The following is a 55,641-nucleotide window of genomic DNA, read 5'->3' as shown; positions in this document are numbered from 1 at the left end:
AATTCCACGGGTCTCACGAGCCAGAACGTGTCGAGCGCGCGCGATCTCGTGAAGATGGTGAATGCCGCGTACCAGTATCCGCTGATCCGCAAGTTCTCGACCGACCGCAGCTACGAGGTGTTCACGGGCAAGCGCAATCTCGCGTACAACAGCACGAACGCGCTGATTCGCAATGCATCGTGGGATATCGGTCTGCAGAAGACGGGTTTCATCAACGAAGCGGGCGAGTGCCTCGTGATGCAGGCGAACGTGAACGGCCGCCAGGTCGTGATGGTGCTGCTCGACTCGTACGGCAAGTATTCGCGCTTCGCCGATGCGGGCCGTCTGCGCTCGTATCTCGACACGCTCGGCGAGCCGCACATCATGAGCGCCGACATGGGCAGCGGCGCAAACCCTTAAGCGCGCTTCTTCGCTTCACGGACGCAAAAGCAAAACGGGATTCGTCGAAAGACGAATCCCGTTTTTTCATGCGCCGCGCGGATTTAGCGATGCGCGTGTTGAGCCTGCTGCGCTTCCATGGCGGCCTCTTCCGGGCGATAGCCCAGTTGCCGCGAGATTTCGAGCGCGGTATGGCTCAGTTGCTTGAGCCACGCGTCCTGCAGACGATCGGCCGGCGCGGACAGCGACAGGCCCGCGACGAGCCGCCCGGTGTCGTCATAAATGCCGGCCGCGATGCAGCGCACGCCGAGCTCCAGCTCTTCGTTGTCGCGCGCGCACGCTTGCTGGCGCACGTGCGAGAGCTCGCGTTCGAGTTTGGTGAGATCGGTGATGCTGTTCTGCGTGTGGCCCGACAAACCGGTGCGCATCGCGTAGGCGCGCACGCGCGACGCTTCGTCGGCGGCGAGAAAGAGCTTGCCGACCGAAGTCAGATGCAAGGGCGCCCGGCCGCCGATCGCGCGCACGACCTGCATGCCCGAGCGCTCGGAATACGCGCGCTCGATATACACGATCTCGTCGCCCTGACGGACGGACAGATTGACCGTTTGCCCGGTTTGCCGATGTAGCTCGCGCATCGGCGGCATGGCGGCTTCGCGCACCGAAAGACGCGCTTTCACCAGATTGCCGAGTTCCAGCAAGCGCATGCCGAGCCGGTACGTGCCGGGATCGGAACGGTCGACGAGCCGGCACAGCACCATGTCGTTCAGGATGCGGTGCGCGGTGGACGGGTGCAGGTCGGTGCTCTGCGACAGCTCTTTCAGGCTGACGGGATCAGTGTGGTCGGCGAGGGCGTCGAGAAGACGCATCATGCGCTCGATCACCTGAATGGAGGTTTTGGATTCCGGGTTCGTATCGCTCATCGTAAAAAATCGGTTGATGCGTCAAACAGCGGAACCGCAATTGTATCTCATAATGTGAAAAAAGCGAACGCTGTTGGGGAACATCGATCGTCCCGAATACGCGCGGGCCGCCGCGAACGCCGTCGCGCGGGACTTTCGCGGATAATCGGCGTGCGTTCACATCACTTCTACAAAACAGGAAACGCCCCAATGCGAGTCGGACTTTTCGTCACGTGTCTCATCGACATGATGCGTCCTGAAATCGGCTTCTCGGTCATCAAGCTGATCGAGCGCGCGGGTTTCGAGGTCGTCGTGCCGCCGTCCCAGACGTGCTGCGGCCAGCCGGCCTACAACTCCGGCGACCGGCCGCTCGCGCGCGACCTCGCCGAGAAAACGCTGCGCGAATTCGAGCAGTTCGATTACGTGGTCGTGCCGTCGGGTTCGTGCGGCGGCATGATCCGCGCGCATTACGGCGATCTTTTTCGCGACGATCCCGAACTGATGAACCGCTTCGCGCGCCTGCAGCCGCGCGTTTTCGAGCTCACCGATTTTCTCGTGACCGTTGCGAAGGCGCGCATGGAGCCGGGCGCGTTCGACAGCATGGTCACGTATCACGATTCCTGCTCGGGCCTGCGCGAACTCGGCGTGAAGTCGCAGCCGCGCGAACTGCTCGCGCAAGCGGGCGTGCCGCTGACCGAGATGAGCGGCTGCGAACACTGCTGCGGCTTTGGCGGCACGTTCGCGGTGAAGTACGGCGACATCTCGACCGCGATCGTCGATGAGAAATGCGCGAACATCAAGGCAAGCGGCGCGGATGCCGTCGTGCTCGGCGATCTCGGCTGCATGCTGAACATCGAAGGACGCCTGCGCAGAACCGGAGACACGAGCACCCGCGTGCTGCATATCGCGCAAGTGCTCGCGGGCGACGTGACCCGCAACGCCTGAAGGAGCGACCCATGCAAGTCCAGACGATGCACTTCAAGGCGCGCGCTTCATCGAAACTCGCCGACGAGCGCTTGCAGCAGAATCTCACCAAGCTCTCGACCAAGTTCGTAAGCGCGCGGGCGAGCGCGGTGCGCGACATCGATTTCGAGGCGACCCGCGCCGCGCTGAAGGAGCGCCGCAATCGCGCGCTCGAGAATCTCGACGTATGGCTCGAAACCTTCGAGCGCGAAGCGACGCGGCGCGGAGCGACGGTGCTCTATGCCGAATCGACGCAGGACGCGGCGAAGCTCGTCGCCGAAATTGCCCGCAAGCACGACGTGAAGAAGGTCATCAAGACCAAGTCGATGGTCTCGGAAGAGATGCAGTTGAACCGCGTGCTCGGCGAGATGGGCGTGCAGTCGATCGAAACCGATCTCGGCGAATACATCCTGCAGATCAACGACAACGAGCCGCCGAGCCATATCATCGCGCCGGTCGTGCATAAGGATAAGGAACAGATCGCCGATCTCTTCGCGAAGACGCACAACAAGCCGCGTCTCACCGACATTCCCGAGATGACGCGCGAGGCGCGCGAGGTGTTGCGTCCGCATTTCATGTCGGCGGACATGGGCGTGACGGGTGGCAACTTCGTGATCGCCGAGACGGGGTCGGTGGCCGTCGTGACGAACGAGGGCAATGAAGGCATGTGCACGGTGATGCCGCGCGTGCATGTCGCGGTGACGGGCATCGAAAAGGTATTGCCGACGCTCGAAGATCTCGCCACCGCGATGCGCCTCTTGCCGCGCTCCGCGACCGGGCAGACCGTCTCGAACTATTTTTCGCTGCTGACCGGCCCGCGCGCGGCGGGCGAAACGGACGGGCCGGAGCACATGTATTTCGTGCTCGTCGATGGCGGGCGGACCGGGCTTATTGGCGGCGAGTTTCAGGAAATGTTGCGCTGCATCCGCTGCGGCGCGTGCATGAACCATTGCCCGGTTTATCAGAAGATCGGCGGCCATGCGTACGGCTGGGTGTATCCCGGACCGATGGGCTCAGTGCTCACGCCGGCGTATGTCGGCATCGACCGCGCGCTCGATCTGCCGCAAGCTGCAACGCTCTGTGGCGAATGCAATAGCGTTTGTCCGGTCGGCATTCCGCTGTCGGATCTGTTACGAAAGTTACGCGAAAAACAGATGGAGCGGCGGCTGCGGCCGTGGAACGAACGCGCGGCGCTCGCGGCGTGGGGCTATCTCGCGAAACGCCCGGCGGCGTATGCGCTCTTCACAAAGCTCGCGGTGCGTGTGCTCGAACGCATGGGCGGCAACCGGAAGACGATCTCGCGCCTGCCGTTCGGCGCAGGATGGACCGGCACGCGCGACATGCCCGCGCCGGTCGGGCGCACGTTCCGGGAGTTGTACAAGGCGCAGCATTCGCATCTGGGCTGACGGCCGCGTCCATGACGAGAAACGGCGCTGGAACGCAAGTTCCAGCGCCGTTTTTCATTGGGCGAATGAAGCGAAGCGGCTCAGTTTCCGACCGGCCCGGTATGCCACTTGTTATTGCCGCCGCCGTAGCTGCTGCCGCGATTGCCGCCCTGGTTGTTGCCGCCCGGATTGGAAGGCGGCGGGGCGGCGGCTGCCGGAGGCCGCATCGGCGGACCGCCCACGGCTTTAGGCAGCGGCGCGCCGCCGCCCGCCTGCGGAGGCGGACCGCCGGACGGACGTCCGCCTCCGGCTTGCGGCGGCGGGCCGCCATGGCCGCCGCCATTGGACGGCCGATTGTTCCATCCCCCTTGAGGCGGCGGACGCCGCCAGCCGGGACCGTCGTCCCAATAGCGGCGTGGCCCGGGACCATAGTAGGGGCCAGGACCGTAGTACGGACCCGGACCGTTGTAATACCCGCCGCCGATGACGACGCCCGATTGCACCGGCGGCGCGCCGTAATAGCCATAGCCGGGATCGTCATACACGGCGGCCGGATAACCGCCGCCGTAGACCGACCCGTCCGGATACGCGGCGCAACCGCCGAGCAGCGCGGCGGACGAGGCAAGCAAGAGACCAGCAACAGGACCAGCAACAGCGGATTTCATGATTTCGAAAGGGTTCGTTGACCAACTATTCCCATGAGACACCACGTAGGCCGCGTTGTCCCGACAACTTTGTAAGCCTTTATGACGACGTCGCGCCAGTCCGCATCGACGCTTGTTGTCGCTTGCGCAACAAACCTTTGCTTTTCAATGGCTTTTTAAGATTGGGGCGATTGCGTAACATTCGAAGCGTCCGTCAGTGGGTCTTCGTCCACTGCGACTATCGAACCAAGGCAGTCCCATGAAAAAGACTATATCGACCTACTGGCCCGTCGCCATCCTGCTTCCTGTCGCTTTGACGTTCTGCATGCATGCGGGCGAGGGCGGCAGCGCGACGTTGCGGCACGAGCAAACTGGCGTCGCTGTCGTGAGCGCGGAACTGGCGCGCGCGATTTCGCTCGGTTTCGTCGAAGACGATGCCGTTACGCCGGAAGCGCTTCCCGCGCAAAAGACGCTCTGACGCGCCCGAAGCAGGGCACAAAAAAATGGCGCCCGCCGGGGCGCCATTTTTGTTTCCGCGGAAGACCGCGGAGGCTTACTTCAGAACGGCCGCGACGGCGTTCGCCACGACGTCGAGGTTGCGCGTGTTGAGCGCGGCCACGCAGATGCGGCCGGTGCTCACGGCGTAAATCCCGAACTCATCGCGCAGACGATCGACTTGCGCCGCGGTCAGGCCCGAGTACGAGAACATGCCGCGCTGCTTGCTGACGAACGAAAAATCACGATCGACGCCGCTCGCCTTCAGGCGCTCGACCAGACCGTTGCGCATCGCGCGGATGCGATCGCGCATTGCGCCGAGTTCCTGTTCCCACGTCGCGCGCAGTTCCGGCGAAGCCAGCACCGCCGCGACGATCGAGCCGCCGTGCGTCGGCGGGTTCGAGTAGTTCGTGCGGATCACGCGCTTCAGTTGCGACAGCACGCGCGCCGATTCTTCCTTGCTCGTGGTGATGATCGACAGCGCGCCGACGCGCTCGCCGTACAGCGAGAACGACTTCGAGAACGACGACGAGACGAACACGTTCAGCTCGGCAGCGGCGAACAGACGCACGGCGGCCGAATCCGCATCGATGTTTTCCGCGAAACCCTGATACGCCATGTCGAGGAACGGCACGAGATTCTTCGCCTTCACGACTTCGACGATCTGCTTCCACTGGTCGTCCGACAGATCGACGCCGGTCGGGTTGTGGCAGCACGCGTGCAGCACGACGATCGTGCCTGCCGCGTAGCCGTTGAGGGCCGCGAGCATGCCGTCGAAATTCACGCCGTGCGTGGCGGCGTCGTAGTACGGGTAGTTGACCACGTCGAAACCGGCGCTTTCGAACAGCGCGCGGTGGTTTTCCCAGCTCGGATCGCTGATCGCGACGATCGCGTTCGGATTCAAGCGCTTGAGGAAATCAGCGCCGATCTTGAGCGCGCCCGTGCCGCCGAGCGCCTGCGCCGTCACGACGCGGCCCGCGGCGATGAGCGGCGAGCTCTCGCCGAGCAGCAGCTTTTGCACGGCGTTGTCATAGGCGGCGATGCCGTCGATCGGCAGATAACCGCGCGGCAGCGCGGCGTCGACGCGCGCCTTCTCGGCTTCGCGCACGGCGCGCAACAGCGGAATCTTGCCTTCCTCGTTGGTGTACACGCCGACGCCCAGATTGACTTTGGTCGTGCGCGTATCGGCGTTGAAGGCTTCGTTCAGGCCCAGGATCGGGTCGCGGGGAGCGAGTTCGACGGCAGAGAAAAGAGACATGATCTATCGGCAGTGAGAAAAAGACGGTGCGGCAGGATTGCGCTCGCGAACGGCAAAAGGCGGCGCGCGCGAGGCGGAGCATGCGTGAGCGGCGTCTTCGGCGGTTTCGATGCGTGTTGCACGCCCGCCGTCGGGCCCAGCCGTCCATTGTAGCGAATCCGCACGGGCTTTTTCGCCGCAGCCAGCCTGCGACGCGGGTTTTTCGCGCGGGCATCGTGTTGACCGATGCGCGCCGGACGCGCAAAAAGGGCCGCAAGACACGCGCTTGAGATCGGCGGCGCGGTCCCAATCTGCATCCGATCCGCTCTCCGTTCCCGCGCCGCGCGTGTTTTCCGGCAGCCGCTAGAATAGTTGTTTGCTCCGGCGCAGACTCAGGTCTTCAGGTTCACATGTCCGATACCCTCATCGAATCTCCCGAAGAACTGGACGAATCGAAATTCGTCACGTTCGAAGGTTCGCCGTTCCAGCTTTATCAGCCGTATCCGCCCGCGGGCGATCAGCCCGAAGCCATCGCGAAGCTCTGCGAAGGCGTCGAGGACGGCCTGTCGTTCCAGACGCTGCTCGGCGTGACGGGCTCCGGCAAGACGTTCACGATGGCCAACGTGATTGCGCGCATGGGCCGTCCGGCCATCGTCTTCGCGCCGAACAAGACGCTTGCCGCGCAGCTCTACGCCGAGTTCCGCGAGTTCTTTCCGCGCAACGCGGTCGAGTACTTCGTCTCGTACTACGACTATTACCAGCCGGAAGCGTATGTTCCGCAGCGCGATCTGTTCATCGAGAAGGACTCGTCGATCAACGAGCATATCGAGCAGATGCGTCTTTCGGCCACGAAAAGCCTGCTCGAGCGGCGCGATGTCGTGATTGTCGCGACCGTGTCCGCGATCTACGGTATCGGCAATCCGTCGGAATATCACCGGATGATTCTCACGCTGCGCACGGGCGACAAGCTCGGCCAGCGCGATGTCATCGCGCGCCTGATCGCGATGCAGTACACGCGCAACGAAGCCGATTTCCAGCGCGGCTCGTTCCGCGTGCGCGGCGACACGATCGATATCTTCCCGGCGGAACATGCCGAAATGGCAGTGCGCGTCGAGCTTTTCGACGACGAAGTCGAATCGATGATGCTCTTCGATCCGCTCACCGGCCGCGTGCGCAACAAGATTCCGCGCTTCACCGTGTACCCGTCGTCGCATTACGTAACGCCGCGCGATACCGTGATGCGCGCGATCGAAACCATCAAGCTCGAATTGCGCGAGCGGCTCGAATTCTTTCATGGCGACGGCAAGCTCGTCGAGGCGCAGCGGCTGGAGCAGCGCACGCGCTTCGATCTGGAAATGCTGCAGGAACTCGGCTTCTGCAAGGGCATCGAGAACTATTCGCGGCATTTCTCGGGCGCGGCGCCCGGCGAGCCGCCGCCGACGCTAGTCGACTATCTGCCGCCCGACGCGCTCATGCTGCTCGACGAATCGCACGTGCTGATCGGCCAGTTGAACGGCATGTACAACGGCGACCGCGCGCGCAAGGAAAATCTCGTCGATTACGGTTTTCGCATGCCGTCCGCGCTCGACAATCGCCCGCTCAAGTTCAACGAGTTCGAGCGCAAGATGCGTCAGGCGATCTTCGTCTCTGCGACGCCTGCCGACTACGAGAAAACGAAGGCGGGGGAGGTGGCCGAGCAGCTCGTGCGTCCGACCGGCCTCGTCGATCCGGAAATCGAAGTGCGCCCCGCGCGTTCGCAGGTGGACGACGTGCTCGGCGAAATCAATGCGCGCGTCGCGGCGCGCGAGCGCGTGCTCGTCACCGTGCTGACCAAGCGCATGGCCGAGCAGCTCACCGAGTTTCTCGCCGATCACGGCGTGAAGGTGCGCTATCTGCACAGCGACATCGACACGGTCGAACGTGTCGAGATCATTCGCGACCTGCGGCTCGGCACGTTCGACGTGCTCGTCGGCATCAACTTGCTGCGCGAAGGGCTGGATATTCCCGAGGTGTCGCTCGTCGCGATTCTCGACGCCGACAAGGAAGGCTTCCTGCGCGCCGAGCGTTCGCTGATCCAGACCATCGGCCGGGCGGCGCGCAACGTGAACGGCAAGGCGATCCTGTACGCCGACAACATGACCGACTCGATGAAGCGCGCCATCGGCGAAACCGAGCGGCGGCGCGCCAAGCAGATCGCGCACAACGAGAAAATGGGGATCACGCCGCGCGGCGTCGAGAAGCGCATCAAGGACATCATCGATGGCGTCTACAACGCCGACGATGCTCGCGCCGAGCTGAAGGAAGCGCAGACGCGCGCGAAGTTCGAGGACATGTCCGAGAAGCAGATCGCCAAGGAAATCAAGCGGCTCGAAAAGCAGATGATGGACCACGCCAAGAATCTCGAATTCGAAAAGGCGGCCCAGACCCGCGACCAATTGGCGCTCCTGCGACAACGCGTGTTCGGGGCGAACGTGGGCGATCACGTGAGCGGAATCGGCGGAAAGTAAGTTGAATGTAAGCGATGTATGAGGTTTTATTCACGAAGCGCGGCGAATCGAAGGGTTCGCCGCGCTTTTTTGCTGATGCGCCACATCGCGCGATTCCGCGAAAAGCCTTACTGCGCCTACGTTTGTAAGCACACTCAAATTGTTCCGGGTGTCGAACGATGCTAAACTGATGAACATTGAGAATGGTTCGTATTAACGTTCACGGAACTGTGCTAAGGGCGCGCCGTGGAACGAAGGTCCGGATGCGTTTTCAAGGTTCAGTGGCAAGGCTCGCATGGCGCGCGCCAATCGATAACAACAAGGAGTTTCTGATGGGTTCAACGTTGATGCGCGGTCTCGTCGCCGCGGCAGGTCTCACGGCGATGATGGCAGCCTCGGCCGCCGAATATCCGATCGGCAAGCAGCATATCGAGGGCGGCATGGAAACCGGCGCCGTGTACCTCCAGCCGATCACGATGGCGCCTGAAGGCATGATGCGCAAGGCGTCGGATTCGGATATCCATCTGGAAGCGGACATCCACGCGGTCAAGAACAATCCGACCGGTTTCGCGGAAGGCGACTGGATGCCGTATCTGAACGTGACGTATGAACTCACGAAGGTCGGCACGACGCAGACGGTCAAGGGCGACCTGATGGCGATGGTCGCGAGCGACGGCCCGCACTACGGCGACAACGTGAAGCTGTTCGGGCCGGGCAAATATCACCTGAAGCTGCATATCTCGCCGCCGACGCAGGAAGGCCATATGGCGTTCGGCCGTCACGTCGACAAGGAAACCGGCGTGGGCCCGTGGTTCAAGCCGTTCACGATTGAATACGATTTCCCGTTCGCGGGCATCGGCAAGAAGGGCGGCTACTGAGTCGTTTAGTCAGCGCCCGTGAGCATCCGGCTGTTGCGCGGCCGGATGCATCTATCTTCAGGAAGTACGCATGAAACTGAAAAAACACATGGCCGCTTTCGCGGCGGCGGCGCTCGCATCGATCGCGGGTATCGCGCAAGCCGCCGACCTGCCGACGTTCAAGCTCGAAATGAACGACGGCAAGCTCAACCCGACGCGCATCGAAGTGCCGGCGGGGCAGCGCATCAAGATCGAGGTGCACAACATCGGCAAGGGCGCCGCCGAGTTCGAAAGCGTGCAGTTGCGCAAGGAGAAGGTGCTCGCGCCGGGCGCGGATTCGTTCGTCGTGATCGCGCCGCTGGACCCGGGCGAATACAAGTTCTTCGACGATTTCCATCAGAGCGCGCAAGGCGTGATCGTCGCGAAGTAACGGACGCGCCGCGCGCGCCTCGGTCGGCGCGCGGCCGATTGCAGTGGAATTGCGGGAGGTTTGGAATGGGGCAGGTACTTTTCATCGTGTGGCGGGAGAGCGTCGAGGCGTTGCTCGTCGTCGGCATTCTCTACGCGTGGCTGAAGAACGGCGACCATCAGGCGCGCCGCGGCCTGCCTTATCTGTGGACGGGTGTCGCCATCGGCCTGCTCGCGGCGGTCGCGCTGGGCGCGGCGCTCATCGGCTTCACCGAAGTATTGTCGGGCGATGCGCAGGATTACTTCCAGACCGCGATGGTGCTGGTCGCATGCGTGCTGATCGTGCAGATGGTGCTGTGGATGAAGCGCCACGGCCGCACGCTCAAGCGCGACATGGAAACGTCGCTGCAAAAGAGTACGCAGGACGGGCACTGGTGGGGCATCGCGCTCCTGGTCGCGCTTGCGATCGCGCGTGAAGGCAGCGAAACTGCCGTGTTCCTGTATGGCGTGGGCTTCGGCCAGTCGGGGCACGTGGACGCGTCGCAGTATGTGGCGATCGTGCTCGGCTTCGGCCTCGCGCTGCTCACGTTCTACGTGCTGCAGCTCGGCGGCAAGATCTTCTCGTGGCGCACGTTTTTCCGCGTCACCGAAATCATGCTGCTGTTCCTCGCGGCGGGCCTCTTCGAAACGGGCGTCGACAAGCTGATCGACATGGAAGTGCTGCCGGTCATCGTCAATCAGGTGTGGAACACGTCCGCGATTCTCGACGATTCGAGCACGTTCGGTTCGCTCGTCGCGACGCTCACGGGCTATCGGGCGCATCCGGCGGGCATGAACCTCGTCGCGTATGCGGTGTACTGGATCGTCATCTATCTCCTGTTGCGCCGCTCGAATAACCAGATGGCGCAAAAACAAAAGGCGGCAAGCCGTCCAGCATGAGTTCTGTGATACCTAGAGCAGGCCGGCTTCAGCAAGCCGGCCAATGGATGCAGCGTCACGGCAGCACGATCCGCGCAATTCAGTGGGTCGTCGTTGCCGTGTATGCGTTTCTGATCGTCGTTCCCGCCGTGATGCCGCTGCCGGACGGCGCGGCGCATCTCTGGAACAACCTCACGCTCGCCGCGCAGTTCGTGTTCTGGGGCATCTGGTGGCCGTTCGTGCTGCTGTCGATGGTCATGCTCGGGCGCGTCTGGTGCGGCGTGCTGTGTCCGGAGGGCGCGTTGTCCGAGTTCGCGAGCAAGTTCGGCCGCGGCTGGGCGATCCCGCGCTGGATGCGCTGGGGCGGCTGGCCGTTCGTCGCGTTCGGGCTCACGACGATCTACGGCCAGATGGTCAGCGTCTATCAGTATCCGAAGGCGGTGCTGCTGGTGCTCGGCGGCTCGACCGTCGGCGCGATGATCATCGGCGTGTTGTACGGGCGCGAGAAGCGCGTCTGGTGCAAGTATCTGTGCCCCGTCAACGGCGTGTTCTCGCTGCTCGCGCGTCTCGCGCCGTTTCATTTCAAGGTCGACGAAGACGCGTGGCGCCGCTCGTACACGAAGGGCGAGCACGGTCATCGCGTGATTCCGATCAACTGCGCGCCGCTCGTGCCCTTGCGCAACATGAAGGGTGCGCAAGACTGTCATATGTGCGGCCGATGCAGCGGCCATCGCGACGCGATCGCGCTCACGTGGCGCTCGCCGTCGGAAGAAGTCGTGCAGCTCGGCGACAAGGCCGCCAATCCGTGGGACACCGCGCTCATTCTGTACGGGCTGCTGGGCATCGCGATCGGCGCGTTCCACTGGACCGTGAGCACCTGGTTCGTCGACCTGAAGCAGATTTTCGCGGCGTGGCTGATCGATCACGACATTCTCTGGCCGCTCGATACCAACGCGCCGTGGTTCCTGTTCACGCACTATCCGGAGCAGAACGACGTCTTCTCGTGGCTCGACGGCACGATGGTCGTCGGCTATATCGTCGTGACGGGGCTCGTTTATGGCACGGCGTTGCTGGCGCTGCTCGCGGCGGGCACGCGCATGCTCGGCAAGTTCGACGCCACGCGCCTGCATCACCTCACGCTCGCGCTGATTCCGCTTGCCGGCGTCGGCGTGTTTCTCGGCCTGTCGGCGACGACCGTGTCGCTGCTGCGCGCCGAACATCTACCCTTGTGGTGGGTGCCGGGCCTGCGCCTCGGCCTGCTCGCCGCGGCGAACCTGTGGAGCGCGTGGCTCGCGTGGCGCGTGACGCGCCGCTATGCATCGGCGCTTGGTTCGCGCCTCCTCGCGATGGTATGGTTTGTCCTTGCGCTGGCCGTCGCGGACAGCGCCTGGTACCTGATGTTCTGGGGCTTCAGCCGATAAACCGTCCACGCCGTGTCGCACGGCAACGAGAGAGCGAGCAGTGAGAACCAAACCCGTACTGACCGATGAAGACGTCAAGGCCATGGCCGCCGCCGCCGAGGCGCACGCCAGGGAACACAACTGGAATGTGACGATTGCGATCGTCGATGACGGCGGGCATCTGTTGCATCTGCATCGTCTCGACGGCGCGGGCGCAAGCACCGCGGAAATGGCGACGGGCAAGGCGCGCACCGCCGTGCTCGGCCGCCGCGAGACCAAGGTCTACGAAGACACGATCAAGCAGGGCCGCACCGCGTTCCTGTCCGCGCCGTTGACGGCGATGCTCGAAGGCGGCGTGCCGATTTTCGTCGGCGCGGATATCGTCGGCGCGGTGGGCGTGTCGGGCGTGAAGTCGGAGCAGGACGCGCAGATTGCGAAGGCGGGCATCGCGGCGCTGGGCATCGAGAACGTCTAGTTTCACGCGCGCGTCAAATAAAAACGGCACGCTCTAGTCAAAGAGCGTGCCGTTCGATTTCCGATGCAGCGCTTCATGGCGCTTGCACTCGCGCAGGAACCAAAAAAAGCGGCTTCGCTTGCTATCGACGACTGGCTGGTGTTTGCACGAAGGGGTCTAAATTCTCGCGTGCAAGTCGTCCTCGCTGGCTAAGGCCAAACACCTCTTGGCGAGGTGGTCCCCACAATACCCTGTACTACTGCTGTTCTTGCTTTCGCGCTACTTCGTCAGGATCAGCTTGCCCAGACGCGTTGCGCGCAACTGATAGGTCTCCCCGTTATGCACGATGCTCACGTGGCTGCGCCCCTGCAGCAGCGCGTCGCTCTTGAGCGACCGCTCGCCGGTGCTTTGCGCGGCATGCGCGACATGCACCGTCGTGACCGTCGTCGTCTTCGGGCGGGTAATCGCGGCGTCGCGGACAGCCGGGCGGCGCAGCCTGAGCGTGGAGGATCGCAGCGTGTCGGTCATGTCGGAAGTGTGCGTTCGTTGATTCGATGGGTCTATAGTAAATGATAACTATTCCTATTTGCAACTAGACTTTCCGATTGAATCGCACCTTCCGATAGCTAGGCTCGATGCGGCGGCGAACCCGCGCTGCCGCATCGATAAATCGACTCAATGCAGCGGTTTACCCGCCGTCCGGCCGTGCGCGAACTGCCGGATCAGACGCACGGTGTCGATATCCGACTCGCGATACGCCGACTTGACGATTTCCTGCGTCTGGCGCTCGTCGGCGCTCGGATTCTCGTTCTCCGGCAGCGTCGTGCGATAGGTGAAGCGCAGGAAAAGCTGCAGCGCGTCGGGTTGCTCGATCGCCATCGTGAGCGAGCCGCCCACATACTCTGCGGTCGGCAGGATGTCATAACGCACGCTCGAACCGGGCGTGAGCGTCACGCGGTCGCGCACGGTGGCTTGGCCGTAGTGCAGCTCGCGCTCCATCGTGTCGCCCTCGCGCGAAAGGATGTCGCAGCTATCCAGGCCGAGAACGAACAGCTGCGGCTGCTCGGCGCGCAGGACGAGGCCTTCCCACAACTGGTCGCGCGTGAGCGATTCGACGAGCGGGTTGAGCGGATCGTTGATCTGGATCAGATGTTCGAAATTCAAGACGACGGTTTCCTTGGACGTTCGTGGTGCCCGCGATGCATCACTGAGTGAGCCCGGACTCGATGCGGACTGCACCGGACAAGACCTTGTGCATCGGGCACGCATTGGCGATTTGCAATAGCCGTTCCCGCTGTTCGCCGGACAACTCGCCCGTGAGCGCGATGCGGCGTTCGATGTTCGTGCCGTCGGCGGTGCTCGTCATCGACAACTCAACGTGCACCGCTTCCAGCGGCCATTCCTTGCGCTTCGCGTACATCTTCAGCGTGATCGACGTACATGCGCCGAGGCTCGCGAGCAGCAGCGACGCCGGTTCCGGCCCCGTGTCGCCGCCGCCGATGCTGGCCGGTTCGTCGGCGATCCACGAATGCGTGCCGTCGTCGAGACGGACTTGAAAGTCGGTGCCGCCGATGCGGGCGCTCACGGAAGGTCCGGCCATGCGTTGCTCCTTGTTCCTGTTGGACTGCGAGAATGACAAAGATGACGAGAATACGAAAGCGGTGCGGCTAGAACGGTCATTGTGACGTAATGTGTCCGTTCGTGCCGCACCGTTTCTGTGTTTTCGACCGCCGCCCGCGCGGCCATGGGTAACTGAGCCTAATGCGCGATCGTCCCCATCCGGCCGGCCTGATAGTCGACCACCGCCTGACGGATTTCGTCTTCGGTGTTCATGACGAACGGGCCGTAGCGCACGACTGGCTCCTTCAGCGGCACGCCGCCGATCAGCAGCAGTTCGACGGGTTCATCGCCGGCGGCGAGCGCGATCGTGTCGCTGTCGTCGCGGAAAATCACCATCTGCTGGGCGCGCACGGGCTGACGCTGCGGCCCGTAGAGCGCCGTGCCGGAAAGCGGATAGGCGAACACGCGATAGTCGCGCGGCACGGCCAGATCGATCGTTGCGCCCGGCTTGAGCGTGAAGTGCTGGTACAGAATCGGCGTGCGCGTCTCGATCGCGGCTTTCACGCCGAGCGCTTCGCCCGCGATAACCTTCACGCTGATCTTGCCGTCCTCGCTCGTCGCAACGGGAATCCGCGCCGAGGGAATCTCCTGATAATGCGGCGCGATCATCTTGTCGCGCTGCGGCAGGTTCACCCACAGTTGCAGGCCATGCACGCGGCCGCCTTGGCGCGTAAATTCCTCCGCCGGCATTTCGCTGTGCACGACGCCCGCGCCGGCGGTCATCCATTGCACGTCGCCGGGGCGCAGCGTGCCGGAGTGCCCGGCCGAGTCCTTGTGGCCGAACTCGCCTTCGAGCATGTACGTGACGGTCTCGAAGCCGCGGTGCGGGTGATCGGGCGCGCCTTTCGCCTCGCCGGGCGCGTAGTCGGCGGGGCCCATTTCGTCGAGGAGCAGGAACGGATCGAAATCCATCAGAAGACGGGTCGGAAACGGGCGATGCACGACGAACCCGCCGCCTTCGACGGTGCGGGTCGCCGGGATGATGCGTTCGATACTGCGGCTGGTGGACATGAGGCCTCGCTCCAGAATCGGAAAGTAAGGGAATAGCACTAAATTTGAAACACAGAGCTATTATATGGGCCGCATTTCGCCGTAAAAGAGCCTGCAGCGCAATGGATTGTCCCGCTGGCGATAACGAATCGCTGCACACTTCAGCGCCACATCGAGTAATACATGAAAGCCGACTCGCATGACCTGAACGATCTGATGTACTTCTCGCACGTCGTCGAGCACGGCGGATTTTCGGCCGCGGAGCGCGTGCTCGGCATCTCGAAGTCGCGGCTCTCGAGGCGCGTGTCGGAACTGGAGGCGTCGCTGGGCGTGCGTCTGTTGCAGCGCTCCACGCGCAAGCTCGCGCTCACCGAGGCCGGCCAGCTTTTCTACCAGCATTGCCAGGCGATGCTCGCCGAGGCGCAGGCGGCCGTCAACGTCGTGCAAAGCCTGCGCGATTCGCCGCGCGGCACGGTGCGCGTAAGCGTGCCGGTCACCATCGCGCAGACGTTTCTCTCCGCCGTGATGCCGGATTTCATGCACCGCTATCCGGAAGTGCGCATCGTGCTGCGCGTGACGAACCGGGTCGTCGATCTGTTCGAGGACGCCGTCGATGTCGCGTTGCGCGTGCGCTCGGAGCCGCCCGCGAGCTCGAACGTCGTCGCGCGGCCGCTGTGGCGCACGGAGCAGATGCTCGTCGCCGCGCCCTCGCTGCTCAGATCGAATGCGCCGCCGATGACGCCCGCCGAGCTCGCCCAGTACGACACGCTCGATACCCCCTCGGCGGACGGCCGCCATGTCTACCGGTTGATCGCGCCCGATGGCACGCGCCATGAATTCGAGCACGAGCCGCGCCTCGTCACCGCCGATCTTTCGATGATTCGCGAAGCCGTGATGCGCGGCGTCGGCATCGCGGCGTTGCCCGAGATGATGTACGGCGCGCCGTTGCGCTCGGGCCAGCTTTCGCCGGTCATGCCGGGATGGACGTTTCCGTCGCCGCAACTGTATGCGGTGTTTTTGTCGCGGCAGGGCATGGTCCCTGCAGTGCGCGCGTTCGTCGATTTTCTCGTCGAGTCGATCGGTAGCGGCCAGCGCTTTCCCGGAGAATGTCCTGTTCACGAAAAGCCGGAACGCGAAACAGTTTGACCGCGCGGGCAGGGCTCATTGGCTTAAGACATTGAAGCGCGCGCTTGCGATGGTCAGATTCAATTGAAGGCTGAAAGTCGCGGCGGTATATTGAAGGCTCTTTCGCTAAGGAGCTCCTATGCGAAAACTGACGGCTGCTCTGATAGTTAGCCTGATAGGGTTGATTGCGCTGTCCGTGTCGACCACGGCTGCCGCATGTGACGGGACTTCTGGTTCTGGCTATACGAACCCAAAGTGACCGCCTCGCCCGAATGCGCCGAGTGCGCACGAAAAAAGGCCTTCATCTGGCGATGAAGGCCTTTTACTTTGGAGCGCCCTGAAGGGCTTGTCTGGCGATGAAGGCCTTTTACTTTGTAGCGCCCGGAAGAGGGCGCTTCGCGGTGTAGCCTGCGCGCTACTTGCCGTTCTTCGGCTCGGTGACGAAACCGATCTTCGTCAGTCCGCCCGATTGCGCCGCCGACATCAGATCGGCGACCTTCTCATACGCCACCTGACGATCCGCGCGCAGATGGATTTCCGGCTGCGGATTCTGCTGCGCCGCCTGCGCGATGCGCGCGTTGAGCGTGGCTTCGTCGATCGGCTGATCGTCCCACAGCGTCGTGCCGTCGGCCTTGATCGCGATGTTCACATGCGCGGGCTTCTCGTCCTGCGGCTGGCTGCTGGCGTGCGGCAGGTCGATCTTCACCGCGTGATGCATGGCGGGAATCGTGACGAGAAAGATGATCAGGAGAACCAGCATGACGTCGACGAGCGGCGTCATGTTGATCTCGCTCATCATGCCGTCGTCTTCATCGCCGGCGAAAGGGCTCATGGCCATGTTGCGACCTCCTTTCGCTTACGACGACGCGGACGCGCGCGTCGCGAGACGCAGGCTGTCGGCGTTGCCGTTCTTCGAGGGGCGGGTCGCCGAGTTGAGCTTGGCGCCGGTGACGAAGAAGGCGTGCAGGCCGTGCGCGAAGCGGTTCAGCTTCGTGACGATGCCCTTGTTCGCGCGGGTCAGGGCGTTGTAGCCGAGCACCGCCGGAATCGCGACGAAAAGACCGAACGCGGTCATGATCAGCGATTCGCCGACGGGACCGGCAACCTGATCGATCGACGTCTGGCCGGTCGCGCCGATGGTCAAGAGCGCGTGATAGATGCCCCACACCGTGCCGAAGAGGCCGACGAACGGCGACGTGGAACCGATCGACGCGAGCACCGCGAGGCCCGATTGCATGCGGCCGACGCCTTCGTCCATCACGTCCTTCAGGCAGCGCGTGATCCAGTCGGACACGTCCATGCGGTCGTGCAGATGCGGCTGCGTCTGCGTGTGGTGCTCGGCCGCTTCCTGGCCGGCGAGCGCGAGCGCGAGGAACGGGTTGTCCGCCGGGCTCGACGACTTGCTGCCGAGCTTCTTGATGCCGTCGTTGAAGTCGTCGGAGTGCCAGAACGCCTGCTCGGCGTTCTTGGTCAGGCGCTTCAGGCGCACGACGTTCCACGCCTTCACGACGATCACCGTCCACGAAAGCACCGACATGATGACGAGCGCGAGCGCGATGCCCCGCGTCACGAAATCGCCTTGCGCCCAGACGTGCGCAATCCCGTAGTTTTCCATTTCTCTTTCCTTGTATCTAAAAAACGATCAGTCGTTCAGACTGAAAACAAACGGCACCGTGGCGGTCGCGCGGATCGCTTCGCCATTTTCCTTGTACGGGCTGCACGCGCTGCCACGCACGGCGTCGAGCGCCGCGTCGTCGAGGCGCGACGAACCGCTGCTTTTTTGCAGCGTGACGTTCTCGATTTTGCCCGACAGCCCCACCGTCAGACGGATCACGGCCGTGCCGGTCTCGCCACGGCGCTTCGCCATTGCCGGATAGTCTGGCTGCGCGATGTTACAACTCAGATGCGCGACGTTCTTCGGCGCGGCGAGATCCATGCTCGGTTTGCCGATAGCGGGCGCCGCCGGTGGCGGGGCGGGCTGCGCCGGCGCGGGCGGCGTGGGTTCGGGCGCGGGGGCGGCGATCTGCGACGGCGCATCGGTCACCGGCATCGGCGTGGGCTTCGGCTCGATTTTCGGTTTGACCTTCGGCTTGGGCTGCGGCTTCGGAACGGGCTGCGGCACCGGCTTGGGCGGCGGCGGCGTTTCCACCGCGACCGGCTGCGGCGCGGGCTGCGGCGTTTCGCTGATCAGTTGCGCGGTGATCGATTTCGCTTCGATCGGGCGCGGCAACGGCTCGTTGCGCATCGTCAGCGCGGCGCCCAGCAACGCGACGTGAATCGCGACGACAGCGGCGCACGCCGCGATCACGCGCGGATTGCCGTTGGATGCCTGCGCCGTCTGGAATACGGCGGGAGTAGTGGTCGGGGACTGCATTCTTATTGGCTGCTTGCGGTGCTGCGCGGGTTGTTGCTGGAGACGCTGCGGTCCAACGACTGCACGAGTTCGGCGCGGAAGAAACCAGACGACGTCATTTTCGGAAAATAAGCAGGGAGATAAACAGGGTGGTCACGAAACCGATCAGCAATTCCATCTTTCCCTCCAGGGATAAGGGGTTGCGCGGCTGGCTAGAAGTGACCGGAAGAGCGAAGGTAACTTGGCTTGCTGGAGGCGATCAAACGATCCGACGGGGCGGGCGGCAGCAGCGGGCGCCGTCGGTTGAGCGCGGATGCGGTGTTGCCCGCTTCCGCGCGGGATGCTTCACGCAGCCTGGCGTTCGTAGAACGTGAGCGGCGCGACCATCTCGCGATGCTCGACGCCGCAGCGCGACGCACAGACGCCGCTTTGCAACATCACATCGCGCACGCTCGATTCACACTTGCCGCAGCACAGCGCCACGCCGAGCTCGAATTGCAGTTCGTCGAAGGAATCCATTCCATCGGCGATGGCGGCTCGGATCTTGCGGTCGGACACTGATTTGCAGACACAGACAATCATGATCGTTCGCGATAGCTAGCGTTAATGCGAATTATTATCATTCTAGATTGCTGCGTTTGCAAGCGGGGCTCGGTGTTTTTTGTAACAGAGCGCGCGAGTTAGCGGGTTTATTGCTAGGGAGCCTTATTTGGCGGGCGAAAGCGCGCGACGCATATTGCGCTTTCGCGAGAGAAACCCTCAGACGATGTCGGGTTCAGCCAGGCGCGCGCGGCGCGAACGGATGTCGACGTGCTCCACGGGAGCGTCGATCTGCAGAAGGGATGCGGCGAGCTGGCGCTGCGATTCGCCATCTGCGGTGGAGCAAAAGCGCGGCAGCGTATCCGGCGGCGTGGCGTTCCTTAGCGCGTGGGCGTCGAGCAGGCGTTCGAGTTGCCGCGCGATCGCGACGCTCGTATCGACGATCTGCAGCCGCTCGCCGGCGATTTCGCGAATCGCGCGATCCAGAAACGGATAGTGCGTGCAGCCGAGCACGAGCGTGTCGGCGTTGGCGTCGAGCATCGGCGCGAGATAGCTTTCGAGCAGCGCCATGAGCGCGGGCGACGACGTGTCGCAGTGCTCGACCGCCTGAACCAGCCCGTGTCCCGCCTGACAGATGAAGCGGCAGTCGTCCGCGTAGCGGTCGAGCAGCGACTGGAATCGCGCGGAACGCAGCGTCACGGCGGTGGCCAGCACGCCAACCACGCGCGATTTCGACACCGCCGCCGCCGGCTTCACGCCGGGCTCCACGCCGACGAGCGGAATCGGGAGCCGCTCGCGCACGAGCGCGATCGACTGCGCGGTCGCCGTATTGCACGCGACGACGAGCGCCTTCGCCCCCTGTCCGACGAGCCATTCGCCGATTGCCATCGTGCGGTCGACGATGAAATCGTCGTCGCGCTCGCCATAGGGCGCATGAAGGGAATCGGCGACGTAGATCAGCCGCTCGCGCGGCAGCGTCGCGCGCACCGCGCGCAGCACCGACAGCCCGCCCAGGCCGGAGTCGAAAATGCCGACCGGCGCGCTCGCGTCGGGAATCATCGGGGAAACCGCCGTCACGGACATCGGACGGCTTATTCGTGGTCGCCCATCATGGTCTGCTGATAGTTCTGGATGCCGACCTTGTCGATCAGATCCAGCTGCGTTTCCAGCCAGTCGATGTGCTCTTCGGTGTCGTGCAGGATCTTTTCGAAGATCTCGCGCGAAACGAAGTCACGCACGGACTCGCAGTACGCGATCGCTTCCTTGCAGGTCGACTGGGAAATCTGTTCGAGCTTCAGATCGCACTCGAGAATTTCCTTCGTCTCCTCGCCGATCAGCAGCTTGTGCAGATCCTGCAGGTTCGGCAGGCCGTCGAGCATGAATACGCGCTGGATGAGCCAGTCGGCATGCTTCATCTCGCCGATCGATTCGTCGTACTCGTGCTTGTTCAGCTTTTCGAGGCCCCAGTGCTGATACATCCGCGCGTGCAGGAAGTATTGATTGATCGCGGTCAGTTCGTTTTTCAACTGAGCGTTCAGAAATTCGATGACCTTTGCGTCGCCTTGCATGATTGTTCCTTGTTGTAACGTGGGGCACTGAGGGAAAGATAAACCTTGAGCGTGACAATGCCAAGGTTGAGAGGAAATTCTTTATTCCAGACGAAACTGAGAATGAAAATGCTTCTCGAATAGCACCTTCGCAAAGAAAAGAGCCGGGCAGTGTGCCCGGCTCTTCGTCTCTAGCGTTATAAACCGCTATTGAATTCGCTTCAAGCCGTCGCGACGGGGATCTTTCCGATTTTCGCTTGCCATTCGGCGGGGCCGGTCTTGTGGACCGAGGTTCCGCTCGAATCGACTGCGACGGTCACGGGCATGTCCTGCACGTCGAATTCATAGATCGCTTCCATGCCGAGGTCTTCGAACGCGAGCACCTTCGCCTCGCGGATCGCCTTCGACACGAGATAAGCCGCGCCGCCGACCGCCATCAGATACGCGGCCTTGTGATTCTTGATCGCCTCGATGGCGACCGGGCCGCGCTCGGCCTTGCCGATCATCGAGATGAGGCCGGTCTGCGCGAGCATCATGTCCGTGAACTTGTCCATGCGCGTGGCCGTGGTCGGGCCCGCCGGGCCGACGGCTTCGTCGCGCACCGGATCGACCGGGCCGACGTAATAGATCACGCGGTTGGTGAAATCGACGGGCAGCTTTTCGCCCTTGGCGAGCATGTCGGCGATGCGCTTGTGAGCGGCGTCGCGGCCCGTGAGCATCTTGCCGGAGAGCAGCAGCGTCTGGCCCGGCGTCCACGATGCGACTTCTTCCGGCGTCAGCGTGTTCAGGTCGACGCGCTTGCTCGTCTCCGTGTTCGGCTGCCACGTGACCTTCGGCCAGGCGTCGAGCGGGGGCGCTTCGAGCTTCGCCGCGCCCGTGCCGTCGAGCGTGAAGTGCGCGTGACGCGTCGCCGCGCAGTTCGGGATGATCGCGACCGGCTTGCTCGCCGCGTGCGTGGGCGCCGCCATGATCTTGACGTCGAGCACGGTGGCAAGACCGCCGAGACCCTGCGCGCCGATGCCCAGCGCATTGACCTTCTCGTGCAGTTCCACGCGCAGCTCTTCGATCCAGTCCTGCGGCCCGCGCGCGATGACGTCCTGAATGTCGATCGGGTCCATCAGCGATTCCTTCGCCATGACCATCGCCTTTTCAGCCGTGCCGCCGATGCCGATGCCGAGCATGCCCGGCGGGCACCAGCCCGCGCCCATCGTCGGCACGGTCTTGAGAATCCAGTCGACGATCGAATCCGACGGGTTCAGCATCGCGAACTTCGACTTGTTCTCCGAGCCGCCGCCCTTGGCCGCGACCTGCACGTCGACCTTGTCGCCCGGCACGATCTCGTAGTGGATCACGGCCGGCGTGTTGTCCTTCGTGTTCTTGCGGCCGCCTTCGGGCGGGCTCACGATCGACGCGCGCAGCACGTTGTCCGGATTCAGATAACCGCGGCGCACGCCTTCGTTGATCATGTCCGTGACGGACATCGTCGCGCCGTCCCATCGCACGTCCATGCCGACCTTCACGAACACCGTGACGATGCCGGTGTCCTGGCAGATCGGCCGCTTGCCTTCGGCGCACATGCGGCTGTTGGTCAGGATCTGGGCGATCGCGTCTTTCGCGGCGGGGCTTTCTTCCAGCTCGTAGGCGCGGCCGAGCGCCTGGATATAGTCGAGCGGATGGTAGTAGCTGATGTACTGCAGCGAATCGGCGATGCTCTGAATCAGGTCTTCCTGCTTGATGACGGTCATGGCGTAAGCTCAGGGGGGACGAAATTATGGGGTGGCGTTCTGGGCGACGCTTTACTCGATTGCGTTCCGGGGCGGCGAAAAGGATTCGTCGTGGAAGTGGCGCGGATGTGTGTGGGTGGTCAGCCGGTCGACGTACGCCATGATGAGCGCCGAGACCAGGAACGCGACGTGAATGATCACCTGCCACAGCACGGTATGGAACGTGTGCTGGTCCGGATTGATGAAGGTTTTCAGCAGATGGATCGACGAAATGCTGATGAGCGCCATCGAGAGCTTGACCTTCAGCACGCCGGCGTTGACGTGGTCGAGCCACTCGGGCTCGTCGGGATGGCCCTCCACGCCCAGACGCGATACGAACGTCTCGTACCCGCCGACGATCACCATGATGAGCAGGTTCGAGATCATCACCACGTCGATCAGGCCGAGCACGACGAGCATGATGTTGGTTTCGTCGAGGGTCATCGCGTGCGTGACGAGATGCCACACTTCCTTCAGGAACAGCACGACGTAGACGCCCTGCGCGACGATCAGGCCCAGGTACAGCGGCACCTGCAGCCAGCGGCTCATGAAGATGATTCTCGGCAGCACTTTCATCGAGCCGGAACGGGAGGGCGGGGTAAAAGCATGCTTGGGAGCGGACATGGGCGGCTTTTCAGTCGGTGAGTCGGACCGGAAATGATGACGGGCGAATATGACGAACCAAATGTGCGATGCGCCGGCGCACGCGCAGGAAAGCGCATTCGCGGTATCGGGAAGCCCGCAATTGTACCGCGTCGCCGCGCGTGCCTGCCGAAAGCTTTCGGAAAGCGCCGATGGCATGCCGCCCGATCTACACGCCGGATTCGCGCGACACTGCGCCCGCCGCGCGCGGCCTGACGGGCGGCCTGACGCGTGGCCTGAGACTCGCGAGCCCCATGCCGGCAACGACGCACGCGAGCGCTACGCCATGCGCGAGCGTCGGCCGCTCGTCGAGGAAGGCGATGCCGTAAAAGGCCGCCGCGACCGGCAGCACGGCGCAGAAGACGCCCGCGAGACTGCCATCGACATGGCGGATGCCTTTCATCCATAGCCAGAACGAGAAGATGCTGGCCGACAGTCCGTACCAGACGACGAGCGCCCACGTATCCCATGCGACGCCGGTCCAGTCGAAACCGGAGAGCGACGTCATGCCGAACGGCAGCATCAACAGCAGGCCGATGCCGTGCGTGTACGCGCAGATATCGATGGCGGGCAGCGTCTGCGTGAGGCGGCGCGAGAGGATCACGTAGAGCGATTCGCAGCACACCGCGCCGAGCACCATCAGATTGCCGGCGAGGGAGCTTGCGCCGGTATCGCCGGCCTGCGCGACGTTGATGACGAGTACGCCCGCGATCGCGAGCCCGATCGACGCCAGTGCGCGCCCGCCTGGCTTCTCCCTGAGGAAGATCCACGCGAAAAGCGCGACCGTCGCCGGCAGCGTGCTGGTGATGACGCCCGCCGCGACCGCGCTCGTGCGCGCGACGCCGTTGAGCATCAGCAAGGTGAAGCCGAAGGTGCCGAAGAACGCCTGCAGGAACAGATTGACCCATTCGCCGCGCGCGACGCGCTTCATCTTCGACCAGCGCAGAAGCGGCCAGAGCACCGCGAGCGCGATCACGAAGCGCAGAAGCGCGAAGAGCGGAACGGGCACGGACGCGACGATCGATTTGCCGATGCCGACGTTACTGCCGACGAGCAGCATGGCCGCGATGAGTAAGAGAGCGTAGCGATTCAATCTGGATAACGCGCGGCGAGTTCAGTTACGATTGTGGGGACGCATTGTAGAAGCCGCGACGACTCCGTGTATACCCCGTGCCGCCCGGGCGGTTCACGTAAGAAGCGGGTAAGTTGGCGGGCTTATCTTCAAATCACTGCGGGATGGGCACGGCAGCGAATGTGCTGTGACATCTTCCGCGCCACCCCGGCGCGGTCATTATGGAGACAAGGTCCGTGCGCGGAACGCCATGCGTTCAGTGCTTTCGACCTCATAACATGCGGCGCACGCGGCCCATTCAGCGACGCGCGCACCGCCGGATTCTGGAAACACCATCAAAGGGGTTGTCGATGTCTGCGATCGAATCGGTTCTTCATGAAAAACGCGTGTTCCCGCCGTCAGCCAAGGCATCGGCGGGCGCGGCAATCTCCGGCATGGACGCCTACAAGGCGCTTGTCGAGCACGCCGAGCGCGACTACGAAGGCTTCTGGGCGGGAGTCGCGCGCGACACGCTCGCCTGGCACAAGCCGTTCACCAAGGTGCTGGACGAGTCGAAGGCGCCGTTCTACACGTGGTTCGAAGACGGCGAGCTCAACGCCTCGTACAACTGTCTCGACCGTCATGTCGAAGCGGGCCGCGGCGCCGACAACGCGATCATCTTCGAAGCCGACGACGGCACCGTCACCAACGTCACGTATCAGGACTTGCTGGAGCGCGTCTGCCGCCTCGCCAATGCGCTCAAGAAGCGCGGCGTGAAGAAGGGCGACCGCGTCGTGATCTATCTGCCGATGTCGGTGGAAGGCGTCGTCGCGATGCAGGCGTGCGTGCGCATCGGCGCAACGCATTCCGTCGTGTTCGGCGGCTTCTCGTCGAAATCGCTGAACGAGCGTCTGGTCGATGTCGGCGCGGTCGCGCTCATCACCGCCGACGAGCAAATGCGCGGCGGCAAGGCGCTGCCGCTCAAGAGCATCGCCGACGAAGCGCTCGCCGCGGGCGGCTGCGAGAAGGTGAAGGACGTGATCGTCTACCAGCGCACGGGCGGCAAGGTGCAATGGACCGAAGGCCGCGACGCGTGGCTGCACGAGATCGTCGAGAACGAATCGGCGCAGTGCGAGCCGGAATGGGTGAGCGCGGAGCATCCGCTTTTCATCCTCTACACGTCCGGCTCGACGGGCAAGCCCAAGGGCGTGCAGCACAGCACGGCGGGCACGCTGCTGTGGGCCGCGCAGACCATGAAGTGGACCTTCGACATGAAGCCGGGCGACATCTTCTGGTGTACGGCGGATATCGGCTGGATCACGGGGCATAGCTACATCGCGTACGGGCCGCTTGCGATCGGTGCGACGCAGGTGATGTTCGAAGGCGTGCCGACGTATCCGAACGCGGGCCGCTTCTGGGAGATGATCCAGCGTCACAAGGTCACGATCTTCTATACCGCGCCCACCGCGATCCGCTCGCTCATCAAGGCATCGGAAGCCGATGCGAAAGTGCATCCGAAGAGCTACGACCTGTCGACGCTGCGCATCCTCGGCACGGTCGGCGAGCCGATCAATCCGGAAGCGTGGATGTGGTATCACGAGAACGTCGGCCGCGCGCAGTGCCCGATCGTCGATACGTGGTGGCAGACGGAAACCGGCGGCCACATGATCACGCCGCTGCCGGGCGCGACGCCGCTCGTGCCGGGTTCGTGCACGCTGCCGCTGCCGGGCATCATGGCCGCGGTCGTCGATGAAACCGGTCAGGACGTGCCGAACGGGCAGGGCGGCATTCTGGTCGTCAAGCGTCCGTGGCCTTCCATGCTGCGCAACGTGTGGGGCGATCCCAAGCGCTATCAGACGAGCTATTTCCCCGAAGAGCTCGGCGGCAGGCTGTATCTCGCCGGCGACGGCGCGGTGCGCGATAAGGAAACCGGCTACTTCACGATCATGGGCCGCATCGACGACGTGCTGAACGTCTCCGGCCACCGCCTCGGCACGATGGAAATCGAGTCGGCGCTGGTCGCGAATCCGATGGTGGCGGAAGCGGCGGTCGTCGGCCGTCCGGACGACACGACGGGTGAAGCCGTGGTCGCGTTCGTCGTGCTCAAGCGTTCGCGTCCGGAAGGCGACGAAGCCAAGCAGATCGCGACCGAACTGCGCAACTGGGTCGGCAAGGAAATCGGCCCGATCGCCAAGCCGAAGGACATCCGCTTCGGCGAGAATCTGCCGAAGACGCGTTCGGGCAAGATCATGCGGCGACTTTTGCGCTCGCTCGCGAAGGGCGAGGAGATCACGCAGGACGTCTCCACGCTCGAGAATCCCGCGATTCTCGATCAGCTCGGCGAAGCGCGCTGAAGTCGCGCTCGATCGCTGCCTCGTTCGCGGCGGCGGTCGATCCGTATTGCCGGCGACATGTGCTTTTGATAAAAAGCCGCATGTCCGATTCCTCCAACACGACGCCTGCCTCGCCGCCGCCCGTTTCCGCGGCGATGGCGCGCGCGCATCGCCGCTACTGGCGATTCAACCTCGCGTTGATCGCCGTGCTGATGACGATCGGCTTCATTGTCTCGTTCGGCCTGCCGCTTTTCGCGCAACGTTTCGAGCATGTGCGTGTGGCAGGCTTTCCGCTGCCGTTCTACTTCGGCGCGCAGGGCGCGATTCTCGTGTATGTCGCGCTGATCCTCCTCTATATCGTGCTCATGCAGTTCGCCGATGCGCGTCTCGCGCGCGCCGCCAGATCGGACGAGGGCGGCGCGGCATGAAACTTACCAACCGGCTGATCCTTTCCTACGCGCTCTATACCGTCGGCTTCCTGCTTTTCATCTTCCTGATGGAGCGCATCGAGCGCACGACGGGGCCGGGCATGTGGATCGGCTATGTATTCCTGTTCGTGCCGATCGCGGTGTACGCGGTAATCGGGCTGTTGTCGCGCACGTCCGATCTCGTCGAATACTACGTGGCCGGCAGGCGCGTGCCCTCGGCGTTCAACGGCATGGCGACCGCGGCGGACTGGCTGTCGGCCGCGTCTTTCATCGGTCTGGCCGGCTCGATCTACGCGAGCGGCTACGACGGCCTCGCCTACGTGATGGGCTGGACGGGCGGCTACTGTCTGGTGGCGTTTCTGCTCGCGCCCTACGTGCGCAAGCTCGCGCGCTACACGATTCCCGATTTTCTCGGCACCCGCTTCTCCAGCAACCTCGTGCGCGCGCTCGCGGCCATCGCGGCGATTCTCTGCTCGTTCGTCTATCTCGTTGCGCAGATACAGGGCATCGGGCTGATCGCGTCGAGGTTTATCGGCATCGAGTTTTCGATCGGCATCTTCTGCGGGCTCGCGGGCATTCTCGTGTGCTCGTTTCTCGGCGGCATGCGCGCGGTCACGTGGACGCAGGTCGCGCAGTACATCATCCTGATCAGCGCGATGCTGATTCCCGTCTCGATGATCGCGCATCGCGAAGGGCTCGGCTGGTTTCCGCAATTCAACTATGGGCGCGTGATGGAGCGCGTCGAAGCGCTCGAACGCGCGGTCGCCGTATCGCCCGACGAAGCGCGCGTGCGTGCCGATTACGAGCGCCAGGCCGCGCAGATGCAGCAGCGTATCGACGCGCTGCCGCAGTCGTTTCATGCCGAGCATGCGCGACTCGTCGCCGAGATTGCCGAGCTGCGGCGGCACAACGGTCCGCTGCGCGAGATCAACGAGCGCGAGCGGGATCTGGCCGCCTTCCCGCGCGATCCCGCCGACGCGCAAGTGAAGTGGTCCCGCGAACGCGACGCGTTGATCGAACGCGTCGCGCCGCCCGTGCCGATGACCGAGGCCTTCGCGCCAGGCTCGGCGGGCGACGAAAGCCCGCGCGTGCATCAGATCAATTTCCTGTCGCTGCTGCTGTGTCTTTCGATCGGCACGGCTAGCCTGCCGCACATTCTCACGCGCTACAACACGACGACCTCGGTGTCGTCGGCGCGGCGCTCGGTCGGCTGGACGCTGTTCTTCGTCGCGCTCTTCTATCTGACGGTGCCGGTGCTCGCGGTGCTGATCAAGCACGAGATTTTGACGGGGCTGGTCGGGCATCGCTTCGCCGATCTGCCGCAATGGGTGACGCAGTGGCGGCGCGTCGAACCGTATCTGATCCGTATCAGCGATGTGAACGGCGATGGCATCGTGCGCTGGGCCGGCATCCAGATGCAGCCGGACATGGTCGTGCTCGCCGCGCCCGAGATCGCCGGGTTGCCGTATGTCATCTCCGGTCTGATCGCCGCGGGCGCGCTGGCGGCGGCGCTCTCGACGGCGGACGGGCTGCTGCTCACCATCGCCAATGCGCTGTCGCACGATGTCTATTACTGCATGGTCGATCGCCGCGCGACGAGCCAGCGGCGCGTGACCATCTCCAAGATTTTGCTGCTCGGCGTGGCGTTGCTGGCGTCGTACGTTGCGTCGCTCAATGCGGGCAATATCCTGTTTCTCGTGGGCGCGGCGTTTTCGCTGGCGGCGTCGAGTCTCTTTCCCGCGCTGGTGCTCGGGGTGTTCTGGAAGCGCACGACGCAGCGCGGCGTGGTTGCGGGGATGATCGCGGGGCTCGTCGTGTGCGTGTATTACATCGTGTCGACGTATCCGTTCTTCGTGCAGTTGACGGGTTTCGCGGGGCCGCGCTGGTTCGGCATCGAGCCGATCAGCTCGGGCGTCTTCGGCGTGCCAGCGGGCTTTGCGGTGGCGATTGCGGTGAGCCTTTTCGACCGCAAGCCGGATGCGTACACGCGCGCGCTCGTCGATTACATCCGTCATCCGTAGGGGCTGGCGCAGACGCGGGAACTTGGTATAATCGCGGTCTTCCGGAGAGATGGATGAGTGGTTTAAGTCGCACGCCTGGAAAGCGTGTATAGGGTAAAACCTATCGGGGGTTCGAATCCCCCTCTCTCCGCCAGTATGCTGAAGAAGGCCCCGTAAGTTCGACGACTTACGGGGCTTTTGGTTTTTCTGGGCTATCAGATGGCAAATGTGGCGGTGAAACGATGTGGCGCTTTGTTTTGGTGTTCTAACGCCGCCTGTAAGGTCTCGTTCTCCATCCGCCCTTATAAGACAACTCTGATTTTGATCGCATGGTCAGGGGCGGTGAACGAAAGGCCTCACATTTCCGACCGGCGACGAAATATAGCCACGCACCAGACTCTGAATCGTGCGGGCCATTTCAGGCGTATGTTCGACTGCCGAGGCTGTGCTTCGCCCTCGCTTCCGCTCAAACCATTAAAGATTCGGACTCCTGCGGAATTGGCGGAAAACGCAGATTAGTGGCGCACGAGTGCACATGGCAAAATGAACCAGAGAGCACAAACAAGAAAAAGAAATGTCGTAAGAGAAATGAGCGCCACGGCATGACTGCGCCTCTAATAATGCTCGATGAACTCTCGCACATGGCAGGGCGCAATGGCGCGTGTCACCCACCTCTTACGACATTGACAAGCATAGTCGATGCAACCCGGAATGGAATCGGATTAATCGCGTAATACGTCGCTCGAACCTCAAATCAACGGTGCGCGGTCTTGTGTCGCGCATGCCCGGCGTGAGCGAACGCGGCGATCGGATCGTCGTCGGCCGTCACGGCGACGGTATGCCTCGGCGGTTTCGGCGCGGGCTTGACGGGTTTTTGCGGTGCAGCGGACTTCGGCTGCGCGTGTGCGATTTCCGCATTCGTCATCCAGTGCTCGCTGTACGCCCCGCGGGCGGGCATGACGCTGATCAGAAGCACGAGGACGATGGGCGTCGACAGAACGCGTGGTGTTCGCATGATTGTTATCGTTGGAGCGGAACAGGAAGGGTATTGCGAAACGATGCCGAGCCACGAACGAAAAGCCCCGCGCGTGGCGCGGGGCATCGCAACACAGGCTCGCGGCACGCGCGACGCCTGAAAACTCAATGGTGAATCATCAACTGCGCGGCCTGATTTTCAGCGTCGTAGTGGAGGCCGGAGTTTGCGGCCTGCTCCTCATGCACCAGGACCTCGCGCGCGGTTGGCGCAGTGCTCGCTGATCTGCACCAATTGCGAGACAGTCGCGTGGCCGTGCGGATCGACGGAAATTTGAAGGTTGGTCATGGAATAAGCCTTTTTCATTATGCTGAGAAGGCCCGCATTTAAGCCGCTCCGGCGGTAAAAAACGACCGGACGAATCCTATTACCTCCCCGCGCGACGATCCTTTACTTTCGCGCCTGATCGACGCGAGCAGCTCGGGCGAGAAGTCGCATCGCCCCGTGCCAGAACGCGCGCCAACGCCCCGGCATTTCAATGCGCGACGCATCCATGTCGCGCTCCCAATTTTCCCGCTCGCTGCGCGGCCGGTCGACGAGTGTCCCGAAGTACATGGCGAAGCTCCCTTGACGGCGATCGATGACGAAAGGCGTCGCCATGCGCGAGCGCCACGCGTTCAGAATGCCGATGCGCAGCCGCCCGCGAAACCCGTCCGACGCCGGGAACCCGGCTGCCAGTCGGAGACAGACGAAAGGAGGGACCGTCGTCCGCGTGCGCGTCAGACGAGCTCGGGCAGTGCACGCAGACGCTTGAGCGCGGCGCGCGATTCGTCGCGGGCGGCTTTGTTCAGCCAGCGAACCGCTTCGTCGAGGGCGTCCTTGTCGTTCAGCGACGGCGCGACACGCCGCACGACGGCTTCGCTTGCCAGCACGTCGTGCAGGCGCACGAGCGCCGCCTGCGCCGCGAGCAGATGCGCCATCGTGTGCCGATGCCCGCGCTCCAGAACCGGCGCGAACACTTCGAGCAGGCATTGCAGTTTCGCCGCGGCTTCCTCGATGCTGCGCAAGGTCTTGGCATCCACACGCTTCATCCGCGCGGCGCGATGCTCGCGCTTGCTCAGGAGATCGTCGGCGAGCGACACGCGTTGACGCGCGAACGCTTCCAGCGAGCGGTCTTCGCCGCGCGCTTCGAGACGCCGCCGCGCATCGGCGAGGGCGCGGCGCAGAAGGACATCGACGTGCGCGCGGCGCAAGATCACGCAACTCATCGCCGATGCCTCGCGCCGTTGCTGCCGCAGCGTCTGCACGACCGGTTCGAGACGCGTGCAGCGCGTCTGGGCGCGAGCGAGCAGGTCGCAAGCGGCATCGAAATCGTGCGGCTCACCGGCGATGTCCGCGAGACGTTTGAAGCGCTTGCGTATCGCGCGCGCCTCTTTCTCGTCGAGCAGCGGCTCGAACGCCCACCACAGCGCCCGCAGACGACGCAGCGTCGAGCGCAACCGTTCGAGCAGCGCGGCGTCGGCAGGCCCGGCCATGAGCTCGGTCTGCTGGAAGGCGTCGCTCGCGAGAGGCGCCGTCAGCATGACGAAAGCATCGGCGACGGGCTGGTCGCGAAGAGAGAAGGGATCGGGAACACGCGGGCGTGCGGCGGCGGGATGGGAACCGGGCGAACCGCTGAGGCTCTTTCGTTCGAGCGCTGGGTCGAAATTCAGTGTCATCGTCTCGGTATGCACTTGTGTCGCACGACGCTTCGTTATGGTTGCGTCTCGGTCGTGCGCCGGCGGTCTTCGCCGGTCGTCCAATGGATGCTGGCCGGAAACATAGACATGCAGAATGTCATGCGTGTGACAGCGCTTCAAAAGTCCAATGAAAACGTTCTCGCGCATGCGGGACGCGTGCGCGATTCGCGCAATGAAAGCATTACGCGAACTATTGACACAAAATATTCACGTTGGTGTGCTTCGACGGAACGTATGCTGTGCACCGCTATGGCAAACGCGCGAGGCAATCATGCCGGACATCGCATTTCCTCAGCATGGCGGCGTCAGTGAACGCGCTCGCCGCACAGGCCTCTTCGTATTCCTGCTCATTCTCGCTGGCGGCATCGGTTATGTCGGGTTCCATCTCGCGTCCGATCTCGAGTCGGTCCGGCTGAGTTCTGCGCTGCCTTACGTCCTGCTTGGCGTCGCGCTCCTGATCGCGCTCGGGTTCGAGTTCGTCAACGGCTTTCACGACACGGCCAATGCCGTCGCCACCGTCATCTATACGCATTCGCTGACGCCGAATCTCGCGGTGGTCTGGTCGGGCGCGTGGAACTTCATCGGCGTGCTCGTTTCGAGCGGCGCGGTCGCGTTCGGCATCCTGCAATTGCTGCCCGTCGAACTGATTCTGCAGGTCGGCAGCAGCGCGGGCTTTGCGATGGTCTTCGCACTGCTCATCGCCGCGATCATCTGGAATCTCGCGACGTGGTACTTCGGCTTGCCGTCGTCGAGCTCGCATACGCTGATCGGTTCGATCATCGGCGTCGGGCTGATGAATCAGCTGCTGCGCGGGCCGAACGGCACGAGCGGCGTCGACTGGTCGCAGGCGGCGGGCGTCGGCAAGTCGCTGCTGTTGTCGCCGGTCGTCGGCTTCCTCTGCGCGGGGCTTTTGCTGCTTTTGCTGAAAGCGCTCGTGCGCGTGCCGGCGCTCTACAAGGAGCCTAAAAAGAATCATCCACCGCCATTCTGGATTCGCGCGCTGCTGATCCTGACATGCACGGGCGTATCGTTCGCGCACGGCTCGAACGACGGTCAGAAGGGCATGGGCCTCATCATGCTGATCCTGATCGGCACGGTGCCGACGGCCTACGCACTCAACAAGGCTGTGAGTCCCGCCGAGACGCAGAACTTCGTGGCCGTCGCGCACGATGCCGCCGCGACTTTTGCGAAACATACGAACGGCGCGCCGCTTTCCTCCGATCCGCGCGAGGACGTGCAATCCTACGTGCGCACCCGTCAGATTTCATCGGCGACCCTGCCGGCCATGAAGCAGTTGACCGATGTCATCGCCGCCCAGGTTGGTGCGTCGGGATCGCTCGCGGCGGTGCCGCAGAATCTCGTCGATAACGTGCGCAACAACATGTACCTCGTCTCCGAGGCAATCCGCCTGATCGAGAAGGCGAACACGCCCGCGTTCACGCCCGCCGACCGCGCGGTGATCGACAACTACAAGAAGCAGCTCGATCACGCGACGAAATTCATTCCGACGTGGGTGAAGGTCGCGGTGGCGATCGCGCTCGGGCTCGGCACGATGGTCGGCTGGAAGCGCATCGTGGTGACTGTCGGCGAGAAGATCGGCAAGCAGCATCTCACGTACGGGCAGGGCGCTTCGGCGGAACTGGTCGCGATGCTGACCATCGGCGCCGCCGATGCCTATGGCCTGCCGGTCTCGACGACGCACGTGCTGTCTTCGGGCGTCGCCGGAACGATGGCGGCCAACGGCTCGGGGCTGCAATGGAACACGGTGCGCAGCCTCGTGCTCGCGTGGGTGCTGACGCTGCCCGCATCGATTGCGCTGGCCGCCGGCCTCTACTGGCTCTTCAAAAACCTCTTCTGAAACGATGACGCTCAGGCATTCGCCGGACGGCCGGTCTTGACTGTTTCGAGCGCCTTGATCGCTTCGACGAGGCGCTTTTCCGTGGCCGCGTCGAGCATCGCGAGCGCCGCGCGCAGCAGTTCGCTCTTCTTCACGCGCACGCCGTTTTTCTGGCACTTCTCCTTGAGCGAGGCGATCTTCGCGTAGTCCGACTTGGGCATCGTGAAGCTGTCGCGCACGACCTTTTCCTTCTTCGCGCGCTTGGTTTTCGGCTCGGGCTTCGGCTGGCTCGCGGCGGCCGCCTCCGTCTTGATGGGCTTGGCCGCGGGCGCTTTCGTGGCTTGCTTTTTCGCGGTCTTCGGCGTGGCGGCGGGCGAGGGCGCCTTGGTCGCGGCCTTGGGTGTTGCGGCGGGTTTTGCCTGCGTCTTCTTGCCGGTCTTGCTGTCCGCTTTTGCGCTTGCGGCGGCCTTGTCGGCGGCGCTCTTCGGGAAATGGAAAGCCTTCTTGGTCGGCGCCTTGACTTGCGGTGTGCTCATTCGCTTTCTCCTCGTCGTGTGTGGAGAAAACAGTATATACGGTTTGTCGACGCGCAAACCTCGAATGCACGGCTCGAAACGCTTTTCAGTTCAACGGGATAGCCGCACGGTCATCGAGTTGTCTACACGCTTGTCCACCGAAACTGTGGACAACCCTCTATTGCATCGCAACACCTCCCTACCTTGAGGTAGAACAGCTAAATTGTTGAAAAAACGGCGAATCAGACACCTTGCTTACCAAGGTGCTTTACCCGTTGGCGGCGACCAAGCAGTACATCGTTTCCGGGGAGTACCTGCGCAAGTTCAACAAGCGCGCGCTACGGCCCTACGAAATTCCGTTGCTGGACACCAAGATTCAGGCCACGCACATTCCCGAGGATCGCGCGGTGTGGGGCAAGGCGCGCATGACGCCGCTGCCCGCCGACAGCGAGCACGGCATTTCGGTTCTGCTCGGCACGATGGTGCGGGTGGGCGAGCTGTGCAACTCATTGCGGTCCTACGTCAACTTCGAGCGGCGCGAATGGTGTCTGCCGCCCGAGATCGTCAAGACCGACAACGAGCACGTCATCCACCTGTCGGACTTCGTCATCGGCAATCTGGAGAAGCTGTTCGCGCTTAGCGACTCGCCGTGGGTGATGCCGCATCCATACGATCCGTTGCAGCTGATGCCGCCCGAGCTATTTCCCAAACGCATTGGCGACTGGCAGAAGCCGCGCCGCGCGCGCAAGATCAGGACGCGCCAGTCGCCAAGCTGGACCAGCCTCGAACTGCCGGGTGGGCGCTGGGTGCTGCACGACCTGCGGCGGTCGAAGCAGCGGACCCTGCCTGCCTGAAAATCTGAGTCTCAGATTTTTTTTGTTGGTGGGAATGCGGCACATCGACATCATGCACGCTGATCCACGGCCCGCGCGTGATGCTCACATTCGAACTGTCCTGTATCACGGTGCAGGCCGGACCCGGCCGCACACAGGACAGCAGCAGCCACAAAGCCCCTATCCTCATTTCAGCCTCCGTGGATTAAAGGCAGTGCCCTAAAGCCACGTTCGATGGCGATATGCAACACAATTTGACGATTGGATGCAATCGGTTTTGCAGGGTTGCCGGCTACCCTTCTAAGCCTCGGCGCATGTCAAGCGGAGCGCTGGCTTAGGAGCCCGGTGTGATTGTGATGTTAGACAAGACGCTCCGCGCCGTCATGGGCGGAGCACCCGGCAGCCACACGCTCATCAGAGCGCTGTGGTTCTGTTGTTCGTCTATGGGCGGGCCGCAGCGGAGCCGATGTGTATGTCTTGTCGCCTATCGTGTTCCTACTCCGTTGCTGTGCCCGCTCTCCATTCATTCAGAGTGGATGATCCGGGCTTCATCATGGACTGGACAATGACAATCGAATCCCCACCCCCACCCCTGCTTGACACGATCGTGAATCCATCACACGTTGATGAGGAGCGGATAAGGCAGAACGCAACTTACCACCTCTACGTCAACGGCTTTGCCTGGAAAAGCTCCAGCCCCGTTTTATGGACGAGGTAAAATCGCAGCCACGAAGAAGATTCCGCGCAAACTGCCCGAGAAAGTCGAGGAGCTTCTTGAACTTGTAAAGATGGCTGTCAGCGCATTGCTGGAACACCATGCAGCACTCGAAGAAGTCGATCCGGGAATCGAGCATCGGCAGTTATGCGTTGACGTGGTCTCGCAGGGCATAGTTATAGTTCATCCGTGGGTCGCGTCCGTAGATCGATACAACACCGGCTTGATGTCTCAGAACTTCAAATTGAAAGCGTATCGAAAAGCGCTGGGAACGCTCCTGCTCGACAGCTATGCTGTCGATAATAAACTTCGGAAGCTCGGAAAATCGCAAACTGACGAGGTTGTACTTGGAAGCTCTCTAGCGTCTCAACTGGTTTTTCACTGACGCAGCTCTGCAAGTAACTTGTCGATCCACACTTCAATTGAGAAAGTTCGCATTCCTATTCAAGTGACTCCATTTCACACTGAAGTGCAGGGGTCATCCTTCCCCGGATGCTCTGCATCTCTCTCGTTAGCGATTCGTTTGCCCCGCCTCGTGCGGGGCTTTTTTCAACCTGGACTATATGATGAGTAAAAGTACGCGCGGCAAGCGTAGCGCTTGGTCGGATAACGAGCAATTCGAGATCATCCGGGAAGCCGCCGAGTCGGGTGAGTCATATATCAAACTCGCCCAGCGCCTTGGAATAACGCCAACAACGTTTTACTACTGGCGGTTCAAGCACTTCGGACGGCCAGCAGAAGGCTATAAAAAGAGCCGCTTCACTGATGAACAGCGCCGGTCGCTCATACAGCGGGGGCTGGACCAAGGCAAGGCACTTCGAGTGATCGCGAAAGAGATAGGTGTCTCGAACTTCACCATCTATAAATGGCACGGCAGACTTTTCCAGTCTGAGTCTCGCGAACATTTTTCGGAATCCTCGACTTTGTTCAACGCCGCTACGGACTCAGACTAAGTGCTGGGGGCAATCAGTCCTCGTGCGCTCTCCAATCTCTCAACCTGAGGCATTTTCGCCCCGCCCCCGTGCGGGCTTTTTTTGGCGCAGTGCTGTTGATAAACAGTTGCCGTCTATCAATTCATTTGGTTATGCGAACCAGTTATAGTGTGTTGTCGCAACAACCGGGAACAGAAATAGATGGGACATTCCGAATATCGAACTCAACTCGCGAAGCTGAATCAATCGTTGTTTCGGCGCTATTACCTCGACATGCCCGGAGCGCCGAGTTCCATGCTGGCGGATATTTTCGCGTTCGATGGCACGCGCGGCATCGGCGAGCCGACCAAGTACACGATCACTTTCACGCATCCGTCGCACAGCTTGTCGCGTGAAGAGTACGTAGGCAAGATGGCGAACTTCGTGATCCAGCCACGCCCGCCCACGCAATACGGTTTCACCAAAGTCGAACCGCCCGCCGAGGTCAAAGGCATCGTGACATCGTTCGCCTGGATCGGATCGTCGCGCGATCAGAGCACCTATGAAATCGTCCTCGAATCAAGGCTTGCCCTGTTGCGCAATACGCCCAAAGTGCGCTTTTTTTACGATGTGACTATCCCCGAAGTGCTGATGCAGGTCTTGAAGGAGAATGGCTTTGACCACCTGCACGCGTCTTTCGAGTTTCTGAAATTTCACCACACCTATCGCAAGCGTCCCATCATCACGCAATGGGAACAGGACGATCTCGGTTTTATCGATTACCTGTGCCGCCGTGCAGGAATCTGGTACGTGTGCGAGTCCACCGAGCACGGCGAAAGCATCGTGTTCGGCGACGATCTTACGCATTACGCGCGCGACGACAGCTACCACATGCCGTACCGGCCCGAGAGCGGCCTGCACGACAGCGGCGTGGAGTCGGTCAATACGCTGACGATGCGCGCGACTAGCATTCCGAGAAGCTACTTCGTGCGCAGCTATAACCCGGAGAACGGGTACGAGCCGATCGACGCCTCGCTCGATCTTCGCGATGACGAGACGACCTACGGTGAAGCCTATACCTACGGCCTCCCATATCTGACGCGCGATGACGCTGCCGATGAAGTGCGCATACAGCAGCAGGCCGCGCTTGCCGGTCAGATTGTCTATGAAGGCGACACCAACAAACTTATATTCGGGCCGCGCTTCGTTGTGCAACTCACGAATCGCGTTCTGCCTGACGCGGAGCACGGGCTGGTGATTGTCCGCATTCACGTAAGCGCCTCGCGCAAGCAGGGCTACAAGGTTCAGTTCACGGCGATTCCAGCCGAGCTGGAGCGCCCCTACCGACTGCCGCTCAGCCTCGAGACGTGGCCGCGCATCAGCGGCACGATCACAGGAACGGTCGCCTCTCCAAACGACTATGCCCATCCGTTCATCACGAAGCAAGGCGGCTACGTCGTGCAAATCCACGCCGACCGCGACGCACGCGCGCCGGGCGCGAATTCATGCGTGATGTACGTCGCGAAACCCTATGCGGGCAAGCACTACACTGGCATGCACTTCGGACTGGTGGACGGCACGCTGGTGGCGATAGCCTTCTACCACGGCCATCCTGATCTGCCCTATATCGCCCATGCATTGCATTCGTCGATCCATCCCGACCCGATCAACAGCAGCGACCGGTGGCTCTCCCGCGACACGATTCACTTCCGTTCCAACAACACAATCGAGTCGGAGAACTGGCAAGGCGAGGAGCACATCAAGCTTTCGACCGAGCACGGCAAGTCGCAACTGAACCTCGGGCATACGGTCAGCAGGAACCCGGAACGGAAACACCGGGGCAGCGGCTTCGAGCTTCGGAGCGACATGCGAGGGGCCGTCCGCGCGGGCGGCGGGCTGCTGCTCACCGCCGAGACGCAAGCGAAGGCACAAGGCGACATCGCCGATATGGCCGGTGCCAAGCAAATCTACCAGCGCACGCAGGAACAGGCCGAAGCGCTGATGCAGGCGGTGTCCGCTGCCAAGGCAGAAGTGGCCGATCTGCAAGCCGAACGTCAATGGCTGAAGGATGAACTGGCCGATCTGAAGAAGTCGGTTATTGCACTATCCGCGCCCGCTGGTATCGCCGTGGCAACGCCGGATCGCGTGTCGGTCGCGGCGGGCAAGGACGTGAATGTGACGACGTTGTGGGGCTTCAACGTCAGCGCGATGAAGACCGTTGCAATGGCGGCAAAGGAGAAGCTGTCGCTGTTCGCATATCAGCTCGGCATCGGTATCCGGGCGGCGAAGGGACCGGTAGAGATTCAGGCGCAGTCCGATGTCATGTCGCTGGCGGCGCAAAAGGACATGACGGTATCGAGCGTCGATGGCGCGGTGCGCGTGCGAGCCAAGCAGGACATCATGATCGAGTGCGGCGGCGCGTTCATCGAAATCAAGGACGGCAATATCACCCTCGGCGGGCCGGGTAAGTTGCTGTTCAAGTTCGCCTCGATGAGCAAGCAACGCGCACAGATGGCGCATCTGTCCGCGCCCGCGTTCGCGACCACGACCGTGCCGTTCAAGACATCGTGTGAGGCATGGTTGAGCGGCAATACGACCGTGGCAAAAGTGTCGCCTCCGTCGGAGGCGGTGGACTGGAAGCAGTTTGACAATGCTGCACCTGCCCCAGCGCCAAAAGTCAAGGCACCGTCTAACAAGCCATCCGTCATTCAGGGGAAGGCTCCGACAGAGAACCCGGAAACGCCGCAGATACCGACGGACTCGCCGGAGCATCCGAATGCGGATCATGACTCGGCGCACGAACCCAAGCTTCCGACAACGCCCAATTCAGAAGAACCCGCATTGATGCAAGTCGCCCCCCCAGTTTGGTGCGACTGGGCTATGCCCGATAGAAAGCAGGAATGTCGCGATCAGACTGAAACGCCGCGTTATAAGGCGCTCACGAAGCTTAAGGCTCCTTGGGTCGGTAATGATGGGGACCAGATAATAAGCGGCGGAAATTTTCCAACCGCTTTTGAACTTTCATACGTTCATGAAGCGAAAACGCTAACGGCATCTGTAATCGTAAAGCTCGTTCCAGTTGACTTAGTAAAATCTGATGCGCTGGGAAATCCTCTACTGAATTCATTCGGAGCCAAGGAGTCAGTCCCCTACGATCATGATAAGCACTACCGAGGCGTTGCGGCAGGGGTCAATCGTCCGTTTGAGGGCCTTGTCATGGAATATCGGGAAGGCGTTGGGGACAGCGTTGACCTAAATGCTTTAAGGCGACAAGTGGAAAAAACGCTGAATGGGCATCGGAGCATGCTAGTTCTTGACGGTTGTTCAAAAGGTGCTTCGTGCGGATGTCGCATAAAGGTAGATTTTCGAGTGAACTTTATTACGAGCGTGCGTAATGTAGAGATTGGGAAATTTCATAAAGAAATTCGACTTTTCAGACGCGCTGCCCGCGCGGATGCCGGATCGTGGGGTGAGGAAATGTGGGCTCCGACTGCGAACGACCTCCAGCGGTACACGTCATTTACGACGAATAATGTCGTCGCTCACGAATGCGGGCATCTATTCAACTATCCCGATGAATACTGGGAATACGGAGGTTTCATTCATCAATCCTATGTCTCCGGCGAGCAGATCGATTTCGTAACCGGCGCAGCGCTCAATGGGAAGGATATATGGCAGATCAGTTCAATTAACAATTTGATGGGTGGGGGGTGTAATCTTCCTAGAGCCACAGCCGGACATTATCATCTTCAATACATCCGAAGACATTTTTCCGAGTTATCGAACAAGAAATGGAGAATAGGATATGAGGCGTAATTATTTGGCTCGGTTGATTAAAATTGCAGCGTTATTTATTTTAGCTTATGAGGTCACTAACATGCCGGCGTTGACTGCAACCACTCCTTCATGGAGTGATTCAGAGGGATTTAGCATCACTAGGCTGGGGGGGCATCAATTTGGAACGAACGGCATTGCGGTGCAGCTATCGGGAAAAATACGTGTCGGGGTGTCTGATGCGATCGACAAAGAATTCAATGGTGCGGGCGTAATAGACAATCAGCTTTCACCGGACGACGTTAAACTGGTGAAAAAATTATATGCTCAACTGTGCGAGCTAGAGGGTAAAAAATCTGTTTCTAGGACTGAGCGAATCGATCCGCCAACCCTATATTCAGTGATGTGTATTAAGGATGGTGCCAAAAGTAAGCATCGCGGACGTCTGGACGAATTACCCGATGATCTATCTGCTTCCCTAGATCAATTTTATTTGAAGTCTCACCGTACTTATATGTTCGACGGCCGCGCAATAGCCAAGTTGGACGTCAAAGTAGAAAGTGTTGTGCGCGAAAAAGGCAAGTTCCTTATTTCGATTCGTTTCACAAACGGCGGAGACTTCCCGATGACTACGATCTCTCCGAATCATTGGAGCGGTATCTGGGGCGACAGCTTGCTTTGGGTAAGAGGGAAAAGCCTAGACGGGAGCAATCAGTCGAATTTCGATCTCTCCGGGCTGCCCTTGGTCAACATGGAGGAATTTTCCGGCGAGACAGTCACGATACCGCAGAGAAACTCGGTCACGTATAAGTTTTTAGTCATGCCGAGCGACAAAGTTAAAGCCGGGACCTATAGTTTCAATGCGTTAGTCTTCATGGACGTAGGTGGTGAGGGGCCAGTAGCGAGTATGGGCAAGGTCGATTTTCACTCCGACTACAAGAACCCCACCAAAGTCACCATCGACCGCGACTACCCCTCGACGCCCGAGGAATGGAAAGACTACGAGGCACGCAAAGCGAAAGAAGTCGCACCCGTCACGCCCGGTGCGGCCATCATCGAGCCGGGCTTCTATCGGGCTGCGTCGTTCCAAGGGCGCGCGCCATTCGTCAAGGAACTGAAGGCCGGGCCTGACTCCCCTCGCTTTGAAGACTCCTACGTCAAATGGTATTGGGAAGCCGACACCGCGCGCGACGTGACCTGTCAACCGGGCGAAGCCGTGTCCGCGCGAAGGGCGCTGGGTGTTGCGTTCCAAGGACTTCTCCTTCGGAGGCAAGGGCGACCGCACCCATCCACAGCACGAGCGCCTTACACGCGCGGGCGAATCGCTGCCCGTTGTCGCAGTCTCAGACGTGGATAGCAAGAACCTTTATTGGGCGTGGGTCGCCCACGTCTGACCACGCTGGTTCTCCGGCAGAAGCAATTTTGCCGGAGGTCAATTATTCATTCGTACACCTCGGAGAACTGACATGAACCGACCGATATGCCTCGGCGACGAAACCACGCACGGTGGGAAAGTCAAGACAGCAAGCGGTGGCTTTGAACTCGAACCCGGCAGGCCTATCGCGCTGCTGCATGACATCGTCACGTGCCGCGAGCATGGGGATAATCCGATCATCGAATGCCGCGACGGCTATGACGAGGACGGCCGCAAATGGGTATTGGATGGCTGCAAAACCCAATGCGGCAGCGTTGTGCGGGCAAGCACAGAAGGGATGGACGTCGAATGAGCGACTGGAAAATACCACTCGTGCATGAACTGGAGCGGGACCGCGCGCCGCCGGCATGGGTTCCGATCGTCATTTTCATCATCGTCATGGTGAGCGGCTTCATCATCACAGTGATGAATTGGCCAACGGGCAAGCCCTCGATGTCGGGTGCGTTCTTCGGTTATGCGCTGGGGGTGCCGCTGCTGGTGGCAGGCGTGCTCTGCGCTCTGGTGTACGTCCCGTGGGAACTAGGGATTGAAAGCATAAGACAATGGAATTACCGGTGCCGTGAACACCACACTGACTGGCGATGCTGGGCGCAGGCGCACGTAGCGATCATCGACAGTGTGGTGCTCACGCCTGAAGTCGATCTGAGCGAGCGCATGCTTGGATTAGACGGCACACCACTCCAGCATGCAGGAGAGGCCATCGCGCTTCAGACAAGCGCAGCCGTCACGGGAATCCCGGTGGCGCGCCCCTCTGCGTGCGCAACCGCTTCGCTACCGATGCTTGAATTCACCTCGGCGCCGAGCGAAGGAACGACGTACCACAGCTCGCCGCGCCCAATGCCGCTCATGACGAAGTGGGTGCCTCGATCAGCACGGCGCGCATCGAGGCAATCTTTGAACGGGTCCTCGCGCCGTTGATGAAGCACCTAAGACGCTTCGACGCCTCGCAGCCCATCGCCGTGATCCTGCAAGCACCGACCGATGGACACCGCGAGACGCTATACGCCGTGTTGAGCAGGCTGAAACTGCCGTGGCTTCATCCGAAGCACGTTATCCATGTTCCACCGGGCACGGAAGCGTCGCTCATCGATGGCTGGCTCAAGCCGGACCGGTATAACAGTTGGACCGGGGAGCGTACACCCGCCTTTGAAGTCGGATTACTTGTCGCCTTGCAGCTTCACGACAAAGACGCAAAACCCTCCTGCACGGAGGCCGCTGTCGCGCTGTTGCTTACCTCGCCGCGCTTTGCCGCCATCAACAAACTTGTACCGCAGGCGCGCCTGTCCGGCCTTGTGCGCATCGCCGATGAGGTTCGTCGGCGCTTGCGTGGCCGCCTGCGCGGTCGAGCCGGCGAAGGGCGTGCCGTCGGGATTGGTGGACGGGAAGGGCGAGATCTTGAGCGGCACGATCTGCGGCTTCCACGGGCCGATGCCGTCCGCATAGGTCTTGATCTGCGCGAGGCCGGCGGGCGTGAGCATCGCGTCGAACCAGCGCGGATCGCCGGCGACGGTCCAGTCGAACGGACGGCTGTCGGTGATTTCGTTGTAGATGACCGCGCCGGTGCGGTAATCGACATCGTAGCCGTCGATCAGCTGCACGATTTTCGTGTTCAGACCGTGCGTGCGCATGTACTGAAGGCTGCCCGGCTCGAAGCTCTGCACGAAGACCGCCGCGTTGCGATCGTTCAGCCCGTTGTCGTTGAGGATCTTGATGAGCGCGTCTTCGAGCGGACGGCTGCCCGCCGCGCCGCAGCCGTTCGCGATCGCCTGCGCGTTGTTCCAGGTCGGATTCTTCGTCTCGGGATAGACGGCGATCGAGCGGCCCGTCGCCGCGCTCTTCGCCTTCGCGATATCGATGATCTGCTGGAACGTGAGAATCGGATATTTGCCGTTGAATTCGGCGGGGCGCTCGTTCGCGGCGTCGTAGGTCGTGCCGCCCAGGAGCGTGCCGAGCTCGACGGCGGTGAAGTCCGTGATCGACCAGTCGCCCGTGTGATCCTCGCCATCGACGATCAGCGATTTGAGAACCGACTTCGGGTCGCTCGGATTCGTCAGGTCGGTCAGATCCGCGCATTATTACGATCGGCGAGTGACGTCTGTATGACTAAGGAAGCAACCCTTTACATCCGGACGCGGCTATCGTCCCCCAATGAAAACGCCGGCTTGCAGACCGGCGTCGTTTGGCACTCCCGCGTGCCGCGTCACTGCTTCATCGGCCCGGACGACTGCGAGCCTTGCGACTGATTCGGCGACATGCCTTGCTCGCGCTGCTGCATCAGCGTTCCGCTGCCCGAACTGCCGGATTGCACGCCGCCTTGCGACGAGTCACCCGCGCGCGGGCTTGGCATCGGCTCGTTTTTGCTCGGCTGCATTTGCTGCTGGCGCTGCATCAACTGTTCGCGCGACATTTCCTGCGACAGCGCGGACGTGCTGGCGATCGCGAGGAGCGCGCCAGCGATTGCGATGGTGGTTCTCATGTTCGTCTCCTTGAGTCGGGCGGCAGGCGCCGCTTACAGTCATGTCAGCATCGAGCGTGCCGCATCGAACTCGAACTTGTCGTTAAAACTCGCACTAAGACTGTGCTTATTAGGACTCTACTTATTTGTTTCTCAATTCGGCCTAAAAAGTCCGAATCCGGATAGCATATTTGACAGGCGACACGAGCGCGGGTCCATTACAATTCGCGATCCAAACGATCTCGAATTGCCGGAAACTGGCTCAATAGACTGGACGCCGCGGAGTATGTCATGTCGATCACACTGAACGATTTACTTGAATGGCGCGATCGCTTGCCCGAGCAATCGGGCGAGGAAGCTCATATGGTGCGCGCACTCATCGCGCGCCGCGAAGCGGAATTGCGCACGCGCATTGCCGATTCGATCGCAATGGCGAGTCAGCGCGAAAACTGGAAACTGCAACGCTGCGCGGCAATTGCGCGGCGCGTGGAGCAAGCGCCGGTCGGGCAGCTCGAATCCGTTTACACATATTTTCAAAATCGAAGCGAAGGACGGCTGGATATCGAAACGCCCGCGATGCTGTCGGAATTTTTCGCGGCCGAACGTATCGAACACAAGGGTCTGCGCGTGTCGGCTCAGGCGCCTGCTGTGGCCCCGCTGCTCGATCATCTGTACGGGAACATGATCAGTCTGGAGTCGAGTGTCGCCAGTACGCCGGGTATGGCATGCGGCATTCAGGGAATCCGGATCATGCGTATGGTTGCGTTGATGTCGAAAGCGCGTTCCGCCCAGATCGCGAAAATGAGAATGACGGGCGCTCAGGCGTATTATCGTCATTCCTGAATTCAATCGTTTTTTTAATTTCCGGAAAAGCGGCGGCTGCATTGGGGTTTTATCGCTTCGTTTGAAACGCCGAATGTCTCGCCTATACTGAATCAACAGCTTATTCGAACAAGTACGTCTCGCCGTCCTTCGTCATGCAGAATAGTCATCGGTGCGCTCAGAAAATTCGAATATCGCTTGCGGTCCCGTTCTTTCCGCCGGACTTACTGCATGACGGCTGGTTCCAAACAGGAACTCGGCCAGGGAGCCATCGTGAAAAACCTGCTGAGCAGAAGAGGTAGCTTGCTCGACAATCCGCCCTCGTTTCTCGTGCGCCAGAAGGCAAACGGTCCAATCCGGATGACCTCGCCTGAAATCGCCGAAGACGTGGCTTTGAACGAAGAAATGTCGAACGCCGCGCCCGTCACGCGCGTGACGCCTTTACGGCCTGCCGCGGTGCCGTCGCAATCCGTGGTTCAGTCCTTGCAGGCCGGCCAGATCGCCGAAGTCGAATGGCTGATTCAGCAAGGCTCACTCTCGACGTTTCGCACGTTTCAGAGCTTCTCCTACCGCGCGAGCCTGTTGTTTTCGGCACGCGAACTGATTTATTACGCGGTGCTGTATCACGAGGACGCGGTGTGGCGCGTCTTGAAGGCGGGCGAAATCAATGCCGCCGAGCCGGCGTTTCGTCATTTCGTCGAGCAGGCGATGCGTCTTGCCGATAACGACATGCGGCGCGCGCATCTCGAAGCGCAAAACGATCAGCTAGCGCGTCTTATCGAAGAATCAGAGGCGCAAGTCGAGCGCGTGCGCACGGATTTGCAGCAGGGCAGCCAGCACGACCAGGAAGTTGCGCTCAAGCAGCAGGAGGTCCGCAAGGAACTGGCGCAACTCGAAGGCCGGCGCGTCGCTGCGCAGGCGCAACTGAACAAGGCGCAGCGTGCACTTCATCAGTTGAACACAACGGTCAACGACAGCGTGCCGCATCTGCCGTCGCTTCGATGAGACGGTACATCCTTTCGTCCGAAGAAAACTTCGCGACTTCGCGTAAAATCGCCCGTTCGAGCAGCTAGTCGAATCGTTCGGCATACTCTGGGCCGAACCTGGCGATATATGTACTGAGCCCGCGTCCGGCGCGGGCCAGACGCTTCATTTCCTCGACGCGCGTGCGACCGGGCACGCGATAGTCATACAAGTATGTCCCGCCGCTCGCGAAGCGAACCTTGATGCCGTCGCGCAGGATGTCGAATGCTTCGACGCCCGAATTGCCGGCTAGATTCTCATAGGGTTGCATAGTGTTTTCAGTCTCGCACGCACGCAAACGATTGCGTCGCCGGGGCGGACCTAAAGTTTCGTCGGCAGGGACCGTTAAGGGTGTCATGGATAAAGATCAATTCCCGTTCCTCGACTCGGACGATCCGCACTTTCAGCACGCGCGCGCGCTGAGCCTCTCGGTCGGTGCGATCCGTCGTGCACAGGGCAAGTGCAATCCGCACGACTTCCCGGTCGGCTCGCTCGAATGGCATTTCGCCATCGAGGACTTCGCAGGCGACGTCCTGCGTGCGCTGATGGGCGAGACCGAAGGCGTCGACATTCAGGTCGGAGAGCGCCCGCTCGACTGACCGCGCGCACGCGCTTTCGCGTCGTTCTGGCCGCCTTCCGGCGGCGATTCCCATTTGTTATAGCTTCACGCCGCCCGATTCGGGTGCGTCCACGCCGCCGGGCGGGATCGCGCCGCTCTGGCTGATGTCGCGCGTGCGATCGTTCGACCAGTACGGCTCGCGGCCGTAGTGCTGATGCACGGTGCTGGCCCAGACGCGGTCCGCCATCGACGGCCACGAATCCTTGTCGAAGCCCGGCGAGTTGCGCACCTGCTCCGCGGTCGCATCGAGGCGAAAGCAGCGGTTGTCGGTGTCGAGCGTGAGCGCGCTCCACGGCACGGCGAGCAGCTTGTCGCCGATGCCGAGAAACCCGCCGCTCGACAGCACCGCATAGGCGATACGCCCGCTCGTCACGTCGAGCATGATCTCCTTGAGCGAGCCGACATCGTGCCCGTCGCTGCTCATCACCGAGTTGCCGTCGAGCGTGCTCGCGGCCATCACGTCGGGTCCGGGGCCCGCGGCCGTCGCCGCACCCTTGCCGACGATCTTCGCGCCGGCCTCAGATGATTCCATCGATTGATCCATGATCCGCTCCTTGCTGACAGGTTGTGTGGAGGCGTCGCCTTTCACGCGTTTTGTTCAGCAACGGACGTACCCATGAGACGTCATGGCCGTCTGATAAGCTCGCAGTTCGTTCAATCTTCTGCCGCCCATGATCGCTTTCGAGGAGTTGCTCGCCGTCGCGTACAAGAAGGAGCGCTTGCAGAGCCGCCGGCTCGCCAGGGGCGCGTCGATTTCCGAGCACGCGGCCCTCGTCAGGACATTGCAAAAGGCTGCGGGCGACCAGTCTTTGCAAGATCTGATCGATGCGCGCCGCGCCGGGCAAGACCGCCATGCAGGTGCGTTGCGCGCAAGAGAGACGCGGCGCGCCGAACGCGTCGACGAGGCGAAGCGGCACAGGCATCGCGTCGAGACAGAAGGGTGGCGCGGCTGGTTCGACGGCTCGGCGCTGCCCAATCCGGGGCGGCTCGGCATCGGCGGCGTGCTGGTCGGGCCGCTCGGCGCGACGGTCGAGATCAGCGCCGCAATGGGCACCGGCGACAGCAGCGCGGCCGAATATCTCGCGCTCATCGCGCTGCTCGAAACGGCGCTGCGCGAAGGCGCCGCCGATATCGTGATTTATGGCGACAGCCGCGTCGTCATCGACGACATGAACGCGCCGCAGAACGCGGGCATCCGTTCACTCGCGCATCACGCCGCGCGCGCCCGCGCGCTCATCGCGCAGATCGGCGATGTGCGGCTGCAGTGGGTGCCGCGTGCGCGCAACGTCCGCGCGGACGAATTGTCCCGCGCGGCGCTCGAGACCACCCGCGCGGCCGCTGAAGCGGCGTGAAGCGGGTACGAGACGCCGTCACTTCAAATCACGGACATCCGCCGTCGGCGTGTCGCCGAACGCATCGCTCAACAGATAATCGACCACCTTGCGCGCCGACGCTTCCGGCGTCGCAAGCTGACCGTCGCGTTTAAGGGCGTCGAAGCGTTCGCGCATCGGAAAATGCGCGAGATCGGCGCCGCGGATTTCCGCCTGCATGTCGGTATCGACGACGCCCGGCGCGACGCTGCAGATGCGCAGCGCGCGGTTGCCGTCGAGCGCGACCGCGCGCGCGTGATGATCGAGCGCCGCTTTGGTCGCGCAGTAGACGCTCCATCCCGGATACGCGTTGCGGGCCGCGCCGCTGGAAATATGGACGATGCGCGTATCCGCCGCCTGCGCGCCCGCCTGAACGACGGCGGCCGCGAGGGCCATCGGCGCGGCCACGTTCACGCTGACCGCGCGCGCGACGGCCGCCGGGTCCTGATCCGCGAGGCTGCCGACCGGCGCGAGCAAGCCCGCGTTGTTGACGAGCACGACGCGCTCCGCTCCCGACAGGAAGCGGGGCAAGGTGTCGCCCGCCAGCCATGCGGCGAGCCGCGTCAGGTCGGCAAGATCGAATTCGACTTCGTGCAGCTTGCCGGTATGGCGCGCGGCGAGCTCGGGATTGCGCGTGCGGGAGATCGCGAGCACGTCCGCGCCTGCTTCGAGCAGCAGGCGGGCGAGTGCGGCGCCGAGCCCGCGAGTGTGACCTGTGAGGATGGCGCGAATCGGGAGAGACATGGGCGTGACCGGGTTGGGTTGGCTGAAGGCGTCTCGATTCTAGCGGCAAGCTCGCGCGCACGCCGGCTACGCTCAAGCGCGTCGATTCGGCAAGCTGAAACGTTTGGCAGACGGTCGTTCGTTGGTTCCGGGACACAGAACGGCGCGGACGCGTTTTTTTGACTGACAAGCCCCGTCACAGAACTGACAATCTTTCCTGAGCCGAGAACTGCCGGAGACTTATATGCCAATCCGCCCGAGAGCGACCCGAACCGCGCCGATGACATCCGAAAGCGCGCGCGTCGCCGGACGCGCGCTCCCGGTGTCGATGACGCTGCTCGCGACGCTCATCGGCATGCCGGCGGCGGCTTACGCGCAAAGTTCAGTGCAACTGTATGGCGAGCTCGACGCCGGTCTCGCCTACGTCAACAATGTGGGCGGGCATTCGCAATATCGCCTGACGACGGGCACGATCGACGGCAGCTACTGGGGCCTGCAAGGGTCCGAGGATCTGGGCGGCGGCGCGCGCGCGATCTTTCGTCTGGAGCGCGGCCTCTCGGTCGCGACGGGCGAGGGCATCAACGATCATCCGATGTATGTCGGCATCGGTAGCGACAAGCTCGGCACCGTCACGTTCGGTCATCAATACGACTCGATCCACGATTATTTCCAGACCTTCACGCTGACCGGCAACACCGGCGGCACGGCCTTCGCGCACGTGCTCGACAACGACAACGCGAACAACTCGTTCCTCGCCGCGAACTCCGTCAAGTACACGAGCGCGACCTATGGCGGCTTCAGCTTCGGCGGCCTCTACGCGTTTTCGAATCAGGCGGGCGCGTTTTCGAACAATCGCGCATACAGCGTCGGGGCGAGCTACTCGGCAGGCTCGTTCAACGCGGGCGCGGCGTATCTGCACAACAACGGCCGCGGCAACACGACGAGCGGCGCCTACGATTCGCTCACGCTGCCCGGCCCGGCGAACACCGTCTTCAACGCGAACGTGCAGCAGCAGAACACGTTCGGCGTCGGCGCGAGCTATGAACTCGGCGAATTCACGCTGAGCGGCGCGTTTTCCCGCGCGATCAACGCAGGCGTGACCGATGCCGATACGGGCGAAGCGATGCCGTCGCTCGCGCTCAACAACTACGAGATCAACGGCATCTACAAGCTCACGCCCGCGATCGTGCTCGCCGGCATGTACGTGTACACCAACGGCGGCGGCGCGCACTGGCACGAGGGCGGGCTACAGGTGGACTATCTGTTGTCCAAGCGCACGGACGTCTATGTCGAGTCGATCTATCAGCGCGCGTCGTCGGGCGCGCCGGCCGTGATCAATACCAACGATCCGTCGAGCGGCCGCAATCAGCTGATGTTGAGCACGGGCATCCGTCATCGCTTCTGACGCTTTTGCCCACACGCGGCGCGTGCTAACTTGACGGTCTCGCTTCAGCCGGTCCGCAGGTGTCCCATGTCGCTCCAGACCTTCTCGCTTTTCCTGCCCGCGTGCTTCGCCATCAATATGGCTTTCGGGCCGAACAACGTGCTGTCGCTATCGAACGGGGCGCGTGAAGGCGTGCGCGCTTCGGTGCTGGCGGCGTTCGGGCGGATCGTCGCGTTCGCGATCATGATCGCCATTGCGGGGCTCGGGCTCGGCGCGTTGCTGCTCGCGTCGCAGACGCTCTTTACCGCGATCAAGTTCGCGGGCGCCGCGTATCTCGTCTGGATCGGCGTGAAGCTGATCCGTTCGGGGCCGTCGCTCGTCGTGAAGGAAGAGGGCGGCGCGCGCGGGCCAGTGAGTCTCGCGCGGCTCACGAAGCAGGAATTCTGGGTCGCGGCCGGTAACCCGAAAGCGATTCTCGTCTTCACGGCCTTCTTCCCGCAATTCGTCGACAGCAGCGCCTATGCGACGAGCTTCGCGATTCTCGGCGCAACGTTCCTGTTGCTCGAACTGGTGGCGATCTTCATCTATGCCGCCCTCGGCGCGCGCCTGGGAACGCTGTCGCGCGGTGCGCGCGGCTTCACCTGGTTCAATCGGGTGAGCGGCGCACTCATGATCGGCTTCGGTGTGATGCTGGCGTTCGTGCGGCGGCCGGCGAGCTGACTCGCGCACGGGCGTAATCGAGATAATCGCAAGGACTATTGCGCTAACGGATAGTCGCCGCATATTTGCGGGCGAGCAAGATAGCGGTTGCTGGTTTGCGATAATCGCGCCTTCGTCGCGCAAAATCGATGTTTCGCTTATTAGTGCATTGAGCGCTTTGAAGCACACCGATTCGCTTATCGCTGTTTGAAGGATCTTCTCCGATGCGTACTCACTCGTCCGGCGGCACGCAGACGCGCTCGTTCACGACCGTCTTCCTGATCGAAATGTGGGAGCGCTTCGGCTATTACGGCATGGCCGCGCTGCTCGTGCTTTTCATGGTCGATCAGATCGGTTTCGCCGACGACCGCGCCAATCTGACCTGGGGCGCTTTCACGGCGCTCGTGTTCTCCGCGCCGTCGATCGGCGGCTGGATCGGCGACAAGGTGCTCGGCGCCCGGCGCACCATGACCGCGGGCGCGATCGTTCTCGCGCTCGGCTATCTGATGCTCGCGCTGCCGGTCAACACGCTCGGCTTCATGTATGCGTCGCTCGGCGTGATCGTCGTCGGCAACGGGCTGTTCAAGTCGAACGCGGCGAATCTCGTGCGCCGCATCTACGAGGGTGACGACGCGCGCATCGACAGCGCGTTCACGATTTACTACATGGCCGTGAACATCGGCTCGACCTTTTCGATGCTCGCGACGCCGTGGATCAAGGACCATTGGGGCTGGCACGCCGCGTTCGCCGTGTGCTGCGGCGGCATGGTGCTCGGCCTGCTGAACTTCGCGGTGATGCGCCGCACGCTCGCGCGCATCGGTTCCGCGCCGGACGATCAGCCGATCCGCTGGAAGGCCGTGATCGCGGTCGCGGCGGGCGGCATTGCACTCGCCGTCGCGACGGTGTTTATTCTGGAGCACAAGGCGGTGGCCGTCGCTTGCGTGTATGCGGCCGGTATCGCGATTCTCGCGATCTTCGGCTACATGCTCAGGAAATGCGATCCGCGCGAGCGCTCGGGCCTCATTGCGGCGCTGATCCTGACGCTTCAGGTCATCCTGTTCTTTGTGTTCTATCAGCAGATGTCGACGTCGCTCACGCTCTTCGCGTTGCGCAACGTCGATCCGTCGTTTTCGGTCGGCGGCGTGGAGTTGTTCACGTGGAGCGCGGCGCAGTTTCAGGCGCTCAACCCGATCTGGATCATGTTGCTGAGCCCGATACTCGCGTTCGTCTATACGCGGCAGGCACGGCGCGGCCGCGACATTCCGGTGGCCGCGAAATATGCGCTGGGCTTTGTCGTCGTGGCGATCGGTTTCTTCGTGTTCAGCGCGAGCGGAAGGTATGCCGTGGACGGGCGCGTGTCGTCGTGGTTCATGGTGGCGGGGTATGGCCTGTATTCCCTTGGCGAGCTGCTCGTGTCGGGTCTCGGTCTCGCGATGATCGCGCGCTATGTGCCCGCCCGCATGAGCGGCTTCATGATGGGCGCGTATTTCGTCGCGACGGGCGTGTCGCAGTATCTCGGCAGCGTCGTCGCCAACTTCGCGCGGATGCCGTCGGGCAACCTCGAAGCGGTTCAATCGCTGCCGCTCTACACGCAACTGTTCTTCGGGCTCGGCTGGCTTGCGACGGGCGGCGCGGTTGTCGCCATCGTGTTGCTGCCGCTGCTTGGAAGGCTGTCGCGGGCGCATCAGCGCGCGGTGGAGGAGGCGCTCAATGCGCCGCCGCCGCTGGGTACAGAAAGCGTTTGACGTTCGGGAATAGTTCAGTCTATAATTCAATTCTTCAGACGCGGGGTGGAGCAGTCTGGCAGCTCGTCGGGCTCATAACCCGAAGGTCGTAGGTTCAAATCCTACCCCCGCAACCAAATCATCAAGCAAAGAGCCCGGTTCAGCCGGGCTCTTTGCTTTTGTGCGTGGGTTTTGCGACGCACTGATCTGGAGCGCGCCATCAAGGGCTCGTCCCTCGCAGACGCCTATTCAGGTGTCCAAAAAATCACACCCCCAACACAAAAAGCCCGCATGAGCTTCCACTCACACAGGCTTCATGCAATCTTGCCAACTATCATCGATGGGGCGCGCAACCGAAAGTGCGCACATCCGCGAGCTTTCGCGCGACCTGCACGCGAAACCGCGACCCGACCGATCTCAGGTTGCGATGCCGATTTCTTTCCGACAAACGAGGGCAGTGCGCCCCGCGTCGATCAATAGAACTTCTTCGGCAGTTGCGCGCGACGGATCTGCTTGCGCAGACGAGCGACAGCAGCAGCTTTCTTGCGCTTGCGCTCGGTGGTCGGCTTCTCATAAGCCATGCGCGACTTGAGTTCTTGAATCAGGCCCGTGCGTTCGACGGTACGGCGAAAACGACGCATGGCGACGTCGAAAGGCTCGTTCTCTTTCAACAGTACTTTAGTCATTGAAATCTCGGTTGATCTGGCCCTGCCAGAATTTAGGGCAAAGCGCAATTGTACACTTTTTGAGAGTCACCCTGCACGCACTTTGTACGGAAGCATGCGCATGCGGACTCGGGAATCACATCGTAGGTCGTTGAATCGAGACGACAATCCCCAAATACCCGCGCCCGCGGGCTCAGAAGCCGCGCGAGCGGGCCGGGCGCACGGGCGGCGAGGCCTCGCGCGTCTCCGGCTGATCGATCGTCACGTCCGAGCGCGCCAGCGCGACGCACGGCAGAATCCACCCCTCCGCTTTTTCCTCGGCGGTGAGCCCCGGCCATTCGACGCGATAGGCGATCTCGCCATCGACCAGCCGGCACATGCAGGCGCGGCACGTGCCGTTGCGGCACGAGCGCGGCAACGACAGCCCCGCGTGCAACGCCGCTTCGAGCAGCGTCGCGCCATCGCTCACCGCGACGAAGTGCCCGGCCGGCTCGATGATCAGCGCGAACGCGCGCGCATCGTCGCTCATGCCTGAACCTTGACGCCCGCGCGGCCGTTGGTGAGATCGCGCAATTCGGCGGCCGCCGGCTCGCGTGCGGCGGCGGCCATCCGCGCGACGAGGCGCACGGTCATCCCGTATTCGCTTTGCACGAGTTCGGCATCGTGCTGCTCGATCCATCGGCGCACGCGCGCTTCGTCGGCGTAGTCGATTTCGATGCTGATGAGCCCGCGCTCGATACGCTCGACGCGTTCGGCCCGCTGCATCGCGCTCGCGATCGCGTCGGTGTAGGCGCGCACGAGGCCGCCCGCGCCCAGCTTGATCCCGCCATAGTAGCGCACGACCGCGGCCAGCACGCCATCGACTTCGTGATGCCGCAGCACTTCGAGAATCGGCCGCCCGGCGGTGCCGGAAGGCTCGCCGTCGTCGGACATGCCCGACTGCCCGCCCGCGAGCATCGCCCAGCAGACGTGCGTCGCGGCCGGATGCTCGGCGCGCAGGCGTTCGAGCTCGCGCATGGCTTCATCGCGATTGGCGACGGGAATCGCGTGCGCGATGAACCGGCTCTTGCGAATGTCGATTTCAGCGCTGACGGAGGCGGCGAGAGTATAGGTCGGCAAGGCTGGGACCGCGTGGTATGCAAATATCGAATCTTATCGAACGCGCGTCAGGACGCACCGAGCGCGCGCTGCATCAGCACGGAATCGACCCATCGTCCATGCTTGAAGCCGACGCGGCGCAGCACGCCGACATGCTCGAAGCCGAGCCGCGCATGCAGCGCGATCGATGCGGCGTTGCCACTGTTGCCGATCACGGCGATCATCTGCCGCCACGGGCCGCGCTCGCATCGTTCGATGAGCGATTGCATCAGCGCGAGGCCGATGCCGCGCCCGCCGTGGCCATCGGCGACATAAACCGAATCCTCGATCGTATGCCGGTAAGCCGAGCGCGGCCGGTACGCCGACGCATACGCGTAGCCCGCCACCGCGCCGTCGAGTTCGGCGACGAGATACGGCAAGCCCGCCGCGGCGATCGCCGCATGCCGCGCGCGCATGTCGTCGGCGGAAGGCGCGGTCTCCTCGAAGGTCGCGAGCGCGTGCTCGACGTAATGCGAATAGATGCGCGCGATAGCGTCGAAGTCGCCGGAAGCGGCGTCGCGAACGAGAAGGCGAGGGCGATCGTGTGAAGCCATGTCTGTCATGCGGCGGGAGGTAAACGCGGTTTCTGGTCTGGCAATTTTCGCACGGTGCGCGAACGGCAAAAAAAGCTTCGGCGGGCCGTGCGGAAACCCACCAACGCGCCTAGCTTTCGGGCAAAGAAAACGTTGAATCGGGCGATGTGCGGCCCCTACACTAAGTCGTTTGTCCGAGACTGCGCGAGGGGCGGCGCGAACGAGGCCGACGGCGTCGGGCAGGAAACGAAAAAACGTGCGCGCGACATGCCTCGCGCCGCGGTCCATAACAGGCAATGAACAATATTCAACGTGGCGCGCTGGCGGCGCTTCTGATCGTCATCGTTTTGATTGCGGCGCTCGCGCCGGCGGGGATCGGCTTTTTGTTCGCACAGCGCAGCCAGCGGCACGAGGAGAGCGAACGCCTCAACACGGTCGCGAATGCCGCGCTCAATCGCGCCGAAGACGTGACGCGACGCCTGTCCGGGGCGCTCTGGGAAATCGGCAAGGTGGCGGCCGCGCCGTGTTCGCCGCCGTATCTCGATGCGCTGCGGCGCATCGCGCTTACGCACGAACAGGTGCGCGATGCCGGCGCTTACGATCGCGACGGCCGCTGGCAATGTTCGTCGCTGCTCGGCGCGGTGTCGGCGGGCACGCTCGACGGCCTTACGCTGCCCGCGCCCGACTGGCGCTCGCGTGACGGCGTGATGGCCTGGTACGGCCTCGCGCGTCTGCCCGGCGGCAAGACCTCGCTCGTGATGGGCCGCGATGGCTTCTACGTCGCCGCCGACCCATCGCTTTACGTCGACAGTCTCGAATCGCTCGGCGATCCCGCGAGC

At 62.3% G+C, this 55,641-nt stretch carries 59 protein-coding genes and 2 tRNA genes (2 of these 61 cut by a window edge); 32 read left to right on the top strand and 29 right to left on the bottom strand.

Features of this window, described 5'->3' with window-relative positions; genetic code table 11:
- Positions 1-399 carry the end of a D-alanyl-D-alanine endopeptidase gene (pbpG, locus tag LY284_RS07415; protein WP_014190977.1) on the top strand. Its footprint begins 786 nt before the window's first position, so the window shows 399 of its 1,185 coding nt (coding positions 787-1,185); the start codon falls outside the window, past its left edge; its stop codon occupies positions 397-399.
- Positions 400-482: 83 nt separating this feature from the next.
- Here the strand turns inward: pbpG and LY284_RS07410 are convergent, their stop codons facing one another.
- Positions 483-1,298, bottom strand: coding sequence for an IclR family transcriptional regulator (locus LY284_RS07410; RefSeq protein ID WP_014190978.1), 816 nt, complete (start codon positions 1,296-1,298; stop codon positions 483-485).
- A gap of 189 nt (positions 1,299-1,487) precedes the next feature.
- On the opposite strand from LY284_RS07410, the gene LY284_RS07405 reads away from it, so the two are divergent.
- Positions 1,488-2,222, top strand: a complete 735-nt coding sequence (locus LY284_RS07405) for a (Fe-S)-binding protein (protein WP_014190979.1) — start codon at positions 1,488-1,490, stop codon at positions 2,220-2,222.
- An 11-nt stretch (positions 2,223-2,233) separates the two neighbouring features.
- Complete coding sequence (locus tag LY284_RS07400) at positions 2,234-3,646, top strand: LutB/LldF family L-lactate oxidation iron-sulfur protein (protein WP_233385444.1); 1,413 nt, start codon at positions 2,234-2,236, stop codon at positions 3,644-3,646.
- 80 nt (positions 3,647-3,726) lie between these two features.
- Here LY284_RS07400 and LY284_RS07395 read toward each other — a convergent pair whose 3' ends face one another.
- Positions 3,727-4,290 (bottom strand): hypothetical protein, encoded by a 564-nt coding sequence (locus LY284_RS07395; protein ID WP_014190981.1) that lies wholly within the window; start codon positions 4,288-4,290, stop codon positions 3,727-3,729.
- 238 nt (positions 4,291-4,528) lie between these two features.
- Here LY284_RS07395 and LY284_RS07390 point away from each other — a divergent pair, with 238 nt between their 5' ends.
- On the top strand, positions 4,529-4,747 hold the full coding sequence (locus tag LY284_RS07390) for a hypothetical protein (protein WP_041730261.1): 219 nt from the start codon (positions 4,529-4,531) through the stop codon (positions 4,745-4,747).
- A gap of 75 nt (positions 4,748-4,822) precedes the next feature.
- Here the strand turns inward: LY284_RS07390 and LY284_RS07385 are convergent, their stop codons facing one another.
- Positions 4,823-6,022, bottom strand: coding sequence for an amino acid aminotransferase (locus tag LY284_RS07385; protein WP_014190982.1), 1,200 nt, complete (start codon positions 6,020-6,022; stop codon positions 4,823-4,825).
- Positions 6,023-6,411: 389 nt separating this feature from the next.
- On the opposite strand from LY284_RS07385, the gene uvrB reads away from it, so the two are divergent.
- The 6 genes from uvrB (at position 6,412) to LY284_RS07355 (ending at position 12,545) form a co-directional block, all read left to right on the top strand.
- Positions 6,412-8,508, top strand: a complete 2,097-nt coding sequence (uvrB, locus tag LY284_RS07380; RefSeq protein WP_233385442.1) for an excinuclease ABC subunit UvrB — start codon at positions 6,412-6,414, stop codon at positions 8,506-8,508.
- Positions 8,509-8,819: 311 nt separating this feature from the next.
- A complete protein-coding gene (locus tag LY284_RS07375; RefSeq protein WP_081478172.1) occupies positions 8,820-9,365 on the top strand; it encodes an iron transporter in 546 nt (181 codons plus the stop codon).
- A gap of 70 nt (positions 9,366-9,435) precedes the next feature.
- The gene (locus tag LY284_RS07370; RefSeq protein WP_041730263.1) at positions 9,436-9,774 is read left to right on the top strand and encodes a cupredoxin domain-containing protein; all 339 of its coding nucleotides are present in this window, start codon (positions 9,436-9,438) and stop codon (positions 9,772-9,774) included.
- 65 nt (positions 9,775-9,839) lie between these two features.
- Entirely contained in the window at positions 9,840-10,691 is an 852-nt protein-coding gene (locus tag LY284_RS07365; protein ID WP_014190986.1) for an FTR1 family protein, read from the top strand.
- Positions 10,688-12,091: a 4Fe-4S binding protein gene (locus LY284_RS07360; protein ID WP_014190987.1), complete on the top strand. Its 1,404-nt coding sequence runs from the start codon at positions 10,688-10,690 to the stop codon at positions 12,089-12,091. The genes LY284_RS07365 and LY284_RS07360 overlap by 4 nt, the downstream gene beginning before the upstream one ends.
- 40 nt (positions 12,092-12,131) lie before the next feature.
- Entirely contained in the window at positions 12,132-12,545 is a 414-nt protein-coding gene (locus LY284_RS07355; RefSeq protein ID WP_014190988.1) for a heme-binding protein, read from the top strand.
- A gap of 258 nt (positions 12,546-12,803) precedes the next feature.
- Here LY284_RS07355 and hemP read toward each other — a convergent pair whose 3' ends face one another.
- The 4 genes from hemP to LY284_RS07335 form a co-directional block, all read right to left on the bottom strand.
- Entirely contained in the window at positions 12,804-13,052 is a 249-nt protein-coding gene (hemP, locus tag LY284_RS07350) for a hemin uptake protein HemP (RefSeq protein ID WP_014190989.1), read from the bottom strand.
- 147 nt (positions 13,053-13,199) lie between these two features.
- Positions 13,200-13,688 (bottom strand): SRPBCC family protein, encoded by a 489-nt coding sequence (locus tag LY284_RS07345; protein ID WP_014190990.1) that lies wholly within the window; start codon positions 13,686-13,688, stop codon positions 13,200-13,202.
- 40 nt (positions 13,689-13,728) lie between these two features.
- A complete protein-coding gene (locus LY284_RS07340) occupies positions 13,729-14,124 on the bottom strand; it encodes an OsmC family protein (RefSeq protein ID WP_014190991.1) in 396 nt (131 codons plus the stop codon).
- A gap of 158 nt (positions 14,125-14,282) precedes the next feature.
- Positions 14,283-15,155, bottom strand: coding sequence for a pirin family protein (locus tag LY284_RS07335; RefSeq protein ID WP_014190992.1), 873 nt, complete (start codon positions 15,153-15,155; stop codon positions 14,283-14,285).
- Between the two features lie 162 nt (positions 15,156-15,317).
- Between LY284_RS07335 and LY284_RS07330 the strand changes: the two genes are divergently transcribed.
- Positions 15,318-16,280: a LysR family transcriptional regulator gene (locus LY284_RS07330; RefSeq protein ID WP_014190993.1), complete on the top strand. Its 963-nt coding sequence runs from the start codon at positions 15,318-15,320 to the stop codon at positions 16,278-16,280.
- Between the two features lie 394 nt (positions 16,281-16,674).
- Here the strand turns inward: LY284_RS07330 and LY284_RS07325 are convergent, their stop codons facing one another.
- From LY284_RS07325 to LY284_RS07285, 9 genes are all read right to left on the bottom strand, one after another.
- Positions 16,675-17,097 carry a biopolymer transporter ExbD gene (locus tag LY284_RS07325; protein WP_014190994.1) on the bottom strand — a complete coding sequence of 141 codons (423 nt, stop codon included), beginning with the start codon at positions 17,095-17,097 and terminating at the stop codon, positions 16,675-16,677.
- A gap of 18 nt (positions 17,098-17,115) precedes the next feature.
- On the bottom strand, positions 17,116-17,874 hold the full coding sequence (locus LY284_RS07320; RefSeq protein WP_014190995.1) for a MotA/TolQ/ExbB proton channel family protein: 759 nt from the start codon (positions 17,872-17,874) through the stop codon (positions 17,116-17,118).
- 27 nt (positions 17,875-17,901) lie between these two features.
- A complete protein-coding gene (locus LY284_RS07315; protein WP_041730267.1) occupies positions 17,902-18,633 on the bottom strand; it encodes an energy transducer TonB in 732 nt (243 codons plus the stop codon).
- 324 nt (positions 18,634-18,957) lie between these two features.
- Positions 18,958-19,194 carry a bacterioferritin-associated ferredoxin gene (locus LY284_RS07310; protein WP_014190997.1) on the bottom strand — a complete coding sequence of 79 codons (237 nt, stop codon included), beginning with the start codon at positions 19,192-19,194 and terminating at the stop codon, positions 18,958-18,960.
- Positions 19,195-19,371: 177 nt separating this feature from the next.
- Positions 19,372-20,235, bottom strand: coding sequence for a glutamate racemase (murI, locus tag LY284_RS07305; RefSeq protein ID WP_014190998.1), 864 nt, complete (start codon positions 20,233-20,235; stop codon positions 19,372-19,374).
- A gap of 8 nt (positions 20,236-20,243) precedes the next feature.
- On the bottom strand, positions 20,244-20,720 hold the full coding sequence (gene bfr, locus LY284_RS07300) for a bacterioferritin (protein ID WP_014190999.1): 477 nt from the start codon (positions 20,718-20,720) through the stop codon (positions 20,244-20,246).
- 200 nt (positions 20,721-20,920) lie between these two features.
- Positions 20,921-22,444, bottom strand: coding sequence for a fumarate hydratase (locus LY284_RS07295; RefSeq protein ID WP_014191000.1), 1,524 nt, complete (start codon positions 22,442-22,444; stop codon positions 20,921-20,923).
- A gap of 51 nt (positions 22,445-22,495) precedes the next feature.
- On the bottom strand, positions 22,496-23,086 hold the full coding sequence (locus LY284_RS07290) for a TIGR00645 family protein (RefSeq protein WP_041730994.1): 591 nt from the start codon (positions 23,084-23,086) through the stop codon (positions 22,496-22,498).
- A gap of 187 nt (positions 23,087-23,273) precedes the next feature.
- A complete protein-coding gene (locus LY284_RS07285) occupies positions 23,274-24,197 on the bottom strand; it encodes a DMT family transporter (protein WP_041730269.1) in 924 nt (307 codons plus the stop codon).
- 329 nt (positions 24,198-24,526) lie between these two features.
- On the opposite strand from LY284_RS07285, the gene acs reads away from it, so the two are divergent.
- The 4 genes from acs to LY284_RS07265 all read left to right on the top strand — a co-directional run bounded on the left by acs (position 24,527) and on the right by LY284_RS07265 (position 29,070).
- A complete protein-coding gene (gene acs, locus LY284_RS07280) occupies positions 24,527-26,509 on the top strand; it encodes an acetate--CoA ligase (RefSeq protein WP_041730271.1) in 1,983 nt (660 codons plus the stop codon).
- Between the two features lie 80 nt (positions 26,510-26,589).
- Positions 26,590-26,916 (top strand): DUF4212 domain-containing protein, encoded by a 327-nt coding sequence (locus tag LY284_RS07275; protein WP_041730272.1) that lies wholly within the window; start codon positions 26,590-26,592, stop codon positions 26,914-26,916.
- Entirely contained in the window at positions 26,913-28,937 is a 2,025-nt protein-coding gene (locus LY284_RS07270; protein WP_014191005.1) for a sodium:solute symporter family protein, read from the top strand. The genes LY284_RS07275 and LY284_RS07270 overlap by 4 nt, the downstream gene beginning before the upstream one ends.
- Positions 28,938-28,980: 43 nt before the next feature.
- Positions 28,981-29,070 (top strand) — tRNA-Ser (locus LY284_RS07265).
- A 600-nt stretch (positions 29,071-29,670) separates the two neighbouring features.
- Here the strand turns inward: LY284_RS07265 and LY284_RS07260 are convergent.
- From LY284_RS07260 to LY284_RS07250, 3 genes are all read right to left on the bottom strand, one after another.
- Positions 29,671-29,931, bottom strand: coding sequence for a hypothetical protein (locus LY284_RS07260; RefSeq protein ID WP_041730274.1), 261 nt, complete (start codon positions 29,929-29,931; stop codon positions 29,671-29,673).
- 408 nt (positions 29,932-30,339) lie between these two features.
- Entirely contained in the window at positions 30,340-30,549 is a 210-nt protein-coding gene (locus LY284_RS07255; protein ID WP_041730275.1) for a hypothetical protein, read from the bottom strand.
- 119 nt (positions 30,550-30,668) lie between these two features.
- Positions 30,669-31,472 (bottom strand): CHAD domain-containing protein, encoded by an 804-nt coding sequence (locus LY284_RS07250; RefSeq protein ID WP_014191006.1) that lies wholly within the window; start codon positions 31,470-31,472, stop codon positions 30,669-30,671.
- Positions 31,473-31,899: 427 nt separating this feature from the next.
- On the opposite strand from LY284_RS07250, the gene LY284_RS07245 reads away from it, so the two are divergent.
- Positions 31,900-33,486 (top strand): inorganic phosphate transporter, encoded by a 1,587-nt coding sequence (locus tag LY284_RS07245; RefSeq protein WP_014191008.1) that lies wholly within the window; start codon positions 31,900-31,902, stop codon positions 33,484-33,486.
- Positions 33,487-33,497: 11 nt separating this feature from the next.
- On the opposite strand, the gene LY284_RS07240 is transcribed toward LY284_RS07245, so the two are convergent.
- Positions 33,498-34,001, bottom strand: a complete 504-nt coding sequence (locus LY284_RS07240; RefSeq protein ID WP_045450436.1) for a hypothetical protein — start codon at positions 33,999-34,001, stop codon at positions 33,498-33,500.
- A 254-nt stretch (positions 34,002-34,255) separates the two neighbouring features.
- On the opposite strand from LY284_RS07240, the gene LY284_RS07235 reads away from it, so the two are divergent.
- From LY284_RS07235 to LY284_RS07205, 7 genes are all read left to right on the top strand, one after another.
- Positions 34,256-34,834, top strand: a complete 579-nt coding sequence (locus LY284_RS07235) for a tyrosine-type recombinase/integrase (RefSeq protein ID WP_014191010.1) — start codon at positions 34,256-34,258, stop codon at positions 34,832-34,834.
- 656 nt (positions 34,835-35,490) lie between these two features.
- Positions 35,491-35,913 carry a hypothetical protein gene (locus LY284_RS07230; RefSeq protein ID WP_148276040.1) on the top strand — a complete coding sequence of 141 codons (423 nt, stop codon included), beginning with the start codon at positions 35,491-35,493 and terminating at the stop codon, positions 35,911-35,913.
- 178 nt (positions 35,914-36,091) lie between these two features.
- Positions 36,092-36,481 (top strand): transposase, encoded by a 390-nt coding sequence (locus LY284_RS07225; RefSeq protein WP_233385432.1) that lies wholly within the window; start codon positions 36,092-36,094, stop codon positions 36,479-36,481.
- Positions 36,482-36,661: 180 nt separating this feature from the next.
- Entirely contained in the window at positions 36,662-40,255 is a 3,594-nt protein-coding gene (locus LY284_RS07220) for a type VI secretion system Vgr family protein (protein WP_014191011.1), read from the top strand.
- On the top strand, positions 40,245-41,570 hold the full coding sequence (locus LY284_RS07215; protein WP_233385430.1) for a hypothetical protein: 1,326 nt from the start codon (positions 40,245-40,247) through the stop codon (positions 41,568-41,570). The genes LY284_RS07220 and LY284_RS07215 overlap by 11 nt, the downstream gene beginning before the upstream one ends.
- 109 nt (positions 41,571-41,679) lie before the next feature.
- Entirely contained in the window at positions 41,680-41,940 is a 261-nt protein-coding gene (locus LY284_RS07210; protein ID WP_041730282.1) for a PAAR domain-containing protein, read from the top strand.
- Positions 41,937-42,566, top strand: a complete 630-nt coding sequence (locus tag LY284_RS07205) for a hypothetical protein (RefSeq protein ID WP_233385421.1) — start codon at positions 41,937-41,939, stop codon at positions 42,564-42,566. Before LY284_RS07210 ends, LY284_RS07205 begins: the two co-directional genes overlap by 4 nt.
- A gap of 239 nt (positions 42,567-42,805) precedes the next feature.
- On the opposite strand, the gene LY284_RS39190 is transcribed toward LY284_RS07205, so the two are convergent.
- Complete coding sequence (locus LY284_RS39190) at positions 42,806-43,309, bottom strand: hypothetical protein (protein ID WP_375294238.1); 504 nt, start codon at positions 43,307-43,309, stop codon at positions 42,806-42,808.
- A gap of 539 nt (positions 43,310-43,848) precedes the next feature.
- A complete protein-coding gene (locus LY284_RS07195) occupies positions 43,849-44,124 on the bottom strand; it encodes a hypothetical protein (RefSeq protein WP_045450438.1) in 276 nt (91 codons plus the stop codon).
- A 378-nt stretch (positions 44,125-44,502) separates the two neighbouring features.
- Here LY284_RS07195 and LY284_RS07190 point away from each other — a divergent pair, with 378 nt between their 5' ends.
- Positions 44,503-44,946 (top strand): hypothetical protein, encoded by a 444-nt coding sequence (locus LY284_RS07190; protein ID WP_231927714.1) that lies wholly within the window; start codon positions 44,503-44,505, stop codon positions 44,944-44,946.
- 210 nt (positions 44,947-45,156) lie between these two features.
- On the top strand, positions 45,157-45,930 hold the full coding sequence (locus tag LY284_RS07185) for a DUF2968 domain-containing protein (protein ID WP_231927715.1): 774 nt from the start codon (positions 45,157-45,159) through the stop codon (positions 45,928-45,930).
- A gap of 64 nt (positions 45,931-45,994) precedes the next feature.
- On the opposite strand, the gene LY284_RS07180 is transcribed toward LY284_RS07185, so the two are convergent.
- Positions 45,995-46,219 (bottom strand): hypothetical protein, encoded by a 225-nt coding sequence (locus LY284_RS07180; RefSeq protein WP_014191016.1) that lies wholly within the window; start codon positions 46,217-46,219, stop codon positions 45,995-45,997.
- Between the two features lie 85 nt (positions 46,220-46,304).
- Between LY284_RS07180 and LY284_RS07175 the strand changes: the two genes are divergently transcribed.
- On the top strand, positions 46,305-46,547 hold the full coding sequence (locus tag LY284_RS07175) for a hypothetical protein (RefSeq protein ID WP_014191017.1): 243 nt from the start codon (positions 46,305-46,307) through the stop codon (positions 46,545-46,547).
- A 57-nt stretch (positions 46,548-46,604) separates the two neighbouring features.
- Here LY284_RS07175 and LY284_RS07170 read toward each other — a convergent pair whose 3' ends face one another.
- Entirely contained in the window at positions 46,605-47,111 is a 507-nt protein-coding gene (locus LY284_RS07170; RefSeq protein ID WP_014191018.1) for a PRC-barrel domain-containing protein, read from the bottom strand.
- Positions 47,112-47,238: 127 nt separating this feature from the next.
- Here LY284_RS07170 and LY284_RS07165 point away from each other — a divergent pair, with 127 nt between their 5' ends.
- Positions 47,239-47,919, top strand: coding sequence for a ribonuclease HI family protein (locus LY284_RS07165; RefSeq protein WP_045450439.1), 681 nt, complete (start codon positions 47,239-47,241; stop codon positions 47,917-47,919).
- An 18-nt stretch (positions 47,920-47,937) separates the two neighbouring features.
- Here the strand turns inward: LY284_RS07165 and LY284_RS07160 are convergent, their stop codons facing one another.
- Positions 47,938-48,681, bottom strand: coding sequence for an SDR family oxidoreductase (locus LY284_RS07160; RefSeq protein ID WP_014191020.1), 744 nt, complete (start codon positions 48,679-48,681; stop codon positions 47,938-47,940).
- Between the two features lie 259 nt (positions 48,682-48,940).
- Between LY284_RS07160 and LY284_RS07155 the strand changes: the two genes are divergently transcribed.
- From LY284_RS07155 to LY284_RS07140, 4 genes are all read left to right on the top strand, one after another.
- Entirely contained in the window at positions 48,941-50,065 is a 1,125-nt protein-coding gene (locus tag LY284_RS07155) for a porin (protein ID WP_014191021.1), read from the top strand.
- A 66-nt stretch (positions 50,066-50,131) separates the two neighbouring features.
- Positions 50,132-50,764 (top strand): LysE family translocator, encoded by a 633-nt coding sequence (locus LY284_RS07150; protein ID WP_014191022.1) that lies wholly within the window; start codon positions 50,132-50,134, stop codon positions 50,762-50,764.
- Between the two features lie 203 nt (positions 50,765-50,967).
- A complete protein-coding gene (locus tag LY284_RS07145; protein WP_045450440.1) occupies positions 50,968-52,488 on the top strand; it encodes a peptide MFS transporter in 1,521 nt (506 codons plus the stop codon).
- Positions 52,489-52,527: 39 nt separating this feature from the next.
- Positions 52,528-52,604: transfer RNA gene (locus tag LY284_RS07140), tRNA-Met, on the top strand.
- 336 nt (positions 52,605-52,940) lie between these two features.
- Here LY284_RS07140 and rpsU read toward each other — a convergent pair.
- The 4 genes from rpsU to LY284_RS07120 all read right to left on the bottom strand — a co-directional run bounded on the left by rpsU (position 52,941) and on the right by LY284_RS07120 (position 54,832).
- The gene (gene rpsU, locus LY284_RS07135; protein WP_006999077.1) at positions 52,941-53,153 is read right to left on the bottom strand and encodes a 30S ribosomal protein S21; all 213 of its coding nucleotides are present in this window, start codon (positions 53,151-53,153) and stop codon (positions 52,941-52,943) included.
- 172 nt (positions 53,154-53,325) lie between these two features.
- On the bottom strand, positions 53,326-53,661 hold the full coding sequence (locus LY284_RS07130) for a 2Fe-2S iron-sulfur cluster-binding protein (protein ID WP_014191024.1): 336 nt from the start codon (positions 53,659-53,661) through the stop codon (positions 53,326-53,328).
- Positions 53,658-54,251, bottom strand: a complete 594-nt coding sequence (locus LY284_RS07125; protein ID WP_014191025.1) for a YigZ family protein — start codon at positions 54,249-54,251, stop codon at positions 53,658-53,660. The genes LY284_RS07130 and LY284_RS07125 overlap by 4 nt, the downstream gene beginning before the upstream one ends.
- Before the next feature lie 47 nt (positions 54,252-54,298).
- Positions 54,299-54,832: a GNAT family N-acetyltransferase gene (locus LY284_RS07120; protein WP_014191026.1), complete on the bottom strand. Its 534-nt coding sequence runs from the start codon at positions 54,830-54,832 to the stop codon at positions 54,299-54,301.
- 266 nt (positions 54,833-55,098) lie between these two features.
- Here LY284_RS07120 and LY284_RS07115 point away from each other — a divergent pair, with 266 nt between their 5' ends.
- Positions 55,099-55,641, top strand: partial view of an EAL domain-containing protein gene (locus LY284_RS07115; RefSeq protein WP_041730290.1) — the start only. Its footprint extends 1,059 nt past the window's final position; only the first 543 of its 1,602 coding nucleotides appear in the window; the start codon lies at positions 55,099-55,101; its stop codon lies off the right edge, out of view.

This window comes from Caballeronia sp. PC1 (genome assembly GCF_021353155.1).
In the GTDB taxonomy this organism is placed as follows: Bacteria; Pseudomonadota; Gammaproteobacteria; order Burkholderiales; family Burkholderiaceae; genus Caballeronia; species Caballeronia cordobensis.
Note: the sequence above shows the minus strand (reverse complement) of the source record. Positions and strands in the feature narration are given on the sequence as shown.

Coding starts and splice junctions, on each gene's coding strand:
- LY284_RS07205 (WP_233385421.1), top strand. CDS start 41,937: ATGAGCGACTGGAAAATACCACTCGTGCATGAACTGGAGCGGGACCGC.
- LY284_RS07175 (WP_014191017.1), top strand. CDS start 46,305: ATGGATAAAGATCAATTCCCGTTCCTCGACTCGGACGATCCGCACTTT.
- LY284_RS07370 (WP_041730263.1), top strand. CDS start 9,436: ATGAAACTGAAAAAACACATGGCCGCTTTCGCGGCGGCGGCGCTCGCA.
- LY284_RS07275 (WP_041730272.1), top strand. CDS start 26,590: ATGTCCGATTCCTCCAACACGACGCCTGCCTCGCCGCCGCCCGTTTCC.
- LY284_RS07120 (WP_014191026.1), bottom strand. CDS start 54,832: ATGACAGACATGGCTTCACACGATCGCCCTCGCCTTCTCGTTCGCGAC.
- LY284_RS07160 (WP_014191020.1), bottom strand. CDS start 48,681: ATGTCTCTCCCGATTCGCGCCATCCTCACAGGTCACACTCGCGGGCTC.
- LY284_RS07405 (WP_014190979.1), top strand. CDS start 1,488: ATGCGAGTCGGACTTTTCGTCACGTGTCTCATCGACATGATGCGTCCT.
- LY284_RS07410 (WP_014190978.1), bottom strand. CDS start 1,298: ATGAGCGATACGAACCCGGAATCCAAAACCTCCATTCAGGTGATCGAG.
- LY284_RS07400 (WP_233385444.1), top strand. CDS start 2,234: ATGCAAGTCCAGACGATGCACTTCAAGGCGCGCGCTTCATCGAAACTC.
- LY284_RS07165 (WP_045450439.1), top strand. CDS start 47,239: ATGATCGCTTTCGAGGAGTTGCTCGCCGTCGCGTACAAGAAGGAGCGC.
- LY284_RS07195 (WP_045450438.1), bottom strand. CDS start 44,124: ATGAGAACCACCATCGCAATCGCTGGCGCGCTCCTCGCGATCGCCAGC.
- LY284_RS07295 (WP_014191000.1), bottom strand. CDS start 22,444: ATGACCGTCATCAAGCAGGAAGACCTGATTCAGAGCATCGCCGATTCG.
- LY284_RS07320 (WP_014190995.1), bottom strand. CDS start 17,874: ATGGAAAACTACGGGATTGCGCACGTCTGGGCGCAAGGCGATTTCGTG.
- LY284_RS07365 (WP_014190986.1), top strand. CDS start 9,840: ATGGGGCAGGTACTTTTCATCGTGTGGCGGGAGAGCGTCGAGGCGTTG.
- LY284_RS07180 (WP_014191016.1), bottom strand. CDS start 46,219: ATGCAACCCTATGAGAATCTAGCCGGCAATTCGGGCGTCGAAGCATTC.
- LY284_RS07155 (WP_014191021.1), top strand. CDS start 48,941: ATGACATCCGAAAGCGCGCGCGTCGCCGGACGCGCGCTCCCGGTGTCG.
- LY284_RS07290 (WP_041730994.1), bottom strand. CDS start 23,086: ATGTCCGCTCCCAAGCATGCTTTTACCCCGCCCTCCCGTTCCGGCTCG.
- LY284_RS07395 (WP_014190981.1), bottom strand. CDS start 4,290: ATGAAATCCGCTGTTGCTGGTCCTGTTGCTGGTCTCTTGCTTGCCTCG.
- LY284_RS07310 (WP_014190997.1), bottom strand. CDS start 19,194: ATGATTGTCTGTGTCTGCAAATCAGTGTCCGACCGCAAGATCCGAGCC.
- LY284_RS07385 (WP_014190982.1), bottom strand. CDS start 6,022: ATGTCTCTTTTCTCTGCCGTCGAACTCGCTCCCCGCGACCCGATCCTG.
- LY284_RS07375 (WP_081478172.1), top strand. CDS start 8,820: ATGGGTTCAACGTTGATGCGCGGTCTCGTCGCCGCGGCAGGTCTCACG.
- LY284_RS07330 (WP_014190993.1), top strand. CDS start 15,318: ATGAAAGCCGACTCGCATGACCTGAACGATCTGATGTACTTCTCGCAC.
- uvrB (WP_233385442.1), top strand. CDS start 6,412: ATGTCCGATACCCTCATCGAATCTCCCGAAGAACTGGACGAATCGAAA.
- LY284_RS07150 (WP_014191022.1), top strand. CDS start 50,132: ATGTCGCTCCAGACCTTCTCGCTTTTCCTGCCCGCGTGCTTCGCCATC.
- LY284_RS07210 (WP_041730282.1), top strand. CDS start 41,680: ATGAACCGACCGATATGCCTCGGCGACGAAACCACGCACGGTGGGAAA.
- LY284_RS07390 (WP_041730261.1), top strand. CDS start 4,529: ATGAAAAAGACTATATCGACCTACTGGCCCGTCGCCATCCTGCTTCCT.
- LY284_RS07225 (WP_233385432.1), top strand. CDS start 36,092: ATGATGAGTAAAAGTACGCGCGGCAAGCGTAGCGCTTGGTCGGATAAC.
- LY284_RS07340 (WP_014190991.1), bottom strand. CDS start 14,124: ATGGCCGGACCTTCCGTGAGCGCCCGCATCGGCGGCACCGACTTTCAA.
- LY284_RS07260 (WP_041730274.1), bottom strand. CDS start 29,931: ATGCGAACACCACGCGTTCTGTCGACGCCCATCGTCCTCGTGCTTCTG.
- bfr (WP_014190999.1), bottom strand. CDS start 20,720: ATGCAAGGCGACGCAAAGGTCATCGAATTTCTGAACGCTCAGTTGAAA.
- hemP (WP_014190989.1), bottom strand. CDS start 13,052: ATGACCGACACGCTGCGATCCTCCACGCTCAGGCTGCGCCGCCCGGCT.
- LY284_RS07335 (WP_014190992.1), bottom strand. CDS start 15,155: ATGTCCACCAGCCGCAGTATCGAACGCATCATCCCGGCGACCCGCACC.
- LY284_RS07270 (WP_014191005.1), top strand. CDS start 26,913: ATGAAACTTACCAACCGGCTGATCCTTTCCTACGCGCTCTATACCGTC.
- rpsU (WP_006999077.1), bottom strand. CDS start 53,153: ATGACTAAAGTACTGTTGAAAGAGAACGAGCCTTTCGACGTCGCCATG.
- LY284_RS07315 (WP_041730267.1), bottom strand. CDS start 18,633: ATGCAGTCCCCGACCACTACTCCCGCCGTATTCCAGACGGCGCAGGCA.
- LY284_RS07185 (WP_231927715.1), top strand. CDS start 45,157: ATGACGGCTGGTTCCAAACAGGAACTCGGCCAGGGAGCCATCGTGAAA.
- LY284_RS07255 (WP_041730275.1), bottom strand. CDS start 30,549: ATGGCGACGCCTTTCGTCATCGATCGCCGTCAAGGGAGCTTCGCCATG.
- LY284_RS07145 (WP_045450440.1), top strand. CDS start 50,968: ATGCGTACTCACTCGTCCGGCGGCACGCAGACGCGCTCGTTCACGACC.
- LY284_RS07245 (WP_014191008.1), top strand. CDS start 31,900: ATGCCGGACATCGCATTTCCTCAGCATGGCGGCGTCAGTGAACGCGCT.
- acs (WP_041730271.1), top strand. CDS start 24,527: ATGTCTGCGATCGAATCGGTTCTTCATGAAAAACGCGTGTTCCCGCCG.
- LY284_RS07130 (WP_014191024.1), bottom strand. CDS start 53,661: ATGAGCGACGATGCGCGCGCGTTCGCGCTGATCATCGAGCCGGCCGGG.
- LY284_RS07360 (WP_014190987.1), top strand. CDS start 10,688: ATGAGTTCTGTGATACCTAGAGCAGGCCGGCTTCAGCAAGCCGGCCAA.
- LY284_RS07215 (WP_233385430.1), top strand. CDS start 40,245: ATGAGGCGTAATTATTTGGCTCGGTTGATTAAAATTGCAGCGTTATTT.
- murI (WP_014190998.1), bottom strand. CDS start 20,235: ATGTCCGTGACGGCGGTTTCCCCGATGATTCCCGACGCGAGCGCGCCG.
- LY284_RS07240 (WP_045450436.1), bottom strand. CDS start 34,001: ATGAGCACACCGCAAGTCAAGGCGCCGACCAAGAAGGCTTTCCATTTC.
- LY284_RS07250 (WP_014191006.1), bottom strand. CDS start 31,472: ATGCTGACGGCGCCTCTCGCGAGCGACGCCTTCCAGCAGACCGAGCTC.
- LY284_RS07170 (WP_014191018.1), bottom strand. CDS start 47,111: ATGGATCAATCGATGGAATCATCTGAGGCCGGCGCGAAGATCGTCGGC.
- LY284_RS07220 (WP_014191011.1), top strand. CDS start 36,662: ATGGGACATTCCGAATATCGAACTCAACTCGCGAAGCTGAATCAATCG.
- LY284_RS07325 (WP_014190994.1), bottom strand. CDS start 17,097: ATGGCCATGAGCCCTTTCGCCGGCGATGAAGACGACGGCATGATGAGC.